Here is a 52,874-nt window from a genome sequence, read left to right on the forward strand (position 1 = left end):
AATCTTTGCAAAAAATAATTAAAACCCTGTACTTTTATTCTTCATCATGCGTCCTTACAAAGAAATTTGTGCATGTTTCCTGCCTAAATATTGTGCACGCTTAATTGCCGAAAACTGTGCATTGTTAATTGCCGACTACAAATAAACGATGCAAAGCAAACTTTTGTTCACCGTCGTCATACCATCCCTATCAAAGGTAGGTCACTTACTGAATTAAAAGCATTAGTCATACCTTGGGATAAGCCTTTTTTCAATAGTGTGTTATTTCAAGGCATTGCAGAAACTTCTGAAAAGAGGGTGGCTGATAGTATTATTTCTTTGGTGTCTCTTACTACAGATGCATCATTCATCACTAGCGACAACCCAATTACTACAGAATGGAGCCGCGACATTAACGGCATGGAAAATGGTGGGCATGTCAGATGCGTTCCCCTCGATAGCAAGCATCTGCTTTCAATTCGGCCAAATCATCAGCAGCTTGATCCGAATGTGATACATAAAATACATGTCCTACCACAGGACGAAACAAATTATGTTCTCTCCCGGAACCAACAGCAACTAAAACAGTGCTCGTTGTTTATTTTGGGTGATAGTGATGGGCTGGCTTCATTTCAGAAGCAGATGGGTGAGTTGTAACTATAGTTTTTCAATCTGAGATGACTAGTTTAAAATGTTTAAATACACTTTATCTGGGTTAGGTTTTCCGATCTTTAACCATGCGATTTAGATCTTGATTCCTTTAGCCTCAAGTAATTCCTTTAATTTTTTTCCGCGATCAACAGGAAATCGATGTTGATTAAGTCTGAAATCGAACAAGAGGGTATCATCGATCAAGAAAGTCTTTGAGGCATCTGAATTGGTGTAGCTACCGGCTACCAAAACTAACAAGCGCAAGCCTTCTATTTCTTTTTTGAACGGAATACTAAAATTTCTCCATTCAGGGGTTCCTAAAGCGAAAGGGCTGATCAATCCTCGATATTCAATTAGGTATTGTAAGTTTTTGTAAGGTTCGTAATCGTCTTTGTCAGCTATGAAAAAGAAAAACCGCATAGTTATATTTCTACTGACCGCTCCTTCATTGCAAATCTTGATTGTGACGGTATCTATGTCTGGTGATTGAACAAAAGAAATTGGCGACGATGCACAAAACTTTATCAGCGGCTCCACGCCTTTAACAATCAATATTCGTGAAGAATCTTTCACAAGTTTTTCGATCCTCTTTTGAGCTGTATCATATTTTAACCCATATTGTGCTAAGGCTTCGATAGTTTCTCTTTTGCTTTCTTGAAGTCTGGCGAACGCGATAGAGTCTCGATAATTTTGAGTTTTATTGGCAATGCTGTCTCGATTCGTAATCTCCAGTTTATTTGCTTTTTGAGTCTTGTCCTTCTCATGTTGGTCATCAACCTCCTGCCAAATGGATAAGCCAATTATGAAGATGAAAATCATCGCTAAAATAAACCCTTTCTTTGTTAGAGGGTACTTTGATTCAGGCCGAAAAATCTGACCCTTATTTCTTTTTATGATAAGGTTATCTGTGGTAAAAAAAACTATGCAGGCGGCGAAGATTTGTGAAAAGATGATGAACCAGAATTTTGTCATGGAGGACGTCTTAAATAGGTATTATCTTTGATTTAACTGATAAAACAGCCGATGCTGTTATTCTTATGAATCCATATTAATGCAATTTCTTCAGATTCTCGCTCAATTTTCCGTAGAATCGCCACTTGTCTATATATTTCAAAAAAACACGAGCGTCATTTGGCAGTGGCATCTTTTGCAGTGGCGTTTCCCCGTGATTTTCTTTTGCCCCACTCATTGTTTTTGAAATATTCATTCCTCAAGTTCCCTGTAAACCGCTATTTCGTGAGTAATATGTTAGATAGACGGATTTTAAAAGTTCGCAGTTAAAATTTGCATTTATGCCGAAAGTATCTAATCTGTTTGCTTCGACTTTAAGTCTCTCCTTGTCTACATCTTCTACGAACTGATTGTAATTGTTTGCGTCGAAGCGTAATAAATTAGGGGGACAAAAAGCCCTGACGACATTTTGCCACAGACAATTTTAACTTCCCACCTTTTCAACATTGTCAAATAACCAGGAATCTTTAAGTAGACCAGTCTATCATCATTTAAACACTATACTCTGATGGAAACTTGTACAAGGTTGGGAAGTTTTGTAAATTGATCGTGAATAGTTTTACCATCTTCAAGACCATCTTCCACATCGAGTAGATGTGTCTTTATATTTCCACACAGAGTGATCATTTCATCATTTTCAATTTTGGCCCGAAACTGTTGATAAGCATCAAATGCTAACTGTTCTAGTCGATGAATATTCATGGTAGCAACCTTGTTTGCCGTATCTTTCGGCTCCGCAAGATCGATTTTCACCCAGAGCAATTTCGGATTCCCCGCGTCCCAGATTATTTCTCCTTTTTTGGGAGACAGCTGATGAGCAAGTCCGGATCGAAATACAGTATATAAGAACTCACCAAGTTCATTCTCAGGTGCAGGAAAAAAATCACAAACGAAGAGTTTGAAACTGTCTTTGTTTGCCAATTTTAAGTTGACACCTCGATACATTTGCTTTTGATTATTTTTTCCAATATAATATATACCACCATAAAAGTCTAGGACAGAGAACCAAAAAGTTAACAGAGCGGTGTCTAATTGTCTATGATAATGTTTACCAACTTCTTTTGCTATTTGAATTCTTTCTTGATAAAAACTTTGAAAAAATGTATTAATAACCTCTTGCGAATTGTTATGCATATTTTGAAACTTTTGCTTGGTAACTATGATTTTTTCTTTACAGTTATCTTTAAATGTAAACTTGAAGGTTATGGTGACATAGCCTTCAAGTTAATAAGATCAATAATTGTAAAGAATGAGTAAACATCTTGTGCGTTTTTATTTCGATAACTTTAGCTTTTAATATCTCAGCCTTTTTCCTTTTTCTTTTTCACTCGCTTTTTTTATTGACTGTTTAGTACGTCCAACTTCATCATTACTAACTATTGAAACAAACTCAAGCTGGACAATTAAATAAAATTCGCAAACCGCTAGGTTATTAAAAAACTAAGTTTACGCTGCTCACGTCTGCATAAGGTAAGTAGAATAAAACAATTATAAAGCCTTCGTCAATGTCTTTGGGTCAGGCTGATGCTCAATCTGAAGGCGAGCAAGTACTCTGCCGAGGTAAGTTTTGAATTTCAGATCAATAAATACATAATCTTTTTCATTGAATCTCAAGTAGGTTCAAGCTTACCAAATAGACAGCTCAGCCAGGATACACAAAATCATTTTCGATTACCAATAGTTGGGTTCTATTATACGGTGACATGTTGATTGCAGAATACTCATTGTGTGTGCAGGAATTATTTTGATTATTAAAATTTCCGAACTGTTCGTACTCTTGCCAGCCCGTCTTTACCATAGTTACTCCAGAATATGCCGGTGGTAAAAAAAAGATTGGTAGCGAACAAGGTACCATTCTCTTCTGCACCCCAATAACTGCAATTACCAAAGTTTACATCTGTACAATCGACAGAAAAGCCACCGATTAATCCTTTATTTCGAAACATCATTGATAATTCGGCACCTGATGGCAGGGACCAATCATCGAAACCTCCACCTCGATAGGTTCGGCAAATGGTATGGGCATTAAACCAGTTTGTGGAAGCACTCTGGTCAGCTGGAGCACATACAAAGCCGTGGACTCCACTGGGTTCAACATAATATACAATACCTCCGTGAGCGACGTCGCCAATTTTCAGGCCTGGTTTAAATGTTGCCCTTAATGTTAATAAGACAGTGTTTGTTGTATTTGGTTGTGTATATAGCAATTGATATGTAAATTCTGTTTGATCTACTATGTTGTTATCTCTATTGAAAAAAGTAATTTCTAATCCTTGCGTCCCCACATCGCTAATGCTTGCCGAAATATTTGAATTGCTGATCCCGGTTATTTTAACTAGTCTATTTTTCAGTTCTATTGTTTTCGATGCAGCATTTGTTAAGATTGGTGAAATGTAAAGTGTATAAGTTGCGGTAACGTCAGTCAATAATGAACCAAAAAGTTGTTTAAGTTTATCGAAATGTCCTTTGACTGTGAGGTCTTCGTTTTCCGCAATTTCATTCAATTCAATGAATTCAGTGACTGTAGGGAGTATAAGTTGCTTGTCTGATCTACGAAAAGTTCTAAACTTCCCTAAAATTTTTTGTTTAAAAGAACTTCCTTCCTGCACTTCAATCGGTGAAGATATTCCTAATCCTGAGGATGAAGATAGACTTTCAGCATAGGCTACCATGTGTGAAGTTTTATTGCTCTGATTCCACGCTTTAGCTTTAAGGTAGGCATAAATTCCCATAGCTATCAAACAGGATACTCCGAAGTGTGGGGTACCCGATAATCTCCATAAAACCGCAGATGCAATCGCTGCCTTGAATGCAAGATTAGCTCCATACAGCTGCAATCTTGCGAAGTCGATTTCTGGACTAGTAACTTCTATAGGGTCCTGATCGGTTGTCTGATTACCCAAAATATATGTAGTGTCGGTCTGAGAAGTTCCCAGAGGCGTTCGGTCGAATTTTGTATTTATAATTTGATAAGCAGCTAATCTTTTCTGTTCAAGGGTTAGAGAAGCTACGTTTTTCGACAGTTGAGTTCTAAGCTGACGCATGAGTTGCAGTTCTGTACTTTTTATTCCATCAGCAAAATCATTTTTCTCGATCGAGTCAATGATCTTTTCATAGCTGCTTACATAGTTATTGATCACTTCATCAGGATTGGTTACTGTTTGATAAGTTCCAACAGTCATTACTGGTGAAATCTCGCCATTCACCGGATTCAGATCTAAATGATAGCTCCCGGGCGCAAGCTCAGGGACAAGAAATGCGTAATGTAGTTGATCAAGCTTAAATAACAGAACTTGTGTTGTTCCGAACCGAACGTTGCTGGTATCTTTCGTTATAGTTTTTGCAGACGTAATTGTTGCAAAGGTTCCAGGTAATACTTCTGTTGAGTCTACGGTGTATTTCACCGTTTCGATAACAATAGGCGGCTCTGGTATCGGCTGGGTTTTCACATCTTTTTTGCACTGAAAACCCATGAAGGCACATATTATCAGGAGAAAATATTTGGTACGCATTCCAATATTTTTTTAAAATAAATTTTAGGGATATTGTTTCGCCTCGTCAATTGCTTTGGCAGATATTGGCCAGCGCCAACCCGTGAAGACGGTTGTGATATTTTTATTCGCCGCAGCGCAGGATGCCAGAATGAAATTGTCAACCGCATCTTGAGTCGATTGAGCATTAGGTCGTGCACCAATTTTTTTCCAGAGATTTCTTACGAAATTCTCGCCACCGTGGTCTCTGGCAAGCCTGAAACAAAATGATGCGAACAAGTCTGCTGTTTGTCCTGCACCAAGCGTGTTAGCCCATGTCTTTGACGGGTCTGCAAGGTATTTGTCAATTTCTGTTTCCTGAAAGCTTGAAGAACTCCCAACAACCTCAGCTCCCTTCATTGCCATAAAACCCATGAAGATGGCGAACCCTGTGGCTGTTGGATCATTTGCCTTATAGGCGATTTTGTCGCCGTAAAACCAAAAGTTTCGTCCGAATTCGTAAAATGGAAAATGCTCAAACTCATTTTTCGTTCTAATTCTGTTATAAACAATGTCAAAATAAGTATTTTGAATTTCAATTCCTGTAAATCCCAGATACCCGCAAGCTGCCCCACAGGTACTGGCTACATCTGCGATAGTTGATCTTCCGTTAATGAAATAGTTAGGAGCATTAGGAGTCGGTGTTCTTCCAGTACACAGTGCGTAATACTCATAACAATCATCCATAGCTTTTAACCATTTCACCATTACAGTTCTCTCGAGCGTACGATTTCGTGATAAAATCATGACCTTATTCCCTTCCCACGCAAATAAGTCTGTTTGGGCAGCCGCGAATGTACGGTAAGGCAAAGTATAAGGCCAGATCCGGACTTGTTTGGTGAGGCTGTCAGTGCCGCTGGCATTTGTAGTGATAAGTTTTACGTCGTAGATTCCCGGCTGTGAAAAAATCAGGGATGGAGTTTTTAAAGTTGAAGCATTAGCTCCACCGACTGTCCATTTGTAAGTTATATTTGAACCTGTTGTACGGTTATTCACAACTGCAGTTGCTGGTAATAATTCCTGGTTTGGTATGCTGATGTCAAAGATTGTGTTCGGTTTGTTAAGCGTTATATTTACCTGCTTTGTAAGTGTGTCAACACCGTTTTTATTTCGAATGGTCAGTTTAACATTGTAGGTCTTGATATCCCTGTAAATTATTTGGGGATTGGGAAGGTCCGATTTCATCCCGCTATCGAAATCCCACTCATAAGTTGTTGAAGCAATAAGTCGTGCTTTGAAGTTTACCGTATCGGGAAGTTGTCCTGGATTCAAAATGACAAAGTCGAAATCCGCCTTAGGTAGATTTTCGGTGACAGCAGTTTGGTCTTTTTGACAAGCAACTATCGCACACAGTGATAAAGCAAGACAGCCATATAGATATGACCTTGTACTCATATTCAATTTCGGGTTTAGCGATCCGCACTTCAGATCACGGGGAACGGGGTAGATCTATTGATTAAGTATTCATAAGTTCGTAGGCGGATGTAGTAGGATATAAGAAGATCTCAAACTAAAAATACAGCTTTTTTGGAAACGTAAAATGAATTTTCCATTTTGAGACGTCAGCAGTTCCTCAAATATTCAGCTCTCTTGTTCCTCATGGCACGATGACGTATTTATTTCTTGTGATTAAAGTAGGCATACATTGTACTGAAAATTACATCGTGAACGAAAAGTCCGGGACTACAATATCCAATCGCTGCCATGCCCGCAATATGTTTCCACGAATGTCGACAGCAACAAACACGAGGGCTTCAGGAATTACGTCCGGCGAGATGAAAATATATGACGAATAAAAGATTAATCATTTAAAAAATCGCTTGCCAAATGCCAGCCAAAGTGGTTTAGGTTGCTTATGATTCCTTAGTTACTCACGAAGAAAGCTTCTCACGTTTGCTAACTGACGGAAAAAATGTTGCATCCTGTTTCACAGAATTAAATCTTACCAGTTGACATGCTGAGTAAAGTGAAAGCAACGACGCGAACACTTATTACGTTGTTCGAAAAGATGGATTTAATAAAGCGGATTGAATTCTTATTTGGTGTTTTATGCCTAATAAGGTGCTAATTGTGTGGTTGACATGAAAATCAGTTTGGAATATCTGGTTTACCTTATTAGGATTAAAGCCTGGACAATTCCACTTCCGTTATAGCTTTACCTTTTTAAAGCATTAATTCGGATTCAGCCGCTTTGTGTTTTTGTATTTATATAGTTCTTGCACGCTGTAGGTGTTTTGATTTAATTCGCATTAATCCAGAATTATTTTCCGTTGCGAACACCAGAAATTCCTGGAGATTTAGCCATGAATTCGAATAAGAACGCCATCAGGCCGTAAAACACATTTACTGGCAAAGCTGAAGTACATATTGGAGCATGTCCTATGATAGCAAATATTTTTGAATCGCCCATGAGAAACCGAGCACGACAAGAGGTGCGTGATTTATAAACACAGCTTGTCTTTTGCTCAAACACGGTTACCTCACTCTCCACGTTATGAACAGGATCTATTATATGAATTTCAGACTGGGTAACTTTAGTCAAGGCTGCTATCAATACATAAACGCTGTAAAGGCAATGGCCTGATAATCTCTCTCATCGCGTAATACCTTCTCTGATTTACTTTTGGTATTCCGCCACCTCTAACTAAATTCATTATCATACATCAAGATGGCACAGGCAGTGCATCCTAACGATAACGTTGTAACAGATGCGTGGCACTAGTTCACAAATGGGTGCAGCCGCAGGTTGCATTGCCAATAGGTGAAGGGGTAGATACTAAAAGTCTTGTAAAGTAATAAATTAGAGAACCATACAATGCAAGTGCTTTTTATTTCCATGGAAATTATTCTCAACTTATTGATCCACTTAACATGTAGGGCTATAAGAGGGTGGTCTTATTATTTTATACTTAATCTACCTGAGGATAAGAATTCACAAGTATTATCCTCAATGGGAAGTGAGATGCTTACTGCAATCATATCGTTGTATTGTCTGCTACATCTATCTCAGCCGAGGTAAATATTTTTCGTATTCCTCACAGTTTGTAATAATTTGCAATTTAGTTTTGCGCTTCCCGAATAGTAACACCTTCGATAAAATCGCGCGCAAATACCTTTCCAGGGAAAGAATCTTATCACGTCCACCTATTGTTCTATCTAGTAGTCTTAACTCATAATTTCCGAAGGATAATACATAGTCTTGAAAAGCTACTCAACTGTAACTGAACATCCGTCCTTTATATCAGAGTCCTACTTGTAAGGCCCTTAGAACTGTGACCGGTTCTGGCTCTTTAATCAACATTCAAGTTCCTTATGATTGAAGTTCACCAATGTTTTTCTTTGTTGTCATTTTCACTTTGTTCATACAATATATATACGCAAACCAGAATCAAGCTACTAATGATAATGACTGTCAGTAATTTGTTTTCCTGTTGAAGAGCCACATTGACCTTTTCTGATTCAAGCTTCTCAGTCATTTCTACTATGTCCATTTTGTAAACCATTGGGTTAAAAGCGAGGTCATGCATCTTTTACAATTTTTATAGTGTCATTTGTATCTAAAAAATAGCCGAAATCGAAAATTAGGTAGAGATTCTTCGATTCGTTTCTTTTTATTCCCGTAAAGAATTCCGCTTCGAAACCCATCAAGTGCAATAGTCGTTTATCGATTGATTGATTTCTATACTCACGATACAATCTATCTAGCACGAGATGGTTTACTCGCAGTTGCACTTCTCCGGGCCTAGTAGCTTTTTTGCGTTGCGCAGCTATCGCATTATTTGTTTGTGCCTTACAGGTAATCGAACAATATATCTGATTACTTCGCCCGAAGAAGGGTGAAGTACAGTGTTTGCAATTAGTTTCCTTCATATTCACGAATTTGTCATTTAATGAAATCATTTACAATGGCCAGACTCAATGCGAAATACTTCCGCGAATTCAGCTCAGTGCCTACAGCATTGTATGGATAAATCTTTAAATCTTACTCTTATGTCCGTCTGTTTTGAGTCTACAATGTCTTTACTTATGCTTTCAATTCATGTATTAAAGTAAACCAAATGCTTTTTTTTGGCGATCGGTTCCATTTTGTTGTATGTCGGTTAAGAATTCATTGAATTTCTTGTTAAGAAAAAACAGGAAATCAGCAAAGTTGTCGGTGACAAAATCATAACCCAAATACTCATAACTTTTATCCTCCTCATCGACAAACAGAACTTTATAATCTCTCCGGCCACAACAAACGGCTAATGTATGTCCTTCAGCTCTCATCACGGCATAGTTCCTCGAATTAAAACAATAAGCGCTTGACCGCTCAATAAGTGCCCTAAGCCTTTCTTCTGCATCTTTTGCTAACCGTGTCTTGCTCATTTTTTTAGTTTTAAAGTGGTTGATATGACGAATTACCGAACCGATAATCCCACATTATCGGATACTGATAGTCATTAAGTGCCCACCCATATTTCTTATCTGTCACTAGAAGAAAATCCGCTAAGTCAAAGCCGGCCGCGCGTTGGGCTTGTGACGCGTTGTCCTCGAGTATGCACGAAACCGATATTTGTAAATTGTTCGCCACCTTTATGTCATCAGCCTTTTGACTCCAGTCTTGATGTGCCCCCAGGTCGGGAAAAAGTATGATGGGCGTGTCACCACTTATAGGAAGGCGTGATAAATTTTGAAGGCCGCACCCGTTTTTTCCGCCAGTTTGCAAGCCAAGTAAACTCTGGAAAGAAAATTGAGGCGATTATGGCAGTCTTTTCTGCTTCAACTATTGCGATAGGCTTACAGGGGGCTTTGGCAAAAAGATGCTCGCCAAAAAAGCACTGCTTCAAGTTGAACTCTGCCAGCTCTTTCTCTCCTTTAAGCAGAGAGTGAACCCAGGTGATCTGACTCACAGGTTCTTTTACTCTCCGGCCATTTGTAGCTATATAACCCATTACCTTGCCTGCCCTTACTTTTCCTTCGTTATCAATTTGCCAGAAGACGGTAGCGCCGGGCCAGTGTTTTGATGTGCCCAGAAAATATCGGCCGATCAGCTCGCTCGTTATTGCACGTCCAAAAAGTCCCTCAAGAAAGGTGCTGAAATTGTTTCGGTCATAACCGGACATCGTCTTTTGAACATATTCGATTGGAATCGTGCTCATTTGTCTTTGGACTTCTTTATTTGTTTTCGATGCCCTTGGGTTATTATACTGGGAAGCGTGATGGAATTCAGATAGACTTTGTTTCCCAAATCCGGTTTTGTACGGATTCAGATGATAGCCGCAATTCACTTCTCGATCGCACCTTCCATACTCTTCAGGCAAATGCTCCAGCGTTTCGGAATGCAGATATCGAACGAACGTTTTTTGTCCACATTCGACACATTTGTGTTTTTTGCTTCCAGGTTCAAGTGTGTATTTAAAATCGCTCATAACCAATTCTTAGGTCAACAATTAATTATTTCAGTGGGGTCAATTTGTATGGGTCAGGGTCAACCCCTATATATAGGGGGGTTGACCTGACCTAATGACGTAGGTCAATCTGACCCAATTCTGACCCATTCTGACCCTTGACCTGATCGACCTGAATTCGGAATAAATCGTCTGGGCCTTTCGTGACATATCCAAGATCTATCATCTCCTTAAATCGTCCTTTAGCGGTAGTTGTCCCGCATCCCAATGATCTAAGGATAGCAGCGACGGCATCTTTGTATGGAAGGGCCAAAAAAGGTTTAAATATTGTTTTAGCGAACTCTTTTTTGGCTTCCAAATTCCTTTCGATTTTAAGTTCAGCCTTGATTGATTTTTTCCAATCCTGCACAATATGGGGCAGGGAACCTTTCTTCCACCTGATTGCAAAACTCTCGAAAGGGATACCTCGGCTGTTGACGCAAGTCACAACACTTTGTGACCTGTCGTCTTTATCTGCCTCGGTCGATATCTCCATTTCACATTTTTGGGATGAGATCGATCCAACGTGCGCTCTTGCATTATTATCGCTCTTATTTTGATGCAAGACACCGGCAATGTGAATATCATAGATTGAACTTAACTTTAGTATTTCCGAAACCGTTAGGTGTCCTTCCATCGAATCCATAAAGTCAGACATCAGATCCACCAGGCCATCAATGACAACAAGCTCCAGATTAGGTGTGTTTTTGATTCCCGCCTCAATTATTTTCACTCGCTCTATCGGCGATAATTCACGCAAATCACAATATTTTAATCTTGGGGATTCACTTACACCAGCTAATTGAAGGATAAGTTTCATTGTTCGAGCCGCATAGCTTTCGCCTTGCTCAGTATCAAAAAATAATATGTTTTTGCAATTGCCAGTAAAGCGAACCGGATCCACATTGGGTGTCGAGCTGATCAGCGCCGCAATCAACAGCGCAAGGGCAGTTGTTTTTTTAGATTTCTGTTTCCCTTGCCATAAGCTAAACGACTTGGCAGTCAGCAACGGGACCTCTACTCCGTTTTGATAAATGTTTGCAATTGCCCGTGGCAATGGGTAATCTTTATTCTGTTCCAAGACAGTTTCTAAAAATTTTGCATAGTAGACTTCCGAATTAGTTACGGGCTTCAGCTGCGGTTGAAGCGCCTTTATGGCCGCTATGCCTGAGATTACCTGCTTTTGCTGTGCAATGGTCGGTTCCAAGTTATTCATATGATTCTGCTAAAGTTTAGGGTTCAAAGCCAAGACCTATACTGCTTTAAATTTTTTCAGGTGTTTTGCAGCTTCTTCGATTTCAAGCGCTTTGTAGTAAGTAGATCCCCCGATACGATGCACGGTGATACGTCCGTCTTTTGCCCAACGCCATAATGTTGTCTTACTAATTGCAGGTCTGAAGATTTTGCAAGCTTCCGAAGATGAAATTAGTTTGGCTTCTGAATCTGCAGCGAGCACTGCTTTAACTTCGGCTCGCACCTGGGCCTGCACGATTTCCTGCATTCGTTCAAAAAAGGCGTCAATTGGAACAGGTATTAGCAAGATGTTTTCCATGTCATTCACTATTGAAAGACAAAGAAATCGAACATTCACGGCAGATGATATGACAAACTGCTTATGGTTATGGGAAATTGCTTATGGTTATGCCGGGCTATACTCGAAAGGGAATTGTTTAGCGTTTTTTGCGGCGATTTTGTGGTGCAGTGGAATCTATGAAAGACTGGCGTTCTGTCTTGGCTAGGGGTAAAAGCTCATTATCAAGATTCAGTATCATAAACCTTATAGCATCATCAAATGCTTCTAATCTTCCTTTATACCCTCTATAGCTGTGCGCAGGTGCACAAATATTCATATTTTCGAGAGCGTTGACTTTATTTTTAAAGCTTTCGATAGTTCCACCATTATGTTCTATCAACATAACTGAAACTTCTTTGTCAGTTAGTTTTTTCTTCATGTAAAGATAGTAAAGCGCAATCCCAGCTTGTCTTGTACGCAACTTGAGTTCCTTAGGGTGACCGAGCGCGGCTGGTGCCGTAGTTATTGATACTGCTTTAGAGAATTCTTCCATCGAAGATTCAGTTGGCTGATCCACTCCTCCGCGATGAATTTCCACGTCACTGGTAAGTGCAAGATCGTTACTAGCGGCATTCGGAAACCTAGCATCGAACTCTTTCTTATTGGTTTTTGCTAAATCAATCCATCGAAGAAGCTCAAGTTCAAACCTCCGGTCCGAGCTCCCCTCAGCCCTTGTTAAGAGAATCGAATTATTTAAATATTTGTTGGGAAGCGCTTTGATTTTCTGACAATCACTAAACGGGTAAGTGTAAAGGAGTCCTTTGCGTTTTTCTTCCTGGTATGCTCGTCGATAGTGATGATTAACATCCGTTTCAATTCCGGCAGGTTTTACAGGCGGGCGATCTATCCATGGCATATGAATGAAAAAGTCCCTGAGTCGATCTGAAATAAAATCGCATTCTGCTTCGAGTATCCCTACTTTTTCGTGAAAGTCGCGGGCGCTCCCTAACTTGTTAAAGGTTCGTCTCGTCTTCTCCTCCAGAAGTGTATCGCTCGCTAGGTTGATATAAAAATTCGCCACTTTTTCAGCAGTGTCTTTCTCTTCAATATTCAGTCCGTATTGATACAAATGGCCATCGATTTCCCTCAAGACCGGGGCGAGAAGTCCATCAAGCTCAATAGGAGACACACCGACAATAAAACAGATACAACCCTCGAGGGTTTGGAGTGTACTAAATCGATGAGCCAACCCTTTGAATCGAGCATCAGGAATATGGTGTAGTTCCAGATCGTTGACTATTTTTGTCATGATGTATGGGCTTTCGTTGTTAAAAACATATTTCAAGATGACGAATTTTGTTGAATCCCGTTGGCCTTTACTTATCAAGTGCGGCCTTTTTGTTTAAAGAGGAAACAGCTCCACTCTCTCCCGGTTGTCAATACCGCAAAGCTTTTCAGAGCATTTCCTTTATTATCACCAGATCCATCGAGTCTTGAATTTCCTGCAAATTGCTTAACCATATCCCTTGCATCGAATATTAACTGGCAACTTTTAAAAGTTTACCACTCCAGTTCTTTTTGATATGGTCGGAAAGACGCTTAGCGGTTTCGATTTTCGTAACTTTGATATATTTTTTGAAAGAACTTTCTGTCCTATGCCCGGTAATCTTCATAAGCTCGTGTGACGGGAAACCTTCTAGGTACAAATTGGTCGCAAAAGATCTTCGTGCGGTGTGGCTTGATATATTCTCCCACAATTCCTTACTTGGATCAGTCGACAAACGGCCTTTCTCCAAGAGCCCAGCGGTTCGAGCGGCTACCTTGATGTAATCGTTGAACTTCTGCGAAGAAATAGCTGCAGGCAAGCGGTTGGCATTGCACTCATATCTGTCGAAAATGCTTAGCACAACCGGGTTGCATGGAATGATCACTAACTCTTTCGTTTTTTGGGTGATCATCTTGATGAAAAGGTCTCCATCTGTGTCAACAATATTTTCTGGTTGTATGTTAGAATAATCACTATAGCGAAGACCCGTGAAGCAACCAACAACAAACAAGTCACGAACTTGTTCAAGTTTTTTATTTTCAGTAAGATCATGACGATATAATTTCAAGACTTCTTTCTCTGTTAGGTAAACTGCGTCTGCTGGCTCCTCTGGTGAAGTAAATTTTTTGTGTTTAAACTGCATATTGGTGGTATAGCCAAGGTCCACCGCCTCGCCCATGACCGTTTTTATAACGGTAATGTCTTTTGCAATTGTATTTTGTTTCAGTCCCTTGGTTGATGGTAAATCATTATCTCTGAAGCCTTTTTCCTTTCTCAAATCCTTCTTAAGGAATGATGTGAATCGGTATAGAAAATCAATTCCAATACTGTCAAAAGTTACTGGCGCCTTTTGGAACGTCGCAAACTTAATGATGTGTCCTTTTACGGTGGAATAATTCTGCAAGGTGTTTCTACTCTTATCCTTGCCTTTGTTTTTAATTTCTCCAGAAATGAATCGGTCAAAAAGTGACATTAAGTCCGGCTTGGCTGCCTGTTCATTCTGGTGTAGCACCTGGTCCAGATAAGACTTCAGACATTCCTTGGTTGGAATCCCTTTGACCAGCTCATTTGTATAGCCTTTTAGGCAGGCTCTTGCTAGCGCTTCAAGCAGATCATTTAATGCATACTGGCCGTCGACCGTGGTAAGTTTGTTGCTTTTGACGCGCTGCGCCTTCGAGTTCCAGTTCTTGGGATCTATTTTTTGCCCAAAAGAATAAACCAACTTGTTACCGTGATACTTGAATTGTAGATAAACGAGAGATCTCGCGGGGTCACCGTCAGGCCGTTTGAGGTAAAAATTAACGCGTGGCATCGGAAAGTTTTTTGTAAATATATCACTTACTTCCACAGTTGGCCCGTTAGTTGGCCTTTTTTTGAAAATGATTGAAAACGATACATTTCAAAATATTTCAAGTATTGAGGCCTGGCAAGGGTTTACAAACATTCGCAAGGGTGGTAATCGCATATGATTGCATAAGTTCAACTCCCGTCCCGGGTACTTATTTAACCCATAGTATTTTGATATCAAAATACTATGGGTTTTTTATTTGGTTCTTGTTATGCTTTCTGCGGGCAGCGAAAATTTACCAGTTAACTTTGGTCGTTAACCACCTAGTCCTCGCCAGATATCTTTTGTTTATATTTAACGGTTTAACCCTCAACCTTTACCTGGCTTAGCTGGCCTTACTTCTATTTTACTGGGCAAAGTCCGGGGATTCATTTCGAGGAGGTCAGCAACCATCTGGCCAATATCTTCCGGTTGTATTTTCCACGCATCTTTGTCAGATACAATGTTGTCGGCAAACTCCGTGGCGACCGACCCCGGCATTATGGTCGTTACCTTGATTCCATGTTTTCGAACATCGAGCATGAGTGCCTGGGAAAAACCCACCAGCCCGAATTTACTGGCGTTATAAGCAGTACCGTTTTCGAAAAAATTAGTTCCTGCGAGGCTTGCAATGGTAATTACATATCCTTTTGATTCTTTCAGTGCTTGCAGCGACGTTTTCACCGTATTGAAGACACCAGTAAGGTTAGTGTTAATCGTTTCACCCCACTGTTCCTCCGTAATTTCATCAAAACTGACCAGGTGACCTACTCCGGCATTTGCCACGACCACATCCAGCTGTCCGAAATACTTCAAGACTTCATCTACGGCTTTTTGCTCCGACTCAAACGAACCCGAATTTGACTCCAATGCAAGAATGCGCGTGCAATCATCTGTGAGTGATGTGGCAGCCTTCTGTGCAGAGGTCAACGACCTACTTGTTATGGCCACCCGCATACCTCTTTCGAGCAATTTTTTTGCTACACCGTATCCAATGCCCTTGCTACCGCCAGTTATGTATGCAACTTTATTTGTTAGTTTAGTCATGTTTTTGTGTTTATGATTAACAGTTTATTGATTAGCGTCTCTGCACACTTCACTTATACCCGGCTTGTATTTCGAAAGCTCTCGATTCGTCTGTCTTACCTAAATGATGACGTCCGCAATGCCGGCGTTCTTACAGTAACTTATCATTACGTTTATTGATATCAATAGTTCGCCAGGTTATTGTTTTCAGGAGGATTATTTAAACGCCGAAGAATCAGTTGAAAGCCTTCCGGAATTCCAATGGTGACTGATTGGTCATCGTTTACTGCGTAGTCAAAAAAACCATATTGGCTGATCTTTTTAACAAGTGTCGTATTCCATAAAAGATCCGCCACCCGGTCAGGGATAGCCGGTTCAAAGTCTGTTAATAATCTTCTTCGCATATTTATTTTTTTTAGATAGCCATCACCTAACACTAATATTTGAAATCACAGCAATTCCTTACCCCCACATCCTCAATACAAAAACGGACATGGTGCTGTATCACAACCGGACAGATGTATTATAATCCAGATATTCATTTATTTGATTTTTAACAGGTTCTAACCGGCATCTTTTTAGCACAATTATTAGAAACTTATACAATGCTAAAAACCTATTTAAAAATTGCCTGGCGCAACCTTGCAAGGAATAAAATGTTTTCGTCATTGAATATTGTCGGGCTTGCAACAGGAATGGCAGTAGCCATTACGATAGGTTTATGGGTCTGGGACGAACTGTCATTTAATAAATATCATGATCAATACGATCGCCTCGCAAAGGTTTTAGTAAACGCCACAAATGGAAATGAGACTTTCACCGGTAGCTCTGTATCACAACCTATGGGGTATGAGCTGGAGGAAAAATACCGGGATGATTTCAAATATACCTCATTAGCATCCCAACCTGGCCCGCACATCCTTGCTTCCGGAGATAAGCAATTATCAAACACAGGTATGTGGGTACAGGAAGCATTTCCCGTTATGTTCAGCTTTAGGATAATTAAAGGGTCCGCTGACGTTTTGAAAAATCCCACTTCTATATTGATCGCAGAATCCGTTGCCAAAGCTTTATTCAATAATGATGATCCTGTTAACCAATTGGTACGCCTGGACAACAAACGGGAAATGAAGGTGGCAGGGGTTTTCAGGGATCTTCCTCATAACACCAACCATCGTGATGTTAAAATACTCCTGCCCTGGAAAAGCTACGTTACAGAAGAATACGTGAAAAATGCAGCAACACAATGGGAAAATCATATGTGCCAGTTATATGTGCAGTTGATGCCCAATGCAGACCTGCATAAAACGAGTACAAAAATAAAATCTGTCCCAACGCCACACATCTCTTTTTCCCGGGAAGAGTTAATGCTTCAGCCCATGAAGAACTGGCACCTCTACAGTGAATATAAAAATGGTAAACAGGTGGGTGGCCGCATTGGCACTGTATGGCTCATAGGTTTAATAGGTTTATTTGTGCTTATACTCGCATGCATAAATTTCATGAATTTATCCACGGCAAGAAGTGAAAAAAGAAGCAGGGAAGTCGGCATAAGAAAAGTTATAGGATCTTTACGCAGGCAATTGATTGTACAATTCCTGAGTGAGTCTTTAACAATGGCGCTGATAGCATTGGCAGCTGCAGTACTGATGGTGCAGTTATCATTGTCAACATTTAATGGTCTGGCAGATAAGCAGATGTCAATACCCTGGACCAACCCAATGTTCTGGATACTGATTACAAGCTTCACATTTTTTACTGGTATCATATCAGGGAGTTATCCTGCTTTTTATCTTTCTGGTTTTAAGCCAATCAAAGTTTTGAAAGGATCATTCAAATCGTCACGGGCAGCAAGCGTTCCAAGAAAAGTACTGGTTGTAATTCAGTTCACTGTTTCTGTGGCCCTTATTATTGGTACCATTGTTGTTTACAGGCAGATTCAATACGCGGGGAACAGGCCGGTAGGCTATACACGAGAGGGATTGCTTACAGTAGATATGAACACCCCGGATTTGATTGGACATTATGATGCTATCAGGAATGATCTGATGGCAACCGGTGTCGTTGACAATATGGCCGAGTCAAACAGCGCACCGACAGCGGTTTGGTCGAATAATGTTGTTGAATGGAAAGGGAAAGATCCCGGTACCGTATTCAGTCCGGGGACCATTGCAGTAACGCATGATTTTGGAAACACCTTACAATGGACCATAAAAGAAGGTCGGGATTTCTCAAGGAAATTTCCTACTGATACAGGGGCTTTTATATTAAACGAATCGGCAGTTGCAGCAACCGGGTTTAAGGATCCGGTCGGCAAGACGATCCGTTGGCTGGATCAGGAGCATGTGATTGTTGGAGTGGTAAATGACATGGTAATGGAGTCTCCTTATCAACCAATACGACCAACCATATTTCATTTAAACCCTGCTTGGGCCAGGTTAATCACTATCAGGGTAAAGCCAGGTATATCATTGCGTGATGGGCTGGCAAAGATTGAACCGGTTTTCAGAAAATATAATCCGGGAAGTCCATTTGTTTATAAGTTAACTAACGAAGAATACGAGAAAAAATTCAACGATGAGAGACGCATCGGTAATCTGACAACTGTATTTGCGGTATTAGCTATCTTCATTTCTTGTCTCGGATTATTCGGATTGGCATCTTATGTAGCCGAGCAACGTACCAGGGAAATCGGCATACGGAAAGTGTTGGGTGCATCTGTATTTAATTTGTGGAAAATGATGTCAGGTGATTTTGTCATACTGGTTGCGATCTCATGCGGCATTGCCATTCCACTCTCGGCCTACTTCCTAAGAGAATGGTTGCAACAATATGAATATCGCACAACCATCTCGTTATGGATTTTTGTTATTGCAGCTATGAGTGCCATTATGCTAACGCTGGTCACTGTAACATATCAGTCGTTGAAGGCAGCAATAATTAATCCTGTAAAAAGTCTTAAATCAGAATAAAATTTTGTAGATACCGCTGGCGGGAACTGCAGGCTTAACTAATGCTATTGCCATGTTAGTAAAAAATCTGAGACAAGGGAACTCTCTTTAATTAAAACGCGTTATGAATTAACTTTGAATCAGGCATCAATCAAATCCCTGCATGCCAGGACCAGCCAATATCACCGATATCAACAAATTCATCGGTAACAGTAATTTTTTCCAGGTACTTCATACTCTTATAACCAAGTTGTGTTTCAACTCTCAGCCTTAATGGTCCACCATGCGGTATAGGAAGATCACGTCCATTCATGCCATAAGCCAGGATCGTTTGCGGATGAAACGCATCAAGCAAATCGATACTATCCACCCAACCATCGTAAGAATAAAAATTGACAAACCTCGCACTCGGTAAAGTGCCGGCACTGTTGAGTATACTGGCCAGCGGTACACCTGTCCATTCAGCAATCGCGGACCATCCCTCTTCACAGGTATGCCTTGTAATTTGCTTTCTTGCCGGAAACTTTTGAAGATCTGTCAATGTATATGAACCTGGTTTTGAAACACGTCCTTCAATGGCCAGGCAATAATCCTTAAACCCCGCTCTCACAATATTTTCATAAGGCTTACTAAATGATGACTTTGATGTGTCGGCAGGATTAGTGGTGCCAATTGCCGGGAAAGAAGAGATATCATTGGTTGTGTATTCTTTTACCAATGATTGTCCAGGCAGCAATGCACGTTGAGCATGATAAGTAAACGCATCTCCCATTCGCAGAATATTGCCATATGTTGGTGGTGGCTTTTTAGCACAGCCTGGTAATATGAGACCACCTATCGTGGTCAATCCTGTGATGATCACATTTCGCCTGGTTATGATTTTATTTTTTCTCATAAATATTCCCGGTTGTCATTGATTTTACTAATATCATCATCATTGAATGAGTTAATCAGCGAATGAAGTAATCATTGAATGAGTTAATCATTGAATGAATTAATCATTGAATGAGTTAACCCAAACTACTTGCTATTTCTCATAAAAAAAGTTGGCACTCAAAAACTCACATTAACTCCACTAACCACTAATCGTAACCACACACACCACTCCCAACTCACTTACAACTTAACTCACCACTCACCACTCACAACTTTCTTAAATCATCGCCTTCATTTGTTTTATAAATCCTGACCTGATTACCATAACCACATGTATAATTACAAACAGCACCAGTAAACCAGAAGCAAAAAAATGTATGGTACGCGCAGACTGGGCGCCGAAAAACATTGTTGTAAGAAAAGGATACGCGGCAGTGATCGCTGGTGACATTGTTAAGCCCGTCATAACAATTACCGGCATCAGGAAAAAGATAACGAACAAATAAGTTGACTTCTGCAGCAGGCCATATTGAGGTCCTTTAGTAGCCGGAGGTATTCGCATCTTCAGATGATTGACAACATCCTTCCGTATCACAGGGGCAGTTAATTCCTGTGATGTAGGTGCCAGGTTTTTCTTCAGATGACCGGTGAATATTGCAGCAAGCATATAAACGAGTCCGGTAAAAACAAGTACCCAGGCCACCAGGAAATGTAAACTTCGTCCCCAGCCATTTTGATTGTAGATTTCAAAAGTCCGGATGGAACTGATCGCCGCGTTAGAAGTTCCGGGAAAAAAAGCCACTGATTTTTCCCAGCCACCGTGTTTATAATTTTTACTGACCGGCAGCTCAAGTATTGCAGGAGTGAGCGCATTCCCTACTTCTCCCCAATATAACCTCGGGTGGCACATAAAGATGACGAAGCCACTGAACAGTAATGCCATAAAACTGGCAGTGACGACCCAGTGTGAGATCTTCACCCAGTTTTTATGCTTAAGCGTTTTCACCTCAGCTGGTGGACCTTGTATCATCCGGAAGAATTGGTTGTTTGAATTTGGGGTTAGATGTCTTATTGAATATACATTTTTTTTCAGACGTTCTGGTAAGGTTTTAAAAAAAGACAGGGCAGGCTCTTTGCCGCGCGCTACCTATTAGTAAATTATTTGGCAATTGATTGTTGTATAGATGTCTTCAAAGATTTCTTTACTTTCGCCGGTCATGAAAAGGGCGTTTATTTTATTGCACCTGGCTGTGTTCCTGGCGGGTTTTACCGGTGTATTTGGGAGGCTGATTGAAATCAATGCCGGGCTGATTACCTGGTACCGGTTGTTCTTTTCGGCGATTTTTTTATTCCTTATTTTCCTTGTGTCGGGCAGGCTTCAAAGAGAAAGTTCCTCAAATATTCTCAGGATAGGCTTTGCAGGGGTCTTGCTGGGCCTGCACTGGGTGTTCTTCTATGCAAGCATTAAGTTTTCCAATATTTCCATTGGTGTTGTATGTTTTTCCCTCGGAAGCTTTTTTACGGCACTAATAGAACCCCTGATGAACAAGCGTAAACATTCGATCCCGGAACTTGTCTTAAGCGGACTTACACTTTGTGGGATAGCATTGATTTTTGGTCTTGATGCAACTTATCGTTTTGGTATCATGCTCGGCGTTATATCCTCTTTAATAGTAACTTTTTATACCATCTGGAACAAGCGGCTGACAAAAACATTTAATTCAACTACCATCACTACTTATACGATGATAGGTGGCTGGCTCGGTATTTCGCTTATCATGCCTTTTTATTTATACCTCGAGCCGGCAGTTACCCTTATTCCATCTCTCAGGGATACTGGTTACCTGTTAATACTTGCGCTGGTTTGTACCGTGTTGATGTACCTGATGATAACCGAGGCCTTACAGAAAATTTCAGCCTTTACCGTGAACCTGAGTTTCAATCTTGAACCTTTGTACAGCATCGTCCTGGCCATTATCATTTACCGCGAGAACACTGAATTATCCTGGCCTTTTTATGTTGGCCTCACGATGATCGTTTTTTCCGTTTTATTACAAATGTACCGGGTACTCAGGTTGAAACTGGTTTCGAATTAGTGATGTGCTGATATTTACTACTTATTATTAAAACTTGTTTTAATTATTTACATTCATTGGTTCTGGTATTCGTGTATTTTAATTATCTTAAAAAATTCCAAACGAATCAATCAATAAAATGAAATCTATTTTCATCCTGCTGTTAGTGTTTTCAACCTTAAAAGTATGTGCCCAAAGCGCCCCACGCCTGATCGTGCGCGGCGACGACATGGGATATTCGCATAGCGGAAACCAGGCCCTTATACAATGTGCTAAAGCCGGAATCCAAAGTTCAATAGAAGTAATTGTTCCTTCACCCTGGTTTCCGGAAGCCGTTAAAATGCTCAAAGAGAATCCGGAACTTGATGTCGGAATACATCTTGCTATTACAAGTGAGTGGGACAATGTAAAATGGCGACCACTGACTGATTGCCCCAGCCTGAGAGATGAGGACGGTTATTTTCTTCCAATGATTTATCCGAATAAAAATTATCCCGGCAGGGCCGTGATGGAAAATAAGTGGACTTTGGCTGATCTTGAAAAAGAGTTCCGCGCGCAGATTGAACTCGCTTTAAAAAAATTACCAGGAATCACGCATGTATCCTCACATATGGGATGTACGGGTTTGAATGACTCCAGCAAAGCGCTGGTTAAACGTTTGGTCGCAGAATATGGATTGAATATCGATACAGAAAAAGCAGGCGTTAAATCGATTAGTTATAAAGGCGCCCACAAAACTTCCTCAGAAAAAATAAAAAGTTTTATAGCCATGCTTGATGATCTCAAACCTGGCGAAACATATATGTTTGTTGACCATCCAGGTCTTGATTCTCCTGAGCTAAAGGCTGTTTCCCATATCGGTTATGAAGATGTTGCGACTGACAGGCAGGGAGTAACCGATCTGTTTACAAGCAACCTGGTTAAGGAGGCGATTGCAAAAAAAGGAGTTAAGTTGATCAGCTATGCTGATCTTAAAAAATGAAGCCGCAAGTATAGAAATATCCCCCGGGCATAGTCTTCATTCTTATGTTTTTAACTTATACTTCATCCTTTTGTTTTTAGCATATATTTTAAATGACCGCTATTTCAGTCAAAGGAGTTTTGACTGAAATAGCGGTCATTCTGAAAATACATTTTTTATTACAACTGCAGCTAAGAAGGTTCAGCAAAGTTCGGGAAAAGCGGTTCGCGTTCAACCGTTAACTTAGAATCATTAATATGAGCGATGGTGGTTCAGGTATAAAAGATCATGGTTACTGTGACTCCAGGATTTATTTAATGTGTCTCCCTGTCCATTCCCCGTCTTTCCCAAATTCGTTGTAACCAAACATCGAATCATAGCAAATGAAGTCGCCGGTGAACTGGGCTTTCATATCAAAATGATTGAAGATATTCTGCTCGGCTCTTACATAAAAGCCACACCACTCACTATTCCTGTCGAAGCACAACATCACATCTTGTGTAGCCTTGGTAATATAACCTGCAAGGTTATCATCCTTGTCATACATGTACAATCCCTTCCACTGGGGGTTTTTAGGATGAAGTAGATTCTGATACATCGGATTGATGCTTTGATTTTCACAAGGATTAAAACCAATATTATTGAGAGGGTTGATCGCCTGGTTAACGGTGGGGTTTAATGTGCTTGTCTTGGAAGGATTGATGTTCCAGTTAAATTTTGGATTGATCTTGGAATTTTTGAACGGATTTATAATGCCATTGGTCTGTGGGCTTAGGTTAACATCCATTTTTGGGTTGTGCTTAGCTAATAATTCCTGTGAGTTGCAAACGGATGCAGTTAAAATCCCGGAAATAAATAACGATAGGTAGAGCTCACACTTCATAGCATTCCTTTATGATTAGAAAAATGAATTCTATCAGGTAACGGTAAGAGGTGCAGGGTTAAATCTACCTTAAATATAAGTGATTATGTGTAAACCTTGCCTTTCCGGGACAAGACATTTTACCACCATGCAAAACGAAGACCGTTGTTTTTGAATAACCAGGTTAAGCCGGGTTAACGGTCCGGATTCAGGTTGTAGTCAGGCTTCGGCCCTTAGTACTTCCAGAGGTGGACGATTCAGGATGCCCCGGCTGTTAAACAAGCCAATCAGCACCGTAATAATAGAAACAAGGAGAAAGACGACCAGTATAGGCAGCACCGGCAAGATGAAGGGTGTTTTAAATGTGAACCTGGCCAAAGCCCAACCACCACCCAGTGAAATGATGATCCCCGTAAATGCCGCGAGGGCTCCCAGTAAAAAATATTCAAGTGCAGTAATGATCAGGATCTGTCTCCTGGTGCCGCCGAGCGTTCTCAACAAAACACTTTCCCTGATTCGCTGATACTTACTCAACAACACTGAAGCAATCAGAACTACCAGGCCTGTAAGTATGCTAAAAGCCGCCATAAACCTGATTACAAATCCGATCTTATCAAGAATGTCATCCAACACACTCAGAATCAACCCCACATCAATAATGGAAATGTTGGGGAATGAGGTTACTACCGCCTGTTGGAATTTTGCAGACATTTCAGGAGAAGGTATACGTGTGATCAACACATGAAACTGTGGAGCTTTTTCAAGAACACCTGATGGAAACACCACCCTGAAATTTGTCTGAACGCGGTTCCAGTCAACCTCCCTGAAGCTTCCTATAACAGTAGGTATCAATGCTCCCTGCACGTTAAATAACATTTTATCTCCGATGCTCACATTAATGCGTTTAGCATAACCCTCTTCCATCGAGATATAAACCGTTTCATCGCCGGCTGATTTTTTTTTCGGCCATTCACCTGCCGTAATTTTTTCTGAGTCAGTCAGCGAATCGCGATAAGTAACTCTCAATTCTCCTTCAAATGCGCGTGATGGCGTTTTGGAATTTGTATCAAGACGAACCTGGGCTCCGGTCTGCCCATTAATTTCTTCCAGCCGGGTTGTGATGATCGGAACTTCGTTAATAACAGGGAGGTTAAAACTTCTCGTTAATGCTGCTACCTTTTCTTTTTGTGCAGTCTGAATATCAAACAGCACCATATTGGGTTGGTTGGCACTGGCAGATAATGAAACACGGTTCAATAAAATATTTTGTACAAAATACAATGTGCAGATAAAAGATGTGCCCAGTCCAATTGCTACTACAAGTATCAGGGTTTGGTTATTCGGCCGGTACAGGTTTGCCAGCCCCTGCCGCAACAGGTAACTTGCCCGGTTTGGAAAAAATTTCCTAACCGCCCACATAAGCACTCTTGCCATTGTTGAAAGAACAAAAAATGAAATTAATATGCTGCCAGTGAAAACTGCAGCCCGCTGAAAACTTTTCATCTGGATATAGGTAAAACCATAGATGAAAAGAATAATCAGCACATATATAAACCATCGCAGGTAATCGCGTTTCGGAGTTGTTTCTTCAACAGATAATCTCAGGGTGTTTAATGGCGAAACATTCCTGATAGAAACAAGGGGCAACAATGCAAACAATGCCGAGATGATCACCCCGATAGCTACACCCTGCGCTATTGCCTTCCAGGATAGATTTACGGAGATCTCAACAGGTAAAAAGTCTTTGAATACTGAGGGAAGTATCTGCTGAATAGCGATTCCCAGGATTGCACCTATAACAGAACCGATAAAACCGATAGCGACAATCTGGATAAGGAATATCAAAAATGCCTGCAAACCGTTTACACCAAGGCACCTGAGAATAGCAATTGAATTCAGTTTCTCTTTTATATAAATATGAATTGAACTAGCCACACCAATGCAGCCTAAAAGCAGGGCAATAAAACCAATTAAAGAAAGAAATTGTGTAAAATCTTCAAAGGTTCTTCCGGTATTTCTCTTTCTTGATTCGACGGTTTCAAAATCGTAACCATCTTTTTCGAATCGGGGCTCAAGCGTGCTTACAAGTTTTTCAACATTTGTGGGTTTATCGAACTTGTAATAAAAGTAATAAGAGATCCGACTTCCTTTTTGTTGAAGTTTTGTAGCCTCAAGGTATTTCATGGGGATATAAACCGCAGGCGCAACCGAAGTGGAGATGCCTGTGCTTCCGGGTGCTTTATTCAGTATGCCGGCAATCATGAAAGTAACTTCACCGACTTTTATAGAATCACCTGGCTGTGCATTAAACTGTAGCATCAGCGTTTTATCAACCAATGCCTGTTGTTGATGGCGGAACTGTTTTGATGCCGCCGCAGGCTTTGTTTCAAGCGCCCCATAGAAAGGGAAATCACCTTCAAGTGCTCTCACCTGTACAAGCCTCGTCCCCTGCGTTTTCGTAAACATGACCATGGACGCAAAAGATAATTCTCTTGCCCTTCTGTCACCAATGGAATCTAACAAGGACTGAAACTCCGGGGCAACAGGTTTATTATTATCAATGACAAGGTCAGCACCTATCAATGTTTTGGCCTGGTTGTCGATATCCTGTTTAACATTATCACTGAGGGAATAAATAGCAACCAATACACCAATACCGAGAATGATGGATGATATGAATAAAAATAATCGTGACCGGTTGCGACGGCTATCGCGCCATGCCATTGTAATGAGCCAGGGTAAGTTTAATTTATTTTCTCTCTGCATGATTGATCGGGAGTATTAATCGGTATAACCGGCTGTTAATTCTGTTGAACAAGTGTGTCCTTGTCTATCTGGCCTGCGCGGATCTTAATAATTCGTTGCGTGAGTGCTGCAAGTTCAAGATTGTGAGTTACTATCACCAGTGTTGTGCCTGCCTCTTTGTTAAGTTCAAAAAGCAGTTTTACCACCTTATCACTTGTTTCAGCATCCAGGTTGCCGGTTGGCTCATCGGCAAAAAGAATGGCAGGATTGTTTGAAAATGCCCTTGCAAGCGACACACGTTGTTGTTCACCACCTGAAAGTTGCGCAGGGTAGTGATGAATGCGGGCAGCGAGCCCCACTTTGTCAAGTAGTTCCAGGGCCCTGGGCCTGATGTTTTTTTCACCTCTCAGCTCAAGTGGCACCATGACGTTTTCAAGCGCCGTTAAAGTAGGTAACAACTGAAAATTCTGGAATATAAATCCCACGTGCTGGTTTCTGATTTTCGCACGCTGATCTTCGTTAAGATTGTCAAGCCTTATACCTTTTAACTCAACCAGGCCAGTACTTGAACGGTCTAGACCGGCACATAAACCAAGCAGCGTTGTTTTGCCACTGCCTGAAGGACCTACGATAGCTAGTGTTGACCGGGCCTCGATGGAGAAATTGACATTGTTTAGAACGGTAAGCGTCTGCTCAGCACTTTTATAAGTTTTACTGAGGTTTTCAATTTTTAGTATGGTTTCCAAATTGCTGTATATAAAGTTATGGCGGGATGTTTTATATTGCTGCCCGCAGTTGGTAATATCAGGTAAATTACTATTTTTTAAAGTAAAGATTTTCTTAACAAGATAAATTATGGTCAAAGTATCCGGACTTGCAATGATGTTAATCGTATTGATAATATCAGGTTGCGGTAATAGTGAGAAACAAAAACCCCAGGCGGGAACAAAAGCTGCCGGGGATGATTCAGCGAATGTCACAAACACGAAAACCATATTGTTCTTCGGTAATAGTCTCACCGCGGGTTATGGCCTTGATGTTTCCGAAGCATTTCCGGCACTGATACAAGCCAGGATTGACTCTCTTAAACTGCCTTATAAAGTAGTGAATGCGGGTTTAAGCGGTGAAACATCAGCTGGAGGAAAAAACCGTATTGGCTGGTTATTGCGACAGAAAGTGGATGTATTTGTACTTGAACTGGGTGCCAACGATGGATTAAGAGGCATACCTGTAAAGGAAACCGTAAAAAATCTGCAGGACATTATCGATAGTGTTAAGACAAAAAATCCCGAAACAAAAATGATCATGACGGGAATGCAGGTTCCGCCAAATATGGGATCTACTTACTCCACTGAATTCCGGAACATTTTTGCAGAGCTGGCAAAAAAGAACAACATGGCTCTTGTGCCTTTTGTACTGGAAGGTGTAGGTGGAATTCCTGAGCTTAACCAGGGTGATGGAATTCATCCGACAGCACCGGGCCACAGGGTCGTAGCGGAAAACGTCTGGCAAATTTTGAAGCCAATGCTTTAAGGAATTATGAATTATGAATTATGAATTATGAGTGGAGTTTGTGAATGAAATAAAATCATTCATAACAATACATTCCTGATTCGGGTGTTTGAGATGAGAAAAAGATATACGAGTGTTGATATTTAATAATCCTGAGATAAACGGGCGCTAAAATTTATAAGCGTATTCGACCCGTCCGATAAGGGTTTTGGATTTAGAGTAACAGGCGTCCTGTAATTTGAGGCCGTTGTCATCATAGCTATAATACCATTTCTGGTAATCGCCCGTGCCTTCTTCGGAAACCAGCATAGTGGCTACGTGTTTATCTTCGTATTCAAAAATATAATCGGGAAGTAGTTTTTTTGCGCGATTGTTGTAGCGAACGATGTCAGTGAGCAGATTATTTTCATCGTAATAATAATAAATAGTTGGCAGGGCCTGCTTTTTCCGGACACTTTTTTCTTCAGCAACATTTCCTTTTTCATCCAGCACGAAACTGATATAAGTAGTATCAATTCCGTTTTTTATTTTAAGTGCGCGTTCTGGTTTTCCCAGCTGGTTGTAGAACCAAAGATGTTGTTCCTGGTTGCTTGCCTGGCCGGGCGATAAAGAAATGCTTTTTATTGAGGCAAGCTGGTTGGCAGCGTCATAACTGTATTCTGTATTGATTTTATTTCCATCTGCAGTATCAACACTTCGTACGAGCTGACCCTTTTGATTATACCAGGATGTGCTTTCTGTAGTGCCGGAAAGTGTCGTTTTTGTGACTGTTTTTATGGAGCTGAAGTCAGGACTCACCATTTGCTGGCAGGAGAAACCTTCTATCGGCTGGTTATTGGCATCGAAGCTGGAATAGTCAACAGCTTTTACACTGTTCTTACGGTAATCCTGCTGTTTTTTTGTCAGGTCCCTGGTAGCAATGATGTCTTTGTAATAAACCTGGCCGGAAGCGGAAAATGCAGTAATAAATATGAGAAAGAAAAAACAAATAGGTTTCATGGTGCTGATAACGTAAAATGCATTGTTTTAATGCTGCAAGCTGTCTAAAATTTTCTGTAAAATAGCCTGTTTCCTTATTTTTAGCTAAAATTTAAAATTAGTGTCCCATTCCAAAGAGAGAGCGGAAAAGAATTGTCTTAATTGCGGTGAAACAGTTCAGGGCAGATATTGCCAGGTATGCGGCCAGGAAAACACAGAACCAAAGGAATCACTATGGGGCCTGGTTTCACATTTCTTCCAGGATATCACTCACTTTGATGGAAAGTTTTTCAGTACAGGGAAGCTGCTTTTTACGAAACCCGGCTTTCTTCCAAAGGAATACCTGAGCGGAAGACGCGCAAGATATCTGCATCCCATCCGTATGTACGTATTTACTTCGGCACTTTTTTTCCTGATATTTTATTCGGTATTTGATGTACGGAACCTCGGGCTTGGTAAAAAACGGCAGGACAAAAAGCAAACAGCAGCAATGGCTGTAGCAAAAGCACGTTCTCTGAAAACCGCAAGTACAAAAGAAGATTCCGCCCAGATTGAAAAAACATTCAGGATGATCGGGCGGTTACCGATCGATGTGACGATTGATGAAAACGATATCAAGGCTGAAAACAACGATCGTGATGAAGACGAAATGCCAGCTGCCAGAGATGCCCTGGATAAAAAGACTACTACTGTTAAAAAGGATACTTCGGATAAAAAGGATACTTCGGTTAACAATGATACTTCAGTCACAAAAAAGAGGATCTATCGGTATAATTCATCAGACACTGTTGATTCGCCTGCTACAAATGATGTTACCCGCACAAATGCTTCATCTGGCAAAAATGGTTCATCCGGAACCAAAAAATCTTCAGGTACAAATAATCCGACAGATGCAAAAGATTCATCTAAAATAACAAATTCAAAAACGCCAAAGGATTCGTCAGACAAAAACGAAGATTCCGGGTCAAAGTCCGAACCTGCAGAGAATCGTGAATTCGGTATTCTGGACATTAGTAAGACTTTTATGAATGCCTATGACAGTCGTGCTGAATATGATTCAGTACAGGCAACTTTGCCTCCCGAGGCCAGGGATGGCTGGATCAAAAGGAGATTTGCCTACCAGAATATTGAATTCAAACAGCGATATGGAGATGATGAGGGTGAGTTGATACAGGATCTGCTCGACAAGTTCATTCATACCTTTCCCTATCTATTGTTCATATCATTACCATTGTATGCACTTTTTCTCAAATTATTATATATAAGAAGAAAGAGGTTTTTCTATGCAGATCATGGCCTGTTCCTCATCTACCTTTATATATTCACATTCCTGCATTTACTCGTCTTTTTCGGTTTACGTGCATTGAAGGAGCGTTGGGATTATTGGTGGCTTGGCCTGATCATGTTCCTCTTCATTTTGTATGGGATCTATTACGCCTACAAATCGATGCGGAAGTTTTATGAACAGGGAAGAGGTAAAACCATTTTGAAGTTTATACTTCTGAATATTCTGTCTTTTACCACTATCACCTTACTGTTCGTGTTATTCTTTTTTATTGCGCTGTTGAGGCTTTAACTAATTTTTATGCAAAACGAATCCGTTGCGAATGCATTTATGGGGCTGGTTAAGATCATGGATGATTTAAGAGAAAAATGCCCCTGGGACCAGAAACAAACCATTCAAACGCTAAGGCCACTTACTATAGAAGAAACCTATGAACTGGCTGATTCAATAACCGATAAAGATTGGAAGGGTATTAAGGAGGAAGCAGGTGACATTTTGCTTCATATTCTTTTTTATGCAAAGATCGGAACGGAGCAAAATCAGTTCACGCTGGAAGAAGTTATTACGGGCGTATCCGAAAAACTCATAGCCCGTCACCCTCATATTTACGGCGATGTAACCGTTAAGGATGAAGAAGAAGTAAAACAGAACTGGGAGAAGCTGAAGCTAAAAGAAGGGAAAAAATCGGTACTGGGCGGGGTTCCGAAAGCATTACCCTCAGTAGTCAAAGCCACAAGGTTACAGGAAAAGGCAAAACAAGTCGGCTTCGAGTGGGACAATCGTGAACAGGTTTGGGAAAAAGTCAGGGAAGAGATTGCTGAACTGAAAGAAGCGGAAGCGCTTGGCGATCCCGATAAAATAGAAGATGAGTTTGGAGATGTGATGTTTTCTATGGTCAATTATGCACGGTTTTTGCAGATAGACGCGGAGAACGCACTCGAACGCACAAACAAAAAGTTTATAAGCCGTTTTACTTCCATGGAGAAAAAGGCCCTGCAGGAGGGTAAAGCGCTGACTGATATGTCTCTTGAGGAAATGGATGCCATTTGGAACTCGATAAAAAAACAAAACACTGCCATTGAAGGCCCTGAAAAAAAGTCTATTTAGAAAAAATATTTATGTACTGGTTGCTGCTATCGGGATGTTTATTCTCGGATGGCTCATCAATAAGTACCTGGTAAGGACGACCTCTGTAATTTACTACTCCCGCGCAATTGAAGATAAAATCCAGGACAAGGAAAAGGATTTTGAAGATTTAATAAAAGACACAGCACTGCTTCAATCGATAGTTGAAGGTACTTATTCCGAAAAAACATTATCAGAGCTACTTTTTGAAGAAAAAAGATACGGGCTGTTTGTTTACGATCAGGATACTACATATGATCACCAGCTGAGATTCTGGAATACCCATCTTATTAAAACCGGCATATTATGGGAGGAGCGGGATACAGTGGCTCTACTCGGGCTGAGCAGTGGTAAGTTTGTGCATGTAAACAAGACTGTTACCCTGAGTGGCGGTAAAAAATATACGGTTGATGCGCTGATACCCGTACTAACACAATACTTTGTACAGAACACAAATTTCATCAGGCAGTTCGCAGAATATCCGGGAGCGGAAAAATTAGTCGATATTTCACTTCAGCCAACCAACTACCCGGTTAAAAGTCTCCACGGACAAATCCTTTTTTATCTTGCAGAAATCCAGCCAGATGGAAGACAAAACAACTGGTGGTCCTTCATCTTTGTGTTGGGTGGCATTTTCATCCTGGTTGTATATGTGCACCAGGAGGCTAATTATATTTACAGGTTGTACGGGCTTTGGGCCGGGGTAGGTTTTATGTTTATTACCATCCTTGTACTTCGTCTTGCAACTTATTACTATCCTGGTTTTCTGAATCTGCGACAGTTTGAATTATTTGATCCGTCAATCTACAGTTCCAGTTTCCTCTTAAGTTCCCTGGGTGACCTGCTTATCAATTCATTGCTTTGTTCGTGGCTGATGTTGTTTATCAACCGGCGGATAGCAACTTATCCTTTCAAACCATTTAAGGAAAAATGGAAAAACTGGTTGTCTGTAATTGTGCTCCTCTCAATTATGGTCAGCGCAAGTTTTGTTTTTGCAGATATTCTGCAGAGCCTTGTTGCAGATGCGAAAATTTCTTTTAATGTTATCAATATAGATAACCTTTCACGCTACAGTTTCATAGGGTTTGCAATCCTGGCAACACTTGCACTCAGTTACTTTTTTCTTGCACAGATTTTACTAACTATCTGCGGTAAGCTCATCTACCGCAATTATTATTTCAGCCTGATCATCAGTGCAGCAGTGGGTTTGCTGATTCTGACCTTTACCAAAAACAATACTGTAGTTGAACTTAACCTTTATGTTTTGCTTTGGCTGTTGTTGTTCCTGATGATGATTCAGCAACAATTATTTTCAGGTTTGCGTTTCAGGCTGAATGTCTCCGAAGTACTTTTCTGGCTGTTTGTGTTTTCATTTTCGATTGCAGCTGTCATCATATTTGAAAACCGGAAAATTGAATTTGAATCAAGGATAAGATTTGCAGAAAAATTATCTCTGGAAGCAGATCCTTCTGTTGGTAACTTACTCAGTATTGCCTTTGCATATCTTGATAACGATTTCCTGTATCCAAACTATGAACGTTTCAAAAATCCCCAGGAAAGCGAATACCTGAAAGATAGTATTGTAAATAAAAGTTTTGGTCCTTATGTCGACAGGTACGATACAAAAATTTATTTGTACGATGATTCTTATCGCCCACTGCAAACCAACCAGCCGGTTTCTTTTGATACACTAAACACCATCTTTACTGTTCAAAGTAAAAAGACCGATTTAAATGATGTAACCTATTATGAAAAGTCTTTTGACCAGGTTTCATATATCATAAAAAAAGAAGTGAAGGATGGGGACAGTACCGTCGTAGGATATTTTTTCATGGTCGCTGAACCTAAGAGATACAAAAGCGAAGCATTGGTCCCGGAACTGTTCCAGGGTACCAAGGAGATGGTGCCGGATTATACCCAGGGTTATTCGTATGCGATTTATGTGAACCGGCGTTTGTCAAGGTATTATAATGATTATCCTTTTCCCACTTATCTTGAACCTGCAGAATTGCCAAAAACTGAGTTTAAGATTGAAAAAGTTAAGAACTATGAAGTGCTTTGGTATAAGGGGTCGGCCAATAATATAATTATCATCGCTAAGAAGAATGTTTCCTTTCTTGAAGCGATTACGCTGTTTTCCTATCTCTTCACTACTTTCCTTTTTCTGCTCGCTTTCTACCGGCTTGGAGCTCTGATAGTCAGGAGCCGCCTGAGTTTGCCGGTTCTGCGTTCATACTGGGAGTTTAGTATCAGGTCACAGATCCATAGTACGATCATAATGGTGAGCCTCTTATCTTTCCTGGTTATCGGGGTTGCTACTATACTGTTCTTCATCAATCGTTATGACAGGGATCAGCGGGATAGTCTTACAAGCACCATCAAGATCATGATCAATGAATTACAGAACCGGTTTGGAAATGAAAATACCGTTATCAATGCCATGATGTTGTATAGCGATAGTTCAACGGCCGACCTGGAGGCACTGATGGGGGAGATCACCGAAATTCACGGTTCTGATGTAAACTTTTATGATACCCTTGGAAATCTGAAAGTTTATTCAAACCCGTTAATTTATCAGAAAGGAGTGTTAAGTGAAAAAATGAACCCCGAAGCATTTTTCGAGTTAAGACATATGCGCGCGATCCAGGTTGTAACCGAAGAGAAGCTGGGACGCACTGATTTTAAGAGCATATACTGTCCCATCCGTGATAAAGATGGCAGGGCTTATGCCTACCTGAATGTGCCTTCATTTCGAAACCAGGGAGAGCTGACGCAGGAGATCTCAAACTTTTTAGTAACGGTAATCAACCTCAATGCATTTATATTTTTAGTGGCAGGTGCCATTGCGCTTGTGATCACCAACCGGATCACTTCTTCATTTACCATTATAGGTCAGAAGATGCGTGATATCAATTTGAATAAGATCAACCAGGAAATACAATGGAAACGTAAGGATGAAATAGGAGAGTTGGTAAACGAATACAATAAGATGGTTCGAAAGCTGGATGAAAGTGCTGATGCTCTTGCAAAAAGTGAACGTGAAGGTGCCTGGCGCCAGATGGCCAGGCAGGTTGCTCACGAGATAAAGAATCCGTTGACACCAATGAAGCTGAGCATCCAATATCTTCAGAAAGCGATTGATAACAATTCGCCAAATGTAAAAGCAATGACCGGGAGCGTGGCTAATACCTTAATAGAACAAATTGATCACCTGTCAAAGATTGCCTCAGACTTTTCACAGTTTGCAAATATCGGCAATCCACGTAATGAAGTTTTTGATCTGCATGAGTTGCTTTCATCACTTACATTATTATATGAAGCAACGGAAAGATTGCATTTTACCTGGGAAAAACTGGATCACCGTCTTATGATGATGGCTGACAAAACCCAATTGAACAGGCTGTTCACAAACCTGCTGCAAAATGCGGTAGAGGCCAGCGAACATAAAGAAGAGATCATTATTATTATGAGGGAAGAATTACTGGGAGATGATGTGATAATCTCGGTTTCAGACAATGGTGACGGTATTCCTGAACATATTCAATCAAAAATTTTCACTCCAAACTTTACTACCAAGTCTTCGGGTACTGGGCTTGGACTAGCCATGAGCAAGAGTATTGCCGAACAGGCCCAGGGTGATATATGGCTTGAAACCAATGAAGGAACAGGGACTACTTTTTATGTAAAACTTCCATTGCATGGACAATTATAACCTGCTTATTCCCGTTTCGTCGCATAAAATGGGTCACTCCTCTCATTTACGCTATACCGCCGGGTTCAAAAGATATCTTTGTGAGGAATTAAAAAACAATAGCTCACAACAATAAATTTTGAATCATGAAAAAGTTATTTTCTCTCTTAACAGTCTCTTTGGTTTTTATAGCAACAACTTTTGCAAACACAGAACCAGTTCCTGCAAACAAAAAATTAACTGAAACTTTTACAAAACATTTTTCTGCTGCGCAGTCAGTAAGCTGGAACCAGGTCGCCATGATCACTACCGCCAATTTTATATGGGATGGCCAATATCTTGCGGCTCACTTTTCACCTGACGCAAAGATGCTGGGAATTTCGAAAAACGTTGCAGTCACTGATCTTCCGCTTAATATGAATCTTGAACTCAGGTCTTATTTTGAAAAATACTGGATCAGTGATATTTTCGAATATGCAACTCCGGGTTCTGATGCATATTATGTAACTCTTGAGAATGCAGATAGCAAGCTGGTCCTTAAAAGTGAGGGTGGTGCATTCCAGGTTTATAAAAAATCTCCAAAAAACATTTAAACGCTGACTTGATGATAGCGGTACTCTATTAGTGAGATCGGACAGAAACAGATTTACAACCTAATACAAAACAAAACAGCAGGGACGATTCGTATCGTCCCTGCTGTTTTGTTTTGAAGTCCGGGATATCCTTATGATTCCATATTTTATGTTTCGGCCAGCTTGTGCCGACGCGAACCATAACTTATTTATTAACCCGTTTTGCTGCGACAACTGTTGCCAGGAAGTTTTTAAATTCTGCCAGAGTATAACTGCTAAGATTATGTTTTTTTTCCACACCGGCTTTTTGAGCTGCAAGCACACCATAACGGCAATCATTAAACGCATCTGCGGTATGTGCATCGGGGTCTATCGAGATCATTACGTTATTATCTATGGCAAGGTCAATCCACCGCCAATCCATATCGAGCCTTCTCGGATGGGCATTTAATTCGATCACAACATTGTAGGCTGCGCAAGCTTCAATAATTACGGGATAGTCGAGCGGATATCCGGGCCGGCTAAGTAATAATCTCCCGGATAAATGCCCCAGGATGGTAGTATATGGATTTGAAATGGCCGCAAGTAACCGGGCCATTGCTTTATCCAAAGACATTTTCAGGTTTGAGTGTACCGATGCGATCACAAGGTCAAAGCGTTTTAACACAGATTCAGGATAATCTAATGATCCATCGTTCAGGATGTCGCTTTCAATACTTTTAAAAATTCTGAAAGGCGCTAACTTAAGGTTTAGAGCATCAATTTCAGCATGTTGTTGAAGGATCCGCTCTTCCTGGAGTCCGTTCGCGTAGAATGCTGATTTACTGTGATCGCTGATTACAAGATACTCAAGTCCCTGGCTGATTGCGACTTTGGCCATTGTTTCAAGGGAATCTGAACCATCACTCCAGGTGCTGTGGCTATGAATAATTCCCCGGATATCATTTGGTTGAATGAGTTCCGGTGAATACCCGGCGGCCAATTTTGCCAGTATCGCCGGTTTTTCACGAATTGCCGGGGGAATGCAAGGTAAACCCGCCCTGGCAAAAATCTCATCTTCCGACTTCAGACCATCATAAGATAAGCCTTTGTAGCGCATATCCCATTCGTTTAAAAAATCTTCACTGCAACTTGTCTGGAACAGTCGTTTATAATAAAGTTCCGGGTTTGCAACCTCGAATTGAAGGATAAAGTTTTCGGCTCCTTTGAATGATATATTGGTGTCAGACTTTTCATATAGCTTGTATCCGAGCGTATCAAAAAAGCGGGTGAGTTCATTTTCGCCGATGGTTGTTATCCATTCAAGACTTGTAATAATTTCGAGCTGACGACGAAAAGTACCCGTCTCCGATAATAGTTCAGTTGGAAATGCATTGGCAAGAACTGCAGTTATCTTATTGGTGTGATCTTCCACCTGGGCATATAAAAAGTTTCCCTGGTGAAGGGTGTAAAATTCAATAGCTTCCTGGACGTTCTTTTGGGTTTTTTCACCGAAACCTTTGTAAAGGGTCAAACGGTTTTCATTGCAGGCGTATAATAATTCCCCAATCGATTCAATGTTCATTTCTTTCCAGACTGTCGAAATCTTTTTTGGACCGAGTCCTTTTATGTTCAACATTTCGGCTACTCCCGGTGGAGTTTTTTCAATTATTTCATCAAGAACCTTGAGTCTACCGGTCTCGAGTATCTCAATAATTTTTTTCGAGCTGGAGTCTCCTATACCCTTTAATGAACTGATTTTTGATTTTTCAATCGTTGATAATTGATCCGGGAGCTTTTCAATATTGAATGCTGCCACCGAATATGATTTGGATTTGAAACTATTTTCACCATGGATATCCATCAGTTTTGCAAGCATTGCGAACTGGTCTGCGATATAATAATTGTCATATGCCATGGATCGAAAATAAATTGTTATGCGATCAATTTCAACTTTTAGTTTAAAAAGGGGGGAGGGGCCGGAATCTTTTTAACTTGTAAGTGCCTGGAGTACGAGGAACTGAATCATGGTTGAAAGGGGCTGCCAGACTACGTTTGGAGGGAAGGGATTTGTAGATTTACCGGGTTCTGATCAGGCATGGTATCAAAAAAAGTCCCTCCGATCTTTCGATGGAGGGACTTAATATGTTCTGCTTGTGAGAAGTTATTTCTTCTTTGCAGCTTTCTTAGCAGCTTTCTTTTTAGGAGCAGCTTTTTTTGCAGCCTTTTTTGCTGCTTTTTTCTTTGTTGCCATGTTTTTGTGAATTTAACGGTTAGTAAAAAAACATTATCGACAGTAAAAATAGAAACTAATTTGACACCGCCAAAAATTTTTTTCACATTTTGTTAAAAAAATATTATAGGAGACAACGAAGTAAAGCCTTGAAAACTTACTTAAGCAACTGGTACAAGGTTAACGATGGTCTTATCGTTTCTTGTTTTTTTGAATTCAACAACACCATCTGCTAATGCAAATAATGTATAATCTTTTCCAACACCAACGTTTTTACCAGGATGATAAACAGTGCCACGTTGACGAACGATGATGTTACCGGATATAGCAGGTTGACCACCGTAGATTTTTACACCGAGTCTTTTGCTCTGTGAATCACGACCGTTCTTTACACTACCTTCACCTTTTTTATGTGCCATACAAAAAAGTTTTAATTGTTTTTTTTAAAAATTGATAAGCAGAAAGCATTAAAATCGAAACGCATAAAACCAAAATCGGTTATGCATGATTGAAATTATGCGATTTCGCTGATCCTGATTTTTGTGTAATGAGTACGATGACCATGTTTCTTGCGGAAACCTTTTCTTCTTTTCATCTTGAAGGCAATAACCTTATCACCTTTAACATGATCAACGATTTCGGCTTTCACGGTTGCCTTAACATCACCGCCAACAGCTAAAGAACCATCGGTATCTGTGAGCAATACATCTGAGAACTCTAATGCGTCACCGGCGTTTCCACCAACATGAGGTACATATAAAGTCTGGTCCTTCTGGACCTTGAATTGCTGACCTGCTATTTTAACAATTGCGTACATAACTTTCCAAAAATTAGGATTGCAAAGGTAGGGGAATGAATGCTAAATAGAAAGAATTGATGCGTATTTTTTTTGACTTTTACCTTCCCCGGTTACTCTCCCTTGCCTGTTTCCCATTTTTTTCACTAGGTTTGTTTCCCTAACGATCAGAAGGGGTTATGAAGATTAAATCATTTCTGGCAAAACCATTTGCCAACTTTATATATAAAGGAGTCAGGAAGGGAATGTTAACGGCGGTTCAGGACCAGGAGAATATCCTGAAAGAGCTGCTTAAGGTGGGCCGGGATACCGACTTTGGTAAAGACCACCAGTTCAATACTATAGGCAGCTATGAAGACTTTAAAAAACAGGTTCCGATCCGGGACTATGAACAGTTCCGTCCTTATATAGACAAAATCAAAGAAGGAAAACACAATGTACTCTGGAAGGGTAAACCTATCTACCTTGCCAAAACCTCGGGTACCACCAGCGGGGTAAAATACATTCCAATTTCTAAAGATTCAATTGATAATCATATCAATACGGCGAGGAATGCCCTACTTTCCTATATAGCAGAGTCAGGTAATTCAGCATTTACAAATGGTAAAATGATTTTTCTATCAGGTTCTCCAGAACTTGAAAGGGTTGGAGGGATCCCCACAGGAAGGCTGAGCGGTATTGTAAACCACCACATTCCCAGTTATTTACGGAAAAACCAGTTGCCATCTTACGAAACCAATTGTATTGACGACTGGGAAACCAAACTGGATAAAATCGTCGAAGAAACGGTTAATGAAAATATGACCCTTATCAGTGGAATTCCACCATGGGTCCAGATGTATTTCGACAGGTTGAGGGCAAAAACCGGAAAACCCGTAAAAGATATCTTTCCAAATCTTTCTGTCCTGGTTCATGGCGGTGTAAATTTCGAGCCTTACCGCGCAAAACTCATGGACAGCATTGGTAAGCCGGTGGCTACTATTGAAAGTTTCCCTGCCTCCGAAGGGTTTTTTGCTTTCCAGGAGACACAACTGGCAGAGGGATTATTGTTAAATACTAACAGCGGCATTTTCTTTGAATTTATTCCCGCTTCTGAAATCCAGGCTGCGAATCCCAAACGTATAGCATTGAAGGATGTAGAAGTCGGAATAAACTATGCATTGATAATAAATAACAATGCTGGTTTATGGGGTTATAATATAGGAGACACGATTAAGTTTATTTCAACCAACCCATATAGGATACTTGTCACCGGCCGGATCAAACATTTTATTTCTGCTTTTGGTGAACACGTGATTGGCGAAGAAGTTGAATATAGCCTTATGAAAGCAGCTGAACATTCAGGCGTGCATGTAACTGAGTTTACGGTAGCGCCAATGATCAACCAGGCTGAGGGAAAGTCATACCATGAATGGTTTGTTGAATTTGCCAATGAACCCGGTAACCTGGTTGATTTTGCGCAGCAGGTGGACACAAACCTCAGGGGCAAAAATATCTATTACGATGATCTTATCACCGGCAACATTCTTATGCCCCTCAGGATCAGGCCCGTGAAGAAAAATGGTTTCATCGATTATATGAAATCACTCGGAAAGTTAGGCGGACAAAACAAGGTTCCGAGACTGAGTAACGACCGTAACATTGCAGGGGAACTCGAAAAGTATGTTGAACAATAATTTCCTATCTGCGTATTATTAATCTTTGATTTCAATTTATGTCAAACAGTCATCCGCCAAAACGTATAGCAATATTTGGATCTACCGGCTCTATAGGAACACAGGCACTGGACGTGATCGGTGCAAATCCCGAATCATTTTCTGTTGAGGTGCTTACCGCCCACAGCAATGAAGAACTACTCATAAAACAGGCAATTCATTTCAAACCAAATATTGTTGTTATAGGAGATGAGAAAAAATATCCAAAAGTAAAAGAAGAATTATCAAGCCATAATATAAAGGTATTTACCGGGGAATCTGCACTCGAAGAGGTGGCATCAATGGATGTTTATGATATGATGATTGCTGCAATTGTTGGTTTTGCCGGGTTGAAACCAACTTTGAAGGCGATAGAAGCCGGGAAAGGGGTTGCACTTGCTAATAAGGAAACACTGGTAGTAGCCGGTGATATCGTTATGCAAAAAGCGGTTGAACACCGCGCGCCGATAATCCCTGTCGATTCAGAACATTCTGCCATCTTTCAATGTTTGGTAGGAGAGACGAGGAACCGGATTGAAAAAGTGATACTGACCGCTTCTGGTGGGCCATTCCTTGGTCGCAAGCCAAATTTCCTGGTGAACGTAAAGCGGGATCACGCACTTCAGCATCCCAACTGGACGATGGGTGCAAAGATCACGATAGACTCTGCTACTTTGATGAACAAGGGCCTGGAAATGATTGAGGCGAAATGGCTCTTTAATTTACAACCCGACCAGGTACAGGTGCTTATTCATAAGGAAAGTATTATTCATAGCATGGTTCAGTTTGAAGATGGAAGCATAAAAGCGCAGATGGGTTTACCAGACATGAAGTTACCAATTCAATATGCCCTGGCTTTTCCGCACCGGATTCCCAGTAGCCTGAAACGTTATGACTTCCGTAAACCAGCGCAGTTGAATTTCGAAGAACCTGATACAAAGACCTTTCGCAATCTGACACTGGCAATGGATGCGATGTACAAAGGTGGAAATGTTCCCTGTGTTTTGAATGCTGCCAATGAAATTGCGGTTTATGCGTTCTTAAGAAACCGTGTTGGTTTCCTGGACATGACGGACCTGATCGAAAAAACCATGGATCATGTGCCGTTTATCAAAAATCCGACGCTTGAAGAATATTTTGAAAGCGATGGCGAGGCTCGTAATTTCGCCGCATCGTTGATCAAATTGTGAGAGGAGCCTGATTTGGGGTTGGTTTCAATGGATGAACATTTAACCTGGTAAAAGTCGAAAGCAAATGCAATTTGTTAAAACTTTTGCTATTTAGGGCCGCGGTATAAAAATTACACAACGATTGCTGAATTATAAGCATCTTCAAATATGATATTTTCGAAAATATTGATGTTTAGCAAATAGATGTTATGCAAATATTGGTGGTTAGAAAATATTGGTGTTATGCAAATGTTGGTGTTTAGTAAATATTGATGTTTCATAAAAAATCAAAATCGCAATCTTAACTTCTTTAAAAATCTACAATCTGAATATGTTTTATTTTTTGGCGATTGATTGGGCTAGTGTTGGGATACAGGCTTTCTACCTGATCTTATCTCTCTCCATACTGGTTATTCTTCACGAGTTTGGTCATTTCCTTCCCGCGAAATTGTTTAAGTGTAAGGTGGAGAAGTTTTACCTGTTTTTTGATCCCTGGTTCTCGATCTTTAAAAAGAAGATTGGGGAAACAGTATATGGAATCGGCTGGCTTCCTTTAGGCGGTTATGTAAAGATCGCCGGCATGGTGGATGAAAGTATGGACAAGGAGCAAATGAAAAAGCCTCCTCAACCCTGGGAGTTCAGGAGCAAACCGGCCTGGCAGCGTTTGATTATAATGATTGGCGGTGTTACCGTTAATGTGCTTGTTGCTTTCTTCATCTACGCTATGATCTTATTTACCTGGGGTGAAGAAAAGTTACCGAATGCAAATGCGAAAAATGGTATCACGATTATGGATAGCGTCATGTACCAGATGGGGCTTAAAGATGGAGATAAGATACTTGCCGTTAACGAGGATCCGATTCCATATTTTGACGACATTCCAAAAAAGCTGCTGGTTGGTGAGCGTGTAACTGTTGAAAGAGATGGAAAAGTGCAGGAAGTACAGTTACCGGTGGATCTGCTGGGTAAACTGATCGAAAAGAAAAGGAGCCGTACTCCATTGTTTACACCAAGAGTTCCGATGATCGTTGGTATTGTGGCAGATTCGTCTCCCGCTTTATCGGTTGGGCTTAAGCCTTATGATCGTATACTTTCTGTCGATTCGGTGACGACGCCGTTTTTTGACAATGTGAGAACTGAATTGTATGCGCATCGCGGGCAACAGGTTGCTTTGCAAATTGAACGCGAAGGCAAACAGCTTACTGTTAATCCGACCATAACATCGGATGGTAAACTTGGTGTTTATCATTTCAGCTATTCGCAGGAATTGGATAGTCTTGGTATCCTGAAAATAGAAAGAAGAAAATATGGTTTCATCGAATCATTTCCGGCAGGTGTTAGAATGGCGGTTGATAACCTGGTATTTTATATCGATCAGTTCAGGAAGATATTGAGTCCTGAAACGGGTGCTTATAAAGGTGTGGGTGGTTTCAAATCTATGGGTTCCATCTTTCCAAAACAATGGGGTGACTGGCAGGCATTCTGGAGCATCACTGCATTTTTCTCAATTATACTTGCGTTTATGAACTTGTTGCCAATACCGGCACTGGATGGCGGACACGTTGTGTTTACCTTGTATGAAATGGTGACTGGCCGTAAACCAAATGATAAGTTTCTCGAGTATGCGCAGATCGTGGGAATGATATTCCTGCTTGGTTTGATGGTTTATGCAAACGGAAACGACTGGTTCGGGTGGAACAGGAATAAATAAGCGATGAATGCAGTTTTGTATGATGAATTCTGCTGTCTAAGTTAAAGCCTGCTGTTTACGGGTTTCGATAGAACTCAAAACAGCTATAACATATTAAAAGGGATCTTTGTTTCGGTGCGATGCAACACATCGCAGCAATCAAAGATCCCTTTTGCATTTAAGGAGGTTGGTGTATTCAGAAACTGAAGCAATCAGCATAGCAGTCAAGGATTCATATCATGAACGTTGGGCTTCATTTATGTTGATGATGTTATGTTGATGATGTTATGTTGATGTTTTATGTTGTTGCTTGTATGTTGATGCTTGTATGTTTGATGCTTGAATGTTGATGCTTGAATGTTGATGTTTGAATGTTGTTGCCTGTATCTTGATGGTTGTATTGTTGATGTTTGTAATGCCGATGCAATCATCAATTGAGGTTTTGTGTTGCCAACATCTTCATTTCTTCTATGCTTAGATTGGTCAAAGCATAACTTTTAACATCGTTAATTGTCATTTCATCAAGGATGTCAACAACATTACGATAACTGGCATTGCTCATCGGTTTTACAATAACCATCATTGTTTTTCTTGACATAGGCTTCAGGAGGTCCATAGCTTCCTGTTTTGCTCTTATCACCTCGCCTATGCCATCTGCATACGAATAACCAACAGTGCCAAAGCGACCCGCCTGCAGCGCTTCCTGCAGTATTCCATGATAATAGAATATGCGATTGTCTTTGAATGGGACTATAGTTAGTGACCCGCTTGCCTTTGTCGGCGTTTCTGTTCCTCCCTCAGCCGGCATGATTAGTTTCATGGCTGATGGCTCTGACATGGTTGTGGTAAAGATAAAAAACGTGATAAGTAAGAATCCCAGATCAACCATAGGAGTGAGGTCGACACGGGTAGACAATTTTTTCCCACGCCGTCTCCCGGGTTTGGAACCCGCGGCGGCTGATGTAATTTCTGCCATAAATAGTGTTTAAATTAAGACGCTGTTAGAATAAGGCGTTGTTGGTATTAAGACGCTGATGATTAAACATTCCACAAAATCAGATTGGCAATTTATCCTGGTATGTTATCACAGATTTTCACCAAAAGAGATTATTTAATCTTGTTACCAATTATTCAGTTAATCACGTCAAATGTGAAATGAATACAAAACAAGGGGTTTTGAAGACATGAAGCTGGTGTTTAAACATCGCAGTCTATCCGGGCAAGTGAAACCGCCCGGCTCATGATAACCAGGGAATATCCGTTTGCAATCTATGGTCTCAATTGTGCAATTCCCTCGATATTTTGTACACTCTATCCATTTGTGGTTGGAGGTAGAAAATCTTTGATGTTACTTTACATCATCAACAGCGGCATACCACAACACAAAAAGCAACAACAAGAACAACAACATAAAATAAAAGCAAAATATAAAGAATTTTAAGTTTTAAGTTTTCTCATAAGCAGTTAGTTTTGGTTTAATCCCCTTTATTCTTATCGGGGATTTTGTTTTTTTTAGTTATCCTCGAATTGAAAATCTAAAACCCCGGAATTTCTGCCCACCTCTCAATAGTCTGTCCGGCTAAAAAGTTTGTATAAATCCTAATCGTCAGTATAAATAATCCCATTCTTCCGGTGGACCAGGATTAGTATCTGGATTAAAAGACCAGTTAATTTTTTGTCGTTCAAAAAGATTCAGAAAGATTACGTTCTTCAGATTATATATTTTTCGTAAATTTGCAGGCTGGTCTTTATTGGGGGTGCCTGGTTTTGACAGCGTAGATCTTTGAAGGTGTAAGCATGTCGTGCGTTGGATAATTAGCACGTTAATCTGAATATTCAAAACTTCAAATGGCAATACACAGTATGCCATGGCTGCCTAATCAGTGATTAGATAGTCATTAGGGCCGCTTGAGTGGGTCTGTCTGCCACCCGCTCCGCCGCCGACTCAAAACAAGCGCAGAATGCTGCAATCAAAGGCTGTGATGATTGCTTAAGACTATACAGCTAAGGTTGATATTGGTTTGTCCGTCTCCTGTATCAACCCGACAACTAATGATGGAATAAACATGTAGAAAGCTTTCGACGAATATGTTTGGACAGGGGTTCGATTCCCCTCACCTCCACTGGTAGCATATGCAACGCAGTGCAAAAAGATGCAAGTTGTTGGTTTTCAACACTTGCATTTTTTCTTTGGATGCATCAAAGTGCTAAAAAAAGCACGTCTTTGGTGTACTTTCAGAGACCAGAACGGGATCCAAAGCCCCCGTTGCATCGAATTGCATCTTGTTGCCCGGCTCTGCACTTTAAAAGTTTGCACCATCTAGAGAATTTTAAACTTTAAAAATTCACTAGAAAATGCAACAGTTATTAAACATCCGATTCTCATTTCTCTGCCGCAAAACGCGCGCAAATTCCGAAGGAAAAAATCCCATCGTATTTCGTATTACTTACCGCCAGGAACGCCGCGATATATTTTCCGGTTTGTATTGCGATTTCAAAGACTGGGATGCTGAATCAGGCAGGCTTAAACATTTGAATAAGCAGTCTGCCGCCTTGAACAATAACCTTGAGTTGATCAAACGCAAAGCCAATGATCTTTTTGATCAATTTAAGTTTTCTGGTGGAGAGTTTACTCTTGATGAATTAGTTGACAAATTGCGTGGCAGAGAGGAACGACCTGTTTTACTTATCGACTACCTGGAAGAAGAAAAAATACGGATAGAAAAAAGATTGGGTATAGACATTACAATGGCGACCTGCAATAAATACAAATGCAGTGCGAAGCATGTCCAGGAATTCCTGGTCAAGGAGTTCAAAGTCAAAAACTATGCGCTGCATCGATTGGATAGCAGCTTTCTCGACAAATACTTTCGCTACCTGCGGTCAACAAAAAATATTTCACACAATTCGGCAGGGAAATATGTTTCGTTTCTTAAGACAGTTTTGATGCCGGCAATTCGCGCTGGATCTGTCAAGATTGACGGTTTTAAGGAAATCAAGTTGAAGCAGAAACCAATTTTGAAAGGCTACCTATCGAAGGAAGAAATCGAAATGTTGACAAACGTTCAACTCAAAAGCAAAGACCTTGATCGGATCAGAGATATATTTCTGTTTTCCTGTTACACGGGCCTGGCTTATAGTGACGTGAAGCAATTATCTAGACATCATATCATAAAGGAAGGAGACGAAACATTTTTTATTCGTAAACCACGGCAAAAGACAGGGCAGGAGAGCATCATCCCATTGTTGAGCGTAGCTCGGCGTATACTGGAAAAATATAGTCCGACGGAAGATTTTCGGGACTTTCAATGGCGGGTATCGGCGAATCAGAAAATGAATCAACGGCTGAAGACAATTGGTTCTGAAGCAAAAATTTCAAAAGAACTTCACATGCACCTTGCCCGACACACCTTTGCAACCACGGTAACACTTTCGAATGGAGTCCCAATCGAATCAGTATCGTCAATGCTCGGTCATGCTTCTCTAAAGCAAACTCAGCATTACGCAAAAATAATTTCACTAAAACTCCAACATGATATGCATAAGATTAATGGGCTATTTAAATGACCTTTCTAATTAGAATAATTATCCACAAGTAACCGATAGTTCTACAATATAAATAACTGTCACAATGGGTTTTGCAAAGTCTTGATAACCAATGTCTGTCAATGCAATTTTGTGACAGTTATTTTATATTCCACACAGGCTATTTGATAACAGATGACCGCTAGTTTTGCGTTTTAATCTAAATCCAAATAACTATGAAATCAAATCCCTACGTCCTTGAGAATAAGGAGCTTTTAGAAACCGACCGGAGTTCTTAGAACTGATTAAAGTATTTCGTTACGAGGTGCAGCAAGCCCAGCGACCCGCAGCGGAATGGATAATTGATGACATCGATCTCCAGAAACTTTTAAAAGTTTCTAAGCGTACCACCGCAAACTATAGAGCGCAGGGACTGATCACTTATTCTCATATTGGTGGCAAAGTTGTGTACCTATATAGTGATGTATTGGATGCGGTTAATCGAAATAAGATTCCAGCCATTCAGGAACAGCTGCGCATCAAACTTTAGAAGCATCAGTAAAACCAACTATCAATAACTTCCCAAACCTTTGGAATATGCCATCTAAAAGAGTCTATGAAGAAATCGCGTGCAATAATCCAGCATGCGGAACAGAATTTGCTCCTCACGACCGTAGACAAATTTACTGTTCGACCCAATGTCGTATCAACTTTTACAATGACAAAAAGAATTTCCTTGATCAGGATCGTTACTTCATTGAAAAGTTGTTGCGGGAATGCGACCAAAAGTTGGAATTACTTATGAAAAGTAATTTTTATAATAACGAAAAAATCGAACAGGTGATTCTCACCAAATTTGAAATTGATCAGACAATTGGGAGCCTGGTATTGCACTTAGACACAGGTCGGCCTATTCGTTGGTATCATTCTTTCGGAATAGAGCTGGTGAATGAGCGTCTGAAATTATACGCCATCCATCAACGTACCAATAACTTAATGAAAAAGCAAAAACAATGATTAATCCCCGCACTGCCCCATACCCTGTTCACCAGCTAATGGCTTTGAAGCATGAAATCAAAGATTCATTATCAAAGGAGGAATATTCTGGTTTACTGAATTCAGATATTCTCGTGGAAAACCCGGCCATAGAGCATATGACCATTGACCGTCAACTAAAATCCAAATTAGATCTGCCGGTTATGGCATTACAGAATGCAGAGGATTTTAAGAAACCTGTATCTTTCACATATGCGAAAACCAATTCAGTGAAATGGACAATTTATGTTATTGGAGGAATTTTTGTAGCGGTCGCCATTTATGTCTATTACCAACATGCAAAGTCAAAAGAAAAAGTAGATCAAGGAACATCTGAAAAATAAAATCTGCTTATGGTCACGGAGATACCCCAATGGGTCAAGATCCATTAATTCCGAAGTAAAGTACTTACGCGCCAAAAAATCCTAACAAATGTTCGATCGTAGTTTGGTATTTTGCCAGACAATTAAAATGAAATTGAGATTCTCCACAATGCAAACTAAATCCTAAAACGTGATCGTTTTCCAAACGATAAGAATTAACGCAAGACGCAATCTGCAAACCATAAATCACCATCTTTATGATAACTACGTCACACGGGAGAAAGGCAAAGCAAAAGCTAAGCCGTCCAGACCCATATGTTTATTTTGCGCTGTTGATAAAGATATAACTGAAGAACACGTCCTCCCTAAGTGGGTATTTGAAAAAAATCCTCACCGGTTCTTTACGACACAAATAAACAATTTGTCGCATAAATATATTAGTTCTACTATCCCAGTTTGTGCAACTTGTAATAATGATCTGCTAAGTGAATTGGAAAAGAGGGTTCAAAAATTGTTTTTGGGTCATCAAAAAATGGGTCGTTTTTTCAATGAAGAAGAAACCGAAGATATTATTCGCTGGCTAGAAATTCTCGACTATAAATACCAGGCATTTAGTTTAATGACAAAATTTTCCGTATTGAAAGGGAAGGGACCCATTGACTTTCTGACAGATTATTCTCTATCTGTTCTCGATCCGAACATAGAGTATTCTCCAAGGAGCGCTACAAAAAATATCCGCGAGGCGCTTGCAAGAATTACAGTTAAGTCAAAACAAAAAAATCTTCATTCTCTTGTCATCTTTAAGACGCACAATCCGGATTTCTATTTCTCTCACAAAAATAATGATTTCCTTTTTTTGGACCTTCCCAGATATAATCTGGCTTTATTTTATTTTTACAAGAAACTGTTCGCAGAAGCTGTACATGCGAAAGATGCGGCGATGGAAATATTGTCACGGGTTTATTAAAGAAGTTAGATTGTTAACTATGAAATGGATCACCCGTGGGTGTCCTAAAATTGACCGTTAGTTTGTCCCTGGTTGATCAAACGGTTTATTGACCCTGATGAGGAAATTCTTTATCTACCAGAAGCGTTTGAGACCTCCCGGCCTCTTTAAGCAAACCTCTTTTTTTATTTTAGCTCAAAGATATTCGGTATACTAAAGGGAAGAAGCGAGCCGGAAACCGATACTGCCGTTGCCCCACAGGACGGGGATGCGATAGGCTACGCGGCATATAGCGGGTTCGATGGCCGAGTTACCGCTACCGCCGCGGATAACACGATGCGGCCCTGTTGCAGGGCCCTTCGGATCATTTTCCGGACTTTTACCATAATAGTTTTCATCATACCAATCGTTGCACCATTCAAATACATTGCCCGACATATCATACAATCCCAATTCATTGGCCTCTTTTTGTCCAACAGGAAGTATATTTGATCCGCTGTTGACAGAAGTCCAGGCCACCGCATTGATATCATTACTACCTGCATATTCAAATTTCTTGCTCTTTGTACCGCCTCTTGCAGCATACTCCCATTCAGCTTCTGTGGGCAGGCGATAGTTCTTACCGCATAGGGTATTCAACTTTTTAATAAATGTCTGTACATCATCCCAGCCTACAGCGTTTACCGGGCAATCCATACAGCCTTTATGATACAAAGGATTGCTGCCCATAACCTTTTGCCATAGTGCTTGCGTAGTTTCATACTTAGCTATTTTAAAACTACTTAGCGTAACATTATGTATAGGCATTTCATTTTTATTCTCATTGCCGCCCATAGCAAACCTGCCGCCCTGTACCGTTACCATATCCGGCTCAATGCCATTTCCAGTTGCCTCGGTCGTCATGACAGAATCAGAATTAACCGCGGTTGCTTTTTCTGATGTCTTCGTGTTGCTTTGCGAACACCGGATACCTGCAGCCGCTATAAGCAGAACAGCTATAAAAATGTATTTCATTGCTGGATTTTTTGCCGGGGTTTCTGGAACCTCCGGGTTATAGATGTTTTTTTTATTTATCATATCCTATCTGACTTGATTTAGTGAATCTACTTTGATATTTTTCGGCTTGAGGAATTTGGCTTGTAAATAAAAATTTAAGCTTTGTCAATAAAAACTTCGTCTTGGTTGGTGTCTTCACGAACCAATACACACCGGCTTCGAAAATTTCGGTGCGTGAAGACACGCACCGAGGCGTAGGGCAATAATTAATATGAAGTACGTGGCCAATGGCTTGTTACTCAAACTACAGAAATGATATTGATTAATTATAATTAACCATTGATTTTAAAATCAGCAATACACCTTACTTCTGATCCGCTTTTCTTCTAAAGTCAGTGATGGTCTTTCCATCATAACGATACACTCCATCAGATGCGCCAATCCAAATACTTCCATCGCTAGCTTCCAAAATTGCTATTAATGCTGGCCCTCTTGACATAATTTCGGTTACAGTGGGCTTTTTATTGCACAAGGACTTTTGATCATAACGGGAAACTGCCCAGATACCCCCACCAGAATTTACTTCACCAGTAGTCCAGATGTTTCCGTTTTTATCTTCGGCCATAGCATAAACACCTCCCTGTGATACGTTTGTAAAGGTACTGCCGTCATAGCGCCAAAGACCGTTTCCACGCCCACCCTTGACACCAAACCAAATATTACCTTGTTTATCTTCGATTATTGACGAAACGACTCCAAATGATTTGCCATCTTTGTCTTTTAAAACGGTAAATGTTTTTCCATCATAAAAACCAGGCCCGTCTCCTGTGGCAATCCATAGTTTGCCAGTTTTGTCTTCCATGATAGCGCTACCATCAATACGCGGCAGTCCATCTTTCGTTGTTAAATTTCGAAAAGATTTCCCGTCATAACGGCTTGCTCCCCCTTATCGGAAAACACCTGACGAAGTAAACAAAATGGCACCATTGCTGCCTTTTTTTAAATTACGAACTATTCGGTCAGGCGCGTAGGAAGTAACTGTGTCTTTGATACTGTAATTGATATTATCTTTATGGGGTTCAGTTTGGTTTTGTCCACAGGAAGTGTGGAACACTAGCACCCAGAACAAAGTATAGATGGGAAAGTATTTTATCATTTTATTTTTTTGATTAATAAGAATAATAAAACCTCACAGCTCTTGTACCGGAATACAAATAACATGATCTGATTTAGTTAATATCATTTTATGGATTCTGATGTCTATTTCTTTCCTACAATCTTTATATGTAATTCAGTGGAATCCGAAATAATGTCATTAGCTACATTATCATAGAACATCCCTGATCCATAGCGGACATCCCCTTTTGTTCGATCAATGACCAGTTTACCATTCGCTTCGAAAATCCTTTCCTTAACTTCCATTTTGACTGGAAAAGTAACTGGGTGTAATATCTTTGATGGTTAAATTCCCGGTAATTTCCCTATACTCAAAATTCATTGATTTGACCTTGGTAATGGAAATGGTAGAAAAAGGAAATTTTTTAACATCAAAAAAATCAGGATTTTCTAAGCAATTAACCATTTCATTATCGCTCCCATGGTTTTTATCTTCAATGGTATTTCATGTCGACTTCAACTGTGCCACCCACTAGTTGACCTTTCTCAATCATCCATTCACCTCTTGATATATAGACGTACCCTATATTTTCCCCCATCGACAAGTAGGATCCTTTCCATGTCACAACGGTTTCTTTCGTATCTATCATAAAATATTTTTCATTCCCAACATGTAAGGATAAGGAGCTTGCCGATGAATTATTTTTATTTTCCTTTCTTATAGGCCTACCGCAACCAAAGAAAAAAGGAGCAATAATTCAAAGTAAGAAAGTTATCGATGGCTTGATATTCATACTAAAGAAATGATGTTGATTAATGATAATTGTCAAATGATTTTAAAATCAGCAATACGAGTTATTGCTGACCGGCTGCACTTTTAAAGTCTGTAAATGTCTTTCCATCATAACGATGCACTCCGCCCCCAGATCCAAACCAAATACTTCCATCATTAGCTTCCAAGATCCCCAAAAAATCCATTGTCCGTCCTGACTTAATTTCTGTTACAGTGGGCATTTTATCGTACAAGGACTTTGCATCATAACGGGAAAGTGCCCATACGTTCCCATTAGGATTTACCACACCAGTAGTCCAGATGTTACCTTTTTTATCCTGGACTATACCATAAGCACCCCTCTGTGATACCTTAGTGAAAGTATTGCCGTCATAGCGCCAAAGACCTTTGTTGTCACCGAACCAAATGCTTCCTTTTTTATCTTCGATTATTGACCAAACGTTTTTAAACGCTTCTCCATCTTTGTTTTTTAATACGGTAAATGTTTCCCTATCATAAACGAACAAGTTTTCTCCTTGTGCACCAAACCAAAGCTTGCCGGTTTTGTCTTCAAGGAGTAAACGAATACTGTTACTTGGAAATCCATCTTTTGTGGTAAAATTTCGAAACGATTTCCCATCGTAACGGCTTGCTCCGAACCAAATATTACCGGTTTTATCTTCATAAATATGAAGATTTTGGTTATTGGCAAGCCCATCCTTGGTTGTAAAATGCTGAAAGGATTTCCCATTGTAATGATAAACACCCGAGCCTTGGGAAGCGAACCAAAGATTTCCTTTTCGATCTTCCAAAACATCCCAGAAGCTAGAGAAGCGTGGCGAAATTATTTTACTTGTTAGATTGGTAAAAAATGTTCCATCGTATCGAAACACGCCCAAATAAGAAGCAATCAAAATGTCTCCGTTTCTAGCTTTCTTTACATTCCGAACCATAC

The 52,874-nt window shown here is 40.4% G+C and carries 46 protein-coding genes and 1 other RNA gene; 19 read left to right on the plus strand and 28 right to left on the minus strand.

Features of this window, described 5'->3' with window-relative positions; all coding sequences use genetic code 11:
- Positions 1–90 precede the first annotated feature (90 nt).
- Complete coding sequence (locus VK664_RS12510) at positions 91–636, plus strand: DUF4238 domain-containing protein (protein ID WP_461399003.1); 546 nt, start codon at positions 91–93, stop codon at positions 634–636.
- Between the two features lie 87 nt (positions 637–723).
- Here VK664_RS12510 and VK664_RS12515 read toward each other — a convergent pair whose 3' ends face one another.
- The 13 genes from VK664_RS12515 to VK664_RS12575 form a co-directional block, all read right to left on the minus strand.
- Positions 724–1,602 (minus strand): hypothetical protein, encoded by an 879-nt coding sequence (locus VK664_RS12515; protein ID WP_461399004.1) that lies wholly within the window; start codon positions 1,600–1,602, stop codon positions 724–726.
- 537 nt (positions 1,603–2,139) lie between these two features.
- A complete protein-coding gene (locus tag VK664_RS12520) occupies positions 2,140–2,775 on the minus strand; it encodes a hypothetical protein (RefSeq protein ID WP_461399005.1) in 636 nt (211 codons plus the stop codon).
- A gap of 617 nt (positions 2,776–3,392) precedes the next feature.
- Entirely contained in the window at positions 3,393–5,153 is a 1,761-nt protein-coding gene (locus VK664_RS12525) for a hypothetical protein (RefSeq protein WP_461399006.1), read from the minus strand.
- Positions 5,154–5,177: 24 nt separating this feature from the next.
- Positions 5,178–6,566: a PKD domain-containing protein gene (locus tag VK664_RS12530; RefSeq protein ID WP_461399007.1), complete on the minus strand. Its 1,389-nt coding sequence runs from the start codon at positions 6,564–6,566 to the stop codon at positions 5,178–5,180.
- Positions 6,567–8,494: 1,928 nt separating this feature from the next.
- Positions 8,495–8,698: a hypothetical protein gene (locus tag VK664_RS12535; protein ID WP_461399008.1), complete on the minus strand. Its 204-nt coding sequence runs from the start codon at positions 8,696–8,698 to the stop codon at positions 8,495–8,497.
- Positions 8,699–9,215: 517 nt separating this feature from the next.
- Complete coding sequence (locus VK664_RS12540; protein ID WP_461399009.1) at positions 9,216–9,539, minus strand: hypothetical protein; 324 nt, start codon at positions 9,537–9,539, stop codon at positions 9,216–9,218.
- 275 nt (positions 9,540–9,814) lie between these two features.
- Positions 9,815–10,582 carry a DUF6371 domain-containing protein gene (locus tag VK664_RS12545; protein WP_461399010.1) on the minus strand — a complete coding sequence of 256 codons (768 nt, stop codon included), beginning with the start codon at positions 10,580–10,582 and terminating at the stop codon, positions 9,815–9,817.
- A 91-nt stretch (positions 10,583–10,673) separates the two neighbouring features.
- Positions 10,674–11,816, minus strand: coding sequence for an AAA family ATPase (locus tag VK664_RS12550; protein WP_461399011.1), 1,143 nt, complete (start codon positions 11,814–11,816; stop codon positions 10,674–10,676).
- 36 nt (positions 11,817–11,852) lie between these two features.
- On the minus strand, positions 11,853–12,152 hold the full coding sequence (locus tag VK664_RS12555) for a helix-turn-helix domain-containing protein (protein ID WP_461399012.1): 300 nt from the start codon (positions 12,150–12,152) through the stop codon (positions 11,853–11,855).
- A 118-nt stretch (positions 12,153–12,270) separates the two neighbouring features.
- Complete coding sequence (locus tag VK664_RS12560; RefSeq protein ID WP_461399013.1) at positions 12,271–13,458, minus strand: hypothetical protein; 1,188 nt, start codon at positions 13,456–13,458, stop codon at positions 12,271–12,273.
- A 193-nt stretch (positions 13,459–13,651) separates the two neighbouring features.
- Positions 13,652–14,971, minus strand: coding sequence for a tyrosine-type recombinase/integrase (locus VK664_RS12565; RefSeq protein WP_461399014.1), 1,320 nt, complete (start codon positions 14,969–14,971; stop codon positions 13,652–13,654).
- Positions 14,972–15,316: 345 nt separating this feature from the next.
- Positions 15,317–16,033, minus strand: a complete 717-nt coding sequence (locus VK664_RS12570) for an SDR family oxidoreductase (protein ID WP_461399015.1) — start codon at positions 16,031–16,033, stop codon at positions 15,317–15,319.
- 161 nt (positions 16,034–16,194) lie between these two features.
- On the minus strand, positions 16,195–16,416 hold the full coding sequence (locus VK664_RS12575; protein ID WP_461399016.1) for a hypothetical protein: 222 nt from the start codon (positions 16,414–16,416) through the stop codon (positions 16,195–16,197).
- A gap of 201 nt (positions 16,417–16,617) precedes the next feature.
- Between VK664_RS12575 and VK664_RS12580 the strand changes: the two genes are divergently transcribed.
- Positions 16,618–18,984 (plus strand): ABC transporter permease, encoded by a 2,367-nt coding sequence (locus tag VK664_RS12580; protein WP_461399017.1) that lies wholly within the window; start codon positions 16,618–16,620, stop codon positions 18,982–18,984.
- Positions 18,985–19,114: 130 nt separating this feature from the next.
- On the opposite strand, the gene VK664_RS12585 is transcribed toward VK664_RS12580, so the two are convergent.
- Entirely contained in the window at positions 19,115–19,858 is a 744-nt protein-coding gene (locus VK664_RS12585) for a molybdopterin-dependent oxidoreductase (RefSeq protein WP_461399018.1), read from the minus strand.
- 258 nt (positions 19,859–20,116) lie between these two features.
- Positions 20,117–20,869, minus strand: a complete 753-nt coding sequence (locus VK664_RS12590; RefSeq protein ID WP_461399019.1) for a cytochrome b/b6 domain-containing protein — start codon at positions 20,867–20,869, stop codon at positions 20,117–20,119.
- Between the two features lie 154 nt (positions 20,870–21,023).
- Here VK664_RS12590 and VK664_RS12595 point away from each other — a divergent pair, with 154 nt between their 5' ends.
- On the plus strand, positions 21,024–21,935 hold the full coding sequence (locus VK664_RS12595) for a DMT family transporter (protein WP_461399020.1): 912 nt from the start codon (positions 21,024–21,026) through the stop codon (positions 21,933–21,935).
- A 118-nt stretch (positions 21,936–22,053) separates the two neighbouring features.
- Complete coding sequence (locus VK664_RS12600; RefSeq protein ID WP_461399021.1) at positions 22,054–22,896, plus strand: polysaccharide deacetylase family protein; 843 nt, start codon at positions 22,054–22,056, stop codon at positions 22,894–22,896.
- A gap of 289 nt (positions 22,897–23,185) precedes the next feature.
- Here the strand turns inward: VK664_RS12600 and VK664_RS12605 are convergent, their stop codons facing one another.
- From VK664_RS12605 to VK664_RS12615, 3 genes are all read right to left on the minus strand, one after another.
- Entirely contained in the window at positions 23,186–23,662 is a 477-nt protein-coding gene (locus VK664_RS12605) for a hypothetical protein (RefSeq protein ID WP_461399022.1), read from the minus strand.
- A gap of 294 nt (positions 23,663–23,956) precedes the next feature.
- Positions 23,957–26,503 (minus strand): ABC transporter permease, encoded by a 2,547-nt coding sequence (locus tag VK664_RS12610; protein WP_461399023.1) that lies wholly within the window; start codon positions 26,501–26,503, stop codon positions 23,957–23,959.
- Positions 26,504–26,538: 35 nt separating this feature from the next.
- Positions 26,539–27,228: an ABC transporter ATP-binding protein gene (locus tag VK664_RS12615; RefSeq protein ID WP_461399024.1), complete on the minus strand. Its 690-nt coding sequence runs from the start codon at positions 27,226–27,228 to the stop codon at positions 26,539–26,541.
- Between the two features lie 109 nt (positions 27,229–27,337).
- Between VK664_RS12615 and VK664_RS12620 the strand changes: the two genes are divergently transcribed.
- Positions 27,338–28,015 (plus strand): arylesterase, encoded by a 678-nt coding sequence (locus VK664_RS12620; RefSeq protein WP_461399025.1) that lies wholly within the window; start codon positions 27,338–27,340, stop codon positions 28,013–28,015.
- Positions 28,016–28,162: 147 nt separating this feature from the next.
- On the opposite strand, the gene VK664_RS12625 is transcribed toward VK664_RS12620, so the two are convergent.
- Positions 28,163–28,993, minus strand: a complete 831-nt coding sequence (locus VK664_RS12625; RefSeq protein ID WP_461399026.1) for a hypothetical protein — start codon at positions 28,991–28,993, stop codon at positions 28,163–28,165.
- A gap of 100 nt (positions 28,994–29,093) precedes the next feature.
- Between VK664_RS12625 and VK664_RS12630 the strand changes: the two genes are divergently transcribed.
- The 4 genes from VK664_RS12630 (at position 29,094) to VK664_RS12645 (ending at position 35,666) form a co-directional block, all read left to right on the plus strand.
- Positions 29,094–30,548 (plus strand): DUF3667 domain-containing protein, encoded by a 1,455-nt coding sequence (locus tag VK664_RS12630; RefSeq protein ID WP_461399027.1) that lies wholly within the window; start codon positions 29,094–29,096, stop codon positions 30,546–30,548.
- 9 nt (positions 30,549–30,557) lie between these two features.
- On the plus strand, positions 30,558–31,364 hold the full coding sequence (gene mazG, locus VK664_RS12635; RefSeq protein WP_461399028.1) for a nucleoside triphosphate pyrophosphohydrolase: 807 nt from the start codon (positions 30,558–30,560) through the stop codon (positions 31,362–31,364).
- Positions 31,336–35,094, plus strand: a complete 3,759-nt coding sequence (locus VK664_RS12640) for a sensor histidine kinase (protein ID WP_461399029.1) — start codon at positions 31,336–31,338, stop codon at positions 35,092–35,094. The genes mazG and VK664_RS12640 overlap by 29 nt, the downstream gene beginning before the upstream one ends.
- Positions 35,095–35,219: 125 nt before the next feature.
- Positions 35,220–35,666, plus strand: a complete 447-nt coding sequence (locus VK664_RS12645) for a hypothetical protein (RefSeq protein WP_461399030.1) — start codon at positions 35,220–35,222, stop codon at positions 35,664–35,666.
- A 184-nt stretch (positions 35,667–35,850) separates the two neighbouring features.
- Here VK664_RS12645 and VK664_RS12650 read toward each other — a convergent pair whose 3' ends face one another.
- The 3 genes from VK664_RS12650 to rplU all read right to left on the minus strand — a co-directional run bounded on the left by VK664_RS12650 (position 35,851) and on the right by rplU (position 38,674).
- Positions 35,851–37,542, minus strand: a complete 1,692-nt coding sequence (locus tag VK664_RS12650) for a helix-hairpin-helix domain-containing protein (protein ID WP_461399031.1) — start codon at positions 37,540–37,542, stop codon at positions 35,851–35,853.
- 476 nt (positions 37,543–38,018) lie between these two features.
- Positions 38,019–38,276: a 50S ribosomal protein L27 gene (rpmA, locus tag VK664_RS12655; RefSeq protein WP_461399032.1), complete on the minus strand. Its 258-nt coding sequence runs from the start codon at positions 38,274–38,276 to the stop codon at positions 38,019–38,021.
- A 95-nt stretch (positions 38,277–38,371) separates the two neighbouring features.
- Positions 38,372–38,674: a 50S ribosomal protein L21 gene (rplU, locus tag VK664_RS12660; RefSeq protein WP_461399033.1), complete on the minus strand. Its 303-nt coding sequence runs from the start codon at positions 38,672–38,674 to the stop codon at positions 38,372–38,374.
- A 158-nt stretch (positions 38,675–38,832) separates the two neighbouring features.
- On the opposite strand from rplU, the gene VK664_RS12665 reads away from it, so the two are divergent.
- The 3 genes from VK664_RS12665 (at position 38,833) to rseP (ending at position 43,227) form a co-directional block, all read left to right on the plus strand.
- Entirely contained in the window at positions 38,833–40,329 is a 1,497-nt protein-coding gene (locus tag VK664_RS12665) for a GH3 auxin-responsive promoter family protein (protein ID WP_461399034.1), read from the plus strand.
- Positions 40,330–40,367: 38 nt separating this feature from the next.
- Positions 40,368–41,537, plus strand: a complete 1,170-nt coding sequence (locus tag VK664_RS12670; RefSeq protein WP_461399035.1) for a 1-deoxy-D-xylulose-5-phosphate reductoisomerase — start codon at positions 40,368–40,370, stop codon at positions 41,535–41,537.
- Between the two features lie 310 nt (positions 41,538–41,847).
- Complete coding sequence (gene rseP / locus VK664_RS12675; RefSeq protein WP_461399036.1) at positions 41,848–43,227, plus strand: RIP metalloprotease RseP; 1,380 nt, start codon at positions 41,848–41,850, stop codon at positions 43,225–43,227.
- Between the two features lie 409 nt (positions 43,228–43,636).
- Here the strand turns inward: rseP and VK664_RS12680 are convergent, their stop codons facing one another.
- Entirely contained in the window at positions 43,637–44,182 is a 546-nt protein-coding gene (locus VK664_RS12680; RefSeq protein ID WP_461399037.1) for an ExbD/TolR family protein, read from the minus strand.
- A gap of 777 nt (positions 44,183–44,959) precedes the next feature.
- Between VK664_RS12680 and ssrA the strand changes: the two genes are divergently transcribed.
- The 7 genes from ssrA (at position 44,960) to VK664_RS12715 (ending at position 49,206) form a co-directional block, all read left to right on the plus strand.
- Positions 44,960–45,332, plus strand: a transfer-messenger RNA (tmRNA) gene (gene ssrA / locus VK664_RS12685).
- A 229-nt stretch (positions 45,333–45,561) separates the two neighbouring features.
- A complete protein-coding gene (locus tag VK664_RS12690; protein WP_461399038.1) occupies positions 45,562–46,773 on the plus strand; it encodes a site-specific integrase in 1,212 nt (403 codons plus the stop codon).
- A gap of 283 nt (positions 46,774–47,056) precedes the next feature.
- Positions 47,057–47,281 carry a helix-turn-helix domain-containing protein gene (locus VK664_RS12695; protein ID WP_461399039.1) on the plus strand — a complete coding sequence of 75 codons (225 nt, stop codon included), beginning with the start codon at positions 47,057–47,059 and terminating at the stop codon, positions 47,279–47,281.
- A gap of 47 nt (positions 47,282–47,328) precedes the next feature.
- A complete protein-coding gene (locus tag VK664_RS12700) occupies positions 47,329–47,748 on the plus strand; it encodes a hypothetical protein (RefSeq protein ID WP_461399040.1) in 420 nt (139 codons plus the stop codon).
- Positions 47,745–48,110, plus strand: coding sequence for a hypothetical protein (locus VK664_RS12705; RefSeq protein ID WP_461399041.1), 366 nt, complete (start codon positions 47,745–47,747; stop codon positions 48,108–48,110). Before VK664_RS12700 ends, VK664_RS12705 begins: the two co-directional genes overlap by 4 nt.
- Positions 48,111–48,606: 496 nt before the next feature.
- Positions 48,607–49,056 carry a hypothetical protein gene (locus VK664_RS12710; RefSeq protein WP_461399042.1) on the plus strand — a complete coding sequence of 150 codons (450 nt, stop codon included), beginning with the start codon at positions 48,607–48,609 and terminating at the stop codon, positions 49,054–49,056.
- A gap of 72 nt (positions 49,057–49,128) precedes the next feature.
- Positions 49,129–49,206, plus strand: coding sequence for a hypothetical protein (locus tag VK664_RS12715; protein WP_461399048.1), 78 nt, complete (start codon positions 49,129–49,131; stop codon positions 49,204–49,206).
- A 42-nt stretch (positions 49,207–49,248) separates the two neighbouring features.
- Here the strand turns inward: VK664_RS12715 and VK664_RS12720 are convergent, their stop codons facing one another.
- The 5 genes from VK664_RS12720 to VK664_RS12740 form a co-directional block, all read right to left on the minus strand.
- On the minus strand, positions 49,249–50,049 hold the full coding sequence (locus VK664_RS12720) for a formylglycine-generating enzyme family protein (protein ID WP_461399043.1): 801 nt from the start codon (positions 50,047–50,049) through the stop codon (positions 49,249–49,251).
- Positions 50,050–50,395: 346 nt separating this feature from the next.
- Positions 50,396–50,893, minus strand: a complete 498-nt coding sequence (locus VK664_RS12725; RefSeq protein ID WP_461399044.1) for a two-component regulator propeller domain-containing protein — start codon at positions 50,891–50,893, stop codon at positions 50,396–50,398.
- 549 nt (positions 50,894–51,442) lie between these two features.
- The gene (locus VK664_RS12730) at positions 51,443–51,613 is read right to left on the minus strand and encodes a YceI family protein (protein WP_461399045.1); all 171 of its coding nucleotides are present in this window, start codon (positions 51,611–51,613) and stop codon (positions 51,443–51,445) included.
- 28 nt (positions 51,614–51,641) lie between these two features.
- The gene (locus VK664_RS12735; protein ID WP_461399046.1) at positions 51,642–51,797 is read right to left on the minus strand and encodes a hypothetical protein; all 156 of its coding nucleotides are present in this window, start codon (positions 51,795–51,797) and stop codon (positions 51,642–51,644) included.
- Between the two features lie 205 nt (positions 51,798–52,002).
- Positions 52,003–52,874, minus strand: an 872-nt coding sequence (locus VK664_RS12740; RefSeq protein ID WP_461399047.1) for a ligand-binding sensor domain-containing protein, incomplete at its 5' end; no start/stop codon positions are given.

It is taken from the genome of Flavitalea sp. (assembly GCF_035489435.1).
Lineage (GTDB): Bacteria > Bacteroidota > Bacteroidia > Chitinophagales > Chitinophagaceae > DATHKG01.

What these genes read in the sequence shown, in the direction of transcription:
- VK664_RS12515 (WP_461399004.1), bottom strand. Translation starts at nt 1,602, where the DNA reads ATGACAAAATTCTGGTTCATCATCTTTTCACAAATCTTCGCCGCCTGC.
- VK664_RS12520 (WP_461399005.1), bottom strand. Translation starts at nt 2,775, where the DNA reads ATGCATAACAATTCGCAAGAGGTTATTAATACATTTTTTCAAAGTTTT.
- VK664_RS12525 (WP_461399006.1), bottom strand. Translation starts at nt 5,153, where the DNA reads ATGCGTACCAAATATTTTCTCCTGATAATATGTGCCTTCATGGGTTTT.
- VK664_RS12530 (WP_461399007.1), bottom strand. Translation starts at nt 6,566, where the DNA reads ATGAGTACAAGGTCATATCTATATGGCTGTCTTGCTTTATCACTGTGT.
- VK664_RS12535 (WP_461399008.1), bottom strand. Translation starts at nt 8,698, where the DNA reads ATGCATGACCTCGCTTTTAACCCAATGGTTTACAAAATGGACATAGTA.
- VK664_RS12540 (WP_461399009.1), bottom strand. Translation starts at nt 9,539, where the DNA reads ATGAGCAAGACACGGTTAGCAAAAGATGCAGAAGAAAGGCTTAGGGCA.
- VK664_RS12545 (WP_461399010.1), bottom strand. Translation starts at nt 10,582, where the DNA reads ATGAGCGATTTTAAATACACACTTGAACCTGGAAGCAAAAAACACAAA.
- VK664_RS12550 (WP_461399011.1), bottom strand. Translation starts at nt 11,816, where the DNA reads ATGAATAACTTGGAACCGACCATTGCACAGCAAAAGCAGGTAATCTCA.
- VK664_RS12555 (WP_461399012.1), bottom strand. Translation starts at nt 12,152, where the DNA reads ATGGAAAACATCTTGCTAATACCTGTTCCAATTGACGCCTTTTTTGAA.
- VK664_RS12565 (WP_461399014.1), bottom strand. Translation starts at nt 14,971, where the DNA reads ATGCCACGCGTTAATTTTTACCTCAAACGGCCTGACGGTGACCCCGCG.
- VK664_RS12570 (WP_461399015.1), bottom strand. Translation starts at nt 16,033, where the DNA reads ATGACTAAACTAACAAATAAAGTTGCATACATAACTGGCGGTAGCAAG.
- VK664_RS12575 (WP_461399016.1), bottom strand. Translation starts at nt 16,416, where the DNA reads ATGCGAAGAAGATTATTAACAGACTTTGAACCGGCTATCCCTGACCGG.
- VK664_RS12580 (WP_461399017.1), top strand. Translation starts at nt 16,618, where the DNA reads ATGCTAAAAACCTATTTAAAAATTGCCTGGCGCAACCTTGCAAGGAAT.
- VK664_RS12585 (WP_461399018.1), bottom strand. Translation starts at nt 19,858, where the DNA reads ATGAGAAAAAATAAAATCATAACCAGGCGAAATGTGATCATCACAGGA.
- VK664_RS12590 (WP_461399019.1), bottom strand. Translation starts at nt 20,869, where the DNA reads ATGATACAAGGTCCACCAGCTGAGGTGAAAACGCTTAAGCATAAAAAC.
- VK664_RS12595 (WP_461399020.1), top strand. Translation starts at nt 21,024, where the DNA reads ATGTCTTCAAAGATTTCTTTACTTTCGCCGGTCATGAAAAGGGCGTTT.
- VK664_RS12600 (WP_461399021.1), top strand. Translation starts at nt 22,054, where the DNA reads ATGAAATCTATTTTCATCCTGCTGTTAGTGTTTTCAACCTTAAAAGTA.
- VK664_RS12605 (WP_461399022.1), bottom strand. Translation starts at nt 23,662, where the DNA reads ATGGATGTTAACCTAAGCCCACAGACCAATGGCATTATAAATCCGTTC.
- VK664_RS12610 (WP_461399023.1), bottom strand. Translation starts at nt 26,503, where the DNA reads ATGCAGAGAGAAAATAAATTAAACTTACCCTGGCTCATTACAATGGCA.
- VK664_RS12620 (WP_461399025.1), top strand. Translation starts at nt 27,338, where the DNA reads ATGGTCAAAGTATCCGGACTTGCAATGATGTTAATCGTATTGATAATA.
- VK664_RS12625 (WP_461399026.1), bottom strand. Translation starts at nt 28,993, where the DNA reads ATGAAACCTATTTGTTTTTTCTTTCTCATATTTATTACTGCATTTTCC.
- mazG (WP_461399028.1), top strand. Translation starts at nt 30,558, where the DNA reads ATGCAAAACGAATCCGTTGCGAATGCATTTATGGGGCTGGTTAAGATC.
- VK664_RS12645 (WP_461399030.1), top strand. Translation starts at nt 35,220, where the DNA reads ATGAAAAAGTTATTTTCTCTCTTAACAGTCTCTTTGGTTTTTATAGCA.
- VK664_RS12650 (WP_461399031.1), bottom strand. Translation starts at nt 37,542, where the DNA reads ATGGCATATGACAATTATTATATCGCAGACCAGTTCGCAATGCTTGCA.
- rpmA (WP_461399032.1), bottom strand. Translation starts at nt 38,276, where the DNA reads ATGGCACATAAAAAAGGTGAAGGTAGTGTAAAGAACGGTCGTGATTCA.
- rplU (WP_461399033.1), bottom strand. Translation starts at nt 38,674, where the DNA reads ATGTACGCAATTGTTAAAATAGCAGGTCAGCAATTCAAGGTCCAGAAG.
- VK664_RS12665 (WP_461399034.1), top strand. Translation starts at nt 38,833, where the DNA reads ATGAAGATTAAATCATTTCTGGCAAAACCATTTGCCAACTTTATATAT.
- VK664_RS12670 (WP_461399035.1), top strand. Translation starts at nt 40,368, where the DNA reads ATGTCAAACAGTCATCCGCCAAAACGTATAGCAATATTTGGATCTACC.
- rseP (WP_461399036.1), top strand. Translation starts at nt 41,848, where the DNA reads ATGTTTTATTTTTTGGCGATTGATTGGGCTAGTGTTGGGATACAGGCT.
- VK664_RS12680 (WP_461399037.1), bottom strand. Translation starts at nt 44,182, where the DNA reads ATGGCAGAAATTACATCAGCCGCCGCGGGTTCCAAACCCGGGAGACGG.
- VK664_RS12690 (WP_461399038.1), top strand. Translation starts at nt 45,562, where the DNA reads ATGCAACAGTTATTAAACATCCGATTCTCATTTCTCTGCCGCAAAACG.
- VK664_RS12700 (WP_461399040.1), top strand. Translation starts at nt 47,329, where the DNA reads ATGCCATCTAAAAGAGTCTATGAAGAAATCGCGTGCAATAATCCAGCA.
- VK664_RS12705 (WP_461399041.1), top strand. Translation starts at nt 47,745, where the DNA reads ATGATTAATCCCCGCACTGCCCCATACCCTGTTCACCAGCTAATGGCT.
- VK664_RS12720 (WP_461399043.1), bottom strand. Translation starts at nt 50,049, where the DNA reads ATGAAATACATTTTTATAGCTGTTCTGCTTATAGCGGCTGCAGGTATC.
- VK664_RS12725 (WP_461399044.1), bottom strand. Translation starts at nt 50,893, where the DNA reads ATGGAAGACAAAACTGGCAAACTATGGATTGCCACAGGAGACGGGCCT.
- VK664_RS12730 (WP_461399045.1), bottom strand. Translation starts at nt 51,613, where the DNA reads ATGGTTAATTGCTTAGAAAATCCTGATTTTTTTGATGTTAAAAAATTT.
- VK664_RS12735 (WP_461399046.1), bottom strand. Translation starts at nt 51,797, where the DNA reads ATGATAGATACGAAAGAAACCGTTGTGACATGGAAAGGATCCTACTTG.